Origin of the sequence: Paracoccus sp. PAR01 (assembly GCF_014851995.1) — a bacterium.
GTDB lineage: Bacteria > Pseudomonadota > Alphaproteobacteria > Rhodobacterales > Rhodobacteraceae > Paracoccus > Paracoccus litorisediminis.
The window spans coordinates 1-56,509 of sequence record NZ_JACVAW010000017.1 but is presented as its reverse complement, the minus strand read 5'-3'; the positions used below and the strand labels follow the sequence as shown (position 1 = coordinate 56,509).

Below are 56,509 nucleotides of genomic sequence, written 5' to 3'. Positions count from 1 at the left end.
GAGATTGCGGCGGAACTTCAGCGCCGAAAACTCACTAACCGCCTGGCAGACTACGCCCCATACCCCAAGCAGGTTGAGTTTCACCACGCATTGACGCGTGAACGCCTGTTCATGGCGGGCAACCAGTTGGGCAAGACGCTTGCGGGTGCCGCTGAAATGGCGATGCACCTGACCGGGCGCTATCCCGAGTGGTGGAAAGGCCGCAGGTTCGACAAGCCCATCGTGGCGATTGCCGGGTCTGAAAGCTACGAACTGACCCGTGATGGCGTGCAGCGCCTGCTGATCGGCCCGCCGGCGAACGAAAGCGAGTGGGGGACAGGTTACATCCCGCAGCGGGATCTGGCCGATAGAACGCGCCGGTCTGGAGTCGCAAATGCGCTGGAAAGCGTCAGCGTCAGGCATGTGTCGGGCGGAACTTCGACGCTGCTGTTTAAGGCTTATGAGCAGGGCCGCGGCAAGTGGCAGGCCAACACGGTCGATTACGTCTGGTTCGATGAGGAACCGCCTGAGGATGTGTACTTCGAAGGGATCACCCGAACGAACGCAACGAGGGGTTCGGTCTGCCTGACGTTCACCCCTCTCAAGGGCATGTCGAGCGTCGTGGCTCGCTACATCTTGGAGCAAAGCCCGGATCGCCACGTCACGACGATGACGATCCACGATGCTGAGCATTACGCCCCTGAGGAACGCGATCGCATCATCGCCAGCTATCCCGCGCATGAGCGCGAGGCGCGGACTAAGGGCATCCCGTCGCTTGGGTCGGGCCGGATATTCCCGGTCCCGGAAGACGATATCATCTGCGAGCCATTCGATATCCCAGCGACATGGGTTCAGATCGTCGGCGTTGACTTCGGCTGGGATCACCCATTTGCCGCGGGCCGGTGTGCATGGGACCGCGACAATGACGTGTTCTATGTCATCGGCGAATACCGCAAGAGCGAGGCAACGCCGATCATCCACGCCGCAGCGATCAAGCCGTGGGGCGATTGGTTGCCAGTGGCTTGGCCGCATGACGGGTTGCAGCACGACAAAGGGTCCGGCGAGCAGCTTGCGGTGCAGTATCGCGCGCAGGGCCTGAAGATGCTGCCAGAGCGAGCGACGTTCGACGATGGGACGAACGGCGTTGAGGCGGGGATATCTGACATGCTTCAGCGCATGGAGACAGGCCGCTGGAAGGTGTTCAGGACTTGCCAGAACTGGCTTGAGGAATTCCGCCTGTATCACCGCAAGGACGGCAAGATCGTCAAGGAGCGCGATGACGTGATTTCCGCGTCTCGCTACGCGCTGATGATGAAGCGCTTCGCCAAAGAAAAAGCCCGCAAGATTCCGAAATTCACGCCCCGGAAGGTGGTTTGACATGGGTAAGTCGTATCCAGAAATGCCCCCGCCGGTGATGAGCGATGCCGCTGTTATGCAGTGGGCAGCAGAGGAGTCGGCTCGCGCGGCTGAGCAGACTCTGTCCCTGCGCTCAAGTGTCCCTCAGGTGACTGCCGTTCGATGCGAGGGCTGCGGATCGCCTTTCGCCAATGATGGCTGCGATTACTGCGGCAGAAAGACGTCACATGGCTGATAGCACCACCAAGCAGGTATTCGCCCTTATCGAGCAGGCGGAGCAATATGCCGACGCGCAGGAGAAATCCCGCGAAACGGCCCTGCGCTACTACAACGGCGACAAGAAACTGATCCCGTATGATGAGGGATTTTCATCGGTCGTCAGCAAGGACGTGCGCAAGCATATCCAGAAGCTGATGCCATCCGTGATGCGCACGATCCTCAGCAATGACGTGATCGCGCAGTATCAGCCCGCCGGGCCGGGCAAAGAGGAGCAGGCCGAGCAGGCGACGGACTACATCAACGCCGTCATCGTCCCGGAATGCAACGGCGAGCGGGCGATTCACGACGCGGTGTTTGACGCTCTGGTCGTCAAGACCGGCATCCTGAACTGGTGCGCCTATCGATCGCAGCGCGTCATCGTGCAGGAGTTCAGCGGGCAGCAGCCTGAATCGCTGATGGGGTTGGATGAGATCGGCACCATCTCGGATGTCGAGCAGGACGACGAGGGATCCCTGTCGTTCCGCCTGACGCGCATCGAGGTCAAGACCAAGCCGCTCATCCGCGCCGTGCCGCGCGGGGCCTTCCTGATCCACCCCAACGCAACAGACATCGATGATAGCCCCATCGTCGGGGAACGGCAGTCGGTGAGCCGCTCAGAACTGGTTTCGCGCGGATACGACAAGGAACTGGTGTGGTCGATCACAGCAGACGATAAGCCTGCCGACCCAGACTATCAGGCCCGCCGCGGCGAGGATTACGACGAGGTTGAGGCTGACGTGGCCAAGGCCATGCAGCTTGTGCAGATCTATGACGTGTTCGTCCAGATGGACAGCGACGGCGACGGCATTGCCGAGCTGCATCATTTCGTGGTGGCCGAGGGAGCCGAGGAAAGCGACGACGAGGGCCATATCGTCCTTGAGCACGACTTCGCCACCGAGGTTCCATATTCGGCGGTCATCTCGGAATACGAGGCGCATCAGTTCGAAGGCCATTCGGTCGCGGAAGACCTGATCGACGTTCAGGATATCAACACGACGCTGACCCGGCAGACGCTGGACAACATCTACCAGTCGAATGATCCGACGCCGTTCATCCAGACGGACGCGGTAGAAGAATTGGACCCGCTGTTCAATCGCGTGCGTGGAAAGCCCGTGATGCTGGCCGCTGGCCGGTCTGCGGCAGAGGCGGTGCAATACCAGCCCGTGCCGTTCTTCGGCGACAAGTCCTGGCAGATGAAGCAGCAGATGGACGCCGAGGCACAGGACCGCACCGGCATCAACGACCAGTCGGGCGGCTTGCCCGGCGAGGCGCTGCAAAACACCTCGGCCACGGCGGCGCAGATATTCTCGGACGCGGCCATGGCCCGTTCGGAAATGCTGGTGCGCAATCTGGCTCGTGGTGGTTTGCGCGATGCCTTCCGTGGCTTGCTGCGGCTTGTCGTGGCTCATGCCGATCAGCCCCGCATGGTCCGCCTGCGTGGCGATTGGGTTCAGATCGATCCCCGCGCGTGGGATGCCGAGATGGACTGCACGGTCAACGTGGGTCTGGGCGCCGGCACGCGTGAACGCGATTTCGCCATCCTTCAGCAGATTCTCGGCATCCAGCAGCAGGTCTTGGCCAACCTCGGCGCGGACAACCCGTTGGTGAAGCCGGACCAGCTTTACAACACGCTGCGCAAGATGTGCGAGACGGCGGGCTTTGCCTCGGCTGATCCGTATTTCACGAAGCCCGACCCGGCAGAGGTGCAGGCCAAGATGGACGCGGCTAAAAACCAGCCATCGCCCGAGCAGATCAAGGCCCAGACGCAGATGCAGATCGAGCAGGTCAAGACGCAGGGTCGCACGCAGATCGAGGCGGCGCAGATGGAAGCTGATTTGCGCGTGAAGCAGGCGGAAATCGCAGGGCAAGAGGCGCTGGAACAGCTCAAGATCGCGTCCAACGCCCAAATTGCCAGCATGAAGGCCGAATTGGACATGCTCAAGCATCGCGATGAGATGCAGCTGGAATGGGCCAAACTAGGCCAGCAGGAGCGGCAGTCCGAACAGCAGGCGTGGTCCAATGTCGCGCGCTGAGCTCGAATATCTCGCCAGCCATCCCGACCTGATCCGCATTTTTGCGGCTGTCGAGAAGGCAGCGCTTGATGGCGCTATCACAGCCCCCATCAACGATGACGAAACACGCCGCAACCTCATGGCTGAGGTGCGCGCAATCCGATCGGTTCGGCGGAAACTTCGGCAGGCAGCAGCCGGCCAAGTCACGCTGCCGGACGATACCGAGGCTTAAAGCCCGGTCCACCACCCCAGATGAGGTGAGCAATGAGCGACTTCCCCACGGAAGGCGACGATGGCGTTGCGGTCGATACCGCAGACCACGGCGGCGACGAGGATCAATATTTTGACACCCTCGAAGATGCTGCGGCTGCGCTCGGTGACGACGATGAAGGCGGCGAACTGCCCGAAACGGAAGCTGGTGACGGCGAAGAAGAAGGCGGCGAACCGGATGCGGTGAAGGTCACCCTGTCCGATGGCACCGAGATTTCGCTTGGCGAGATCGAAAAGGGCTATCTGCGCCAGGACGACTACACCCGCAAAACGACTGAGGTTGCGCAGGAGCGCGAGCGCATCACGGCCTACGAAGGCCAGCTTCGCGAGACTGCGACCTTCATCGAAACCGCGCAGCAGAAGCTTGTTGCGCTTGTCCAAGGCTTGATCCCCCCGGAACCGAGCGCCGCGTTGGCACAGCAGAACCCTGCGCAGTATGTGCAGGCTCTGGCGATGCGTCAGCAGGCGATGGCGGAACTGAAAGGCTGGCTGGATGCGGGCGAAGATACGGGCAAAGCCGTGTCCGCGCTGTCGCAGACCCAGATGGCGCAATCGCGCGCCGCCGAGAATGACTTGCTGGTCAAGGCTCGGCCCGGCCTGAAAGACCCTGCCGCAATGGCGAAATTCGACGCCGAGGTGTCCTCTGCCGCAAAGCAGTTCGGCTTCCCGGATGAGATGATCGCCAGCACGACCGATCACCGCGTGCGCCAGATGGCGTTCTACGCGGCTATCGGCCTGCGCGCGGAACAGAACCGCAAGGCGGCAGCACGCCGCGTTGAGGCTCCCAAGGCAGGGAAGCCAGCGGCCCCGGCGGCCCAAGCCACGGACAAGAGCAAACAGGCCATGCGGCGCTTGTCGCAAACCGGCTCACTGGATGATGCGATCTCAGCGATGATCGCCGCCAAAGCCTGACCTCAAGGTATCCAAAATGGCTATCATTACCAACACCTACACGACCTCGGGTCGCGTCGGGAACAGGGAAGAGTTGTCCGACTACGTGGACCGCATCACCCCGGAAGAAACCGTCATCTACACGATGGCGGGAAAGGAAAGCGCGTCCTCGATACAGCCCGAATGGGAGATCGAAACGCTGCGCGCTCCCGCCGCGAACGCGCAGGTTGAAGGCGACCAATACACCTACAACGCGCAGACCACCCCGATCCGCGTGAAGAACCCGATGCAGATCCTGCGTGAATCGTGGATCATCTCGAAAACGCAGGACGCAGTGGACAACGCTGGCAAGGCCGAGCAGACGGCGAAGAAGCGCCTGATCGCCGGGATCAACCTGCGTCGTGACGCTGAATTCGCCATCGTCTCGAACACCGCTTCGGTTGCGACCGGCACCCGCCTGCTTGGTGGCCTGCCTTCGTGGCTGACGTCGAACGTGTCGCGTGGCGCGACCGGCGCGAACGGTGGCTACAACACCGGCACCGGCCTGACTGTTGCCGCGACCAACGGCACGCAGCGCGCATTCACCAAGACCATCATGGACTCGGTGTTGCAGTCCGCCCGGATCAACGGCGGCAATCCTAAGTATCTGGTGTCGTCCAGCTACGTGAAATCGGTGTTCGCTACCTTCATGTCGGACGCGAACGTCGCACCCTTCCGCATGTCCGTGGACGGGACCGGCAAGAACATCCTCGACGGCTCGGCCGATATCTATGTCGGTCAGCACGGGCGCATCGCGATCGTCGATAACCCCGTGATGAACGCCAGCGCCGCGGTTGCGCGCAACGCCTTCTTCCTCGAACCGGGCAAGCTGAAAGTCAAACAGCTCCGCAAGTTCCAGGACGACAAGGACGTTGCGCCGAACGCCGATGCAACCGCCGGCGTGATTGTCGGTGAACTGACGCTGAAGGTCGTCAACGAGGCCGCACATGGCGTGGCTGCCGACCTGTTCGGGCTGACCGCTTCGACCTGATCCGGTCACGCAATCTCGGCAAGTGGGGCGGCTTCGGCTGCCCCTTTCTCATTTCAGGAGGCCAATATGGCTGTTTCGAAAGACGACAAAGTTTCGGTCATCCTGCACTTCGACGTGTGGGACGAAGACGGCATTCGCCACTCTGCCGCACCAATCACCGGCAAGAACGCTTTGGGTCAGCCCGTGCGTGAGGCGGAAACGCTGATCAGCAAAGCACTTGCGAAGGCGCTGGTTGCCGATGGCAAGGCTACCGTCCCGCTCGGGGAATGAACTATGCGATTCAGGGACGGTGACTGGCATCTGATCGACCACCAGTTTGAAACCGGGCGAACGGTGTGGGCCTATTTCCACGGCGACGGGCGTATCACCACGCGCACGGACTACCCCGTTGATTCCCTGATCAAGGCTAACGCGATCGAGGCTAACGCGAACGTTGGGGCGAAATGGGGTGATGGCAAGATCGCGGCCCGCATCCCCAAGAACGTGTTCTTCGAGCAGTTGGCCCCGGCCATCGAGCAGGAAGACGACAAATATGTGAGCCGCTGGCTGAATGACGGCGACCACGCTGCATTTCGCACGTTCGGGGGGCGCGTGTGATGGATTACGCCGAACTCGTCACTGAGGTCGCCCTTCGCTGCGGCCTGCCCGAAATCCCGGCCCGCGCCGCGTATTTCGTCACGCAGGCTGAACGCGATCTGGAAAAGGCGCTCCGCGTCCGCCAGATGGAAACCACGGCCACCGTCACGGCGGACGCCGAGGGCAAGGGCACGCTGCCCGCCGATTTCCTCGCATGGCGGTCTGACGGCGCGGAATGGTTCCCGGTCACGGGCAACACCTTCATCGCGCAGCCGGATCAGGTCGTGGAAATGACCTATTACCGCAAGCTGCCGTCTGTCGTCACGAACGGCACCAATTGGCTGCTCACGCTTGAGCCGGAAATCTACGTCCTCTCGATGTTGCAGCAGATCTATGCCGCGGCAAGCGACGAGCGCCTGCAAGCGACGAGCAGCCAGCGCAACGAGCGCATCCGTCAGTTGGTCCGTGAGGACCGCATCGCCCGCTACGGGGCGCAGAAAATCGACTATTCGGGGCTGATGCGATGACCACTGCACAGGACGTGCTTCGCTCGGTGCTGATCAAGGCCGGGCTGGATTACCTGTCTCCGAACATCTCGTCCGGCGACCAGCAAATTGCCGAGATTGTCGACCTGATCAACGAGACGGGGCAGGATCTGACCCTGCGCGGCGAGTGGCAGGCGATGCAGTCGTCAATCGCCATGGGTGCGCTGCCGGCGGACTTCTCCAAGGTGACGTTCGTCGTCACGGCAGACGGCATTCAGGCCCGCCGCGTCACGGACCCCGGCCACTGGGCTTTCCTGACGCAGCAGGTCACGCAACAGCCCTATTACCGCATTGCAGCAGGAGAAGTGCAGATCGCGCCGGATCAGGTTGCAGGCATGACCTACTGGTCATCGCATTGGACCGATGCCGGGGAAGCTGTCACCGCAGACAGTGACCTGATTTATCTGCCGATGGTCCCGATGGTCACCGGCACGTTTTACCGCTGGCTCCGCAAGAAGGGCCTGCCGTTCGACGACCAGATGGCGCAGCACGAAGCGGATGTGGCAGCCGCGCAGAAAGCCGACAGGGGCCTGTGATGCTGCCAAGCCGCGTGCGCCCGCCGCGCCAGCAGACCGAGAGCGCGAAGCCCGCGCCGCTGGCCGTCAAGACGATCAATGCGCCGTCCGGCGGGATTATCACGAACAGCACCCTTGCCACGGCGGCGTCGGCCCAGCTGCTAGAGAACTTCTGGCCCACGCCTCGGGGCATTGAACCGCGCGGGGGCTGTGCAACCGTTGCCAGTGTTCCTGCCGGGGTGGTGTCGCTGTTCGAGCATCGCGGATCGGATTCCTATTTCGCCGCTACGGCCTCTGCGATCTATCCATTCAATGACGCGACCACGGGCGGCGGCGCGCTGACCGCTGCGATATCGGGCCTGACGAACGGCAAGTGGTCCACCTATGAGGCGCAGAATAGCGGCGGGAATTTCCTGCTCTGCGTCAACGGTATCGACCACCTGCGGCGCTTCGACGGCACAACCTGGCTGACCATCACCGGGACCGGCACGGGCGCGATTACTGGCGTGGATACCGACACGCTGTCGTTCGTCTGGGGGCATCGCAACCGGATCTTTTTCTGCCAGAACGATTCCTCCTCGGCTTGGTATCTCGCCACGAATGCAGTTGGCGGGGCGGCGACGGAACTGCCGCTGGCTGGGGTGTTTCGCAAGGGCGGATCGCTGCTTATGGGTGGCACGTGGTCGAGCGACAGCGGGTCCGGCATGGACGACCGGTGCTTCTTCATCACCGATCAGGGCGAGCTGGCGCTGTATGCTGGCTCGAACCCGGCAGACGTGAACAATTGGTCGTTAGTCGGCGTTTACGATGTCGGCCTGCCTCTGGGCCGCAAGTCGATGATCTACATCGGCGGTGATGTTCTGTTCGCCACGCATCGCGGGGTTGTCCCGCTGTCGGCGGTGGTCACGAAAGACCCGACCGAGATGGCGGCCGCCACGGTGACGGCTGCCATTCAGGGTGATTGGAACGACCGTGTAGAGCGGGCCGTGGGTGATTGGCGCTTGGGCCGCTGGTCCACCATCGGCATGATCTTCGCCCTGCCTGTCAGCGCATCGGGCGAAAGCCCCACGATCCTTGCCGCAAACGCTGAAAACGGGGCTTGGACGCAGTTCACCGGCTGGGATGCTGTGGAAATGTCCCAGCTTGGCGATCGGCTGTATTTCGGCACGACAGCGGGGAAGGTGGTCCGCGCATGGGTTGGCGGGCAGGACAACGGCATGCCGTATCTGGCGCGCGCCATGCTGGCCCCCGATCACCTGTCGGACGCGGCCAATACCAAATCAGCCAGCGTCATGCAGGCGGTCTGGAAGGTCCGAGGCTCGATCACCTACACGATGGGTCTGGCGATAAACTACAACCGGACGTGGGGCGTCCCGCCGGATGCTGCATCGGTCCCGCCCGGCGTGGATGACGTGAGCCTGTGGGATATCGCGCTTTGGGACTTGGCTCCGTGGTCGTCCAGTGAGGACAGCTACAGCATCGTGTCTGGTTGGCGCAGCGTGACCGGGGTTGGTTTCGCCTTCGCCCCGACCGTGCAGTTGATGTGCAACAGCCCTGCGCGGGTCATCTGCCAATTGCAGCGCATTGACGTTGGGTTCCAAGCCGGGGGCTTCGTGACTTGATCCCGATGCACACGCATCAGGAAGCGCTCAGGGTGTTCCTTGAGCGCGGCCTTGGCATATCTGCTGGCCCGGCGTTCTTCATGGGTTGGGCGCGGCCTGACGGCATCGTGGCATCGATCGCGTTCCACAATTGGCACCCCGATAGCGGTGTAATCGAGCTATCCGGCTTCGCCACGCGCCGGGATTGGTGCAACCGCGACCGGCTACGCGAGCTTTTTGCCTACCCATTCGGCCAGTTGGGCGTCCGGCTCTGCGTCTGGCGCACCTCCGAACACAACACCACCGCCCGGCGCGTCTGCAAGGCGCTCGGCGCGAGCGAATACGTCATCCCCGAACTGCGCGGCCCCGGTGAGTCCGAGGTCCTTTACACGCTGCACCGCGATCAGTGGGAAAGCGGGATGCTTGCTAGGATTCAACGGATTAGGTAGAATCAAACGGCCCGGCAGGTGCTTGCAACACCACGATCCGGGCCTGACCGAAACGATGATTGGAGCATCGCATGGCTAAGAAGCCATTACCCGACGCGGAATATCTGCGTCAATGCATGGATTATGACGCGCAAAGCGGTCGCATGACTTGGCGGCACAGGCCTATCGAGCACTTTGGCGGCAGCGATAGATATTGGCGGTCGTGGAACAAGCGGCACGAAGGTGCCGAAGCCCTTTGCACAACGCGTCATGACGGGTACCGATTTGGTGTGGTGAAATATTGCCGCATCTATGCCCATCGGGCGGCTTGGGTTCTGTCGCACGGTGTGTGGCCTGATTTGATTGATCACATCAATGGCGATCCGTCAGACAACCGTTTGTGTAATCTCCGGTCGGTGCAGCACTCCGAAAATTCGAAAAACGTGGCTAAGAGAAGCGACAACACTTCAGGGGTTGTCGGTGTTTATAGAAACTGCCCACGATATTGTCTGCCATGGTCTGCTGAGATCTATGCAAATGGCCGCAAGATGAAAATCGGCAACTTCGCTACGATTGAAGAAGCCGCCGCTGCTCGTAAAGCGGCTGAAACTGAATATGGCTATAGCCTCAGACACGGGCGTTAGCAGAGACAAGATATCAGCAAAGCAGCGCGCTCCATACGGGGCGCGTTTTTCTTTGCAGGAGGTGTACTATCGGCAAAAATGCTCCTTCCGCGCCGGACCCGTCGAAGACGGCGGCTGCTCAAACAGGCAGCAACGTCAGTACCGCGGTGGCTAATGCGTTCCTGAACAATATTAATCAGGAAACGCCGCTTGGTTCCCTGAACTACAATCAGACAGGCACCTATAGTTGGACTGATCCCAGCACGGGAAATGTTTACGACATTCCGACCTTCACAGCCTCGCAAACCCTGACGCCTGCCGGGCAGAAGCTGCAAGACGCCACCATGGCGACCCAGCAGAACCTTGCCAACACCGCGCAATCGGCGTCGGGCAAGCTGCAACAGATGTTGGGCCGGGGAATCAACCTAAACGGCGGGCCACGGGTGGGACGCGTGCCGACCCTCGATACCGTCAACGTTCCCCGCAACTGGTCGGACAGCGATTTCTCGGCCGATCGTGCGCGAGTCGAGCGGGCAATCATGGATCGGGCCGCCGGCGGGCTTGAGAGCGACCGCCAGGCGCTGGCGCAATCGCTGGCAGATCAGGGCATCACCATCGGCTCGCCAGCCTATCAGTCCGCGATGGACGATCACGGGCGGCAGGTCAACGATATGCGCACCTCGGCCATTCTGGCGGGCGGTGAGGAACAATCGCGCATGGCTGGTCTGCGGTCGCAGTCGCTGGCGGATCAGATTTCCTCGACCGGCTTCAACAATCAGGCCGGAATTCAGCAATACTCGACCCAGCAGGACGCGCGGAACCAATACGAGAGCCGCGCCTATGCCCGCCGCAATCAGGGCCTGAATGAGATCCTGTCGCTGATGAGCGGATCGCAGGTCCAAAGCCCGAACTTCGTGAACACCGCGCAGAACCTGATCCCGACCACGGATTACGCTGGGATCGTCCAGCAGGGCTATCAGAACCAGATGGGCCAATTCAACGCGCAGAACAGCTTCTGGAACAACGTCCTCGGCGGTGCCGGGGCCTTGGCAATGCTCTGAGGTCTGACATGGCATTCATTTTTGGCGGAAATACCGGCAACTCCTACGAGGACATGCTGCGGCAGCGTTTGCAGGCGCAGCAGCTCGCGGCGGGCATGAATGACGTTTCGGGGCCGGGAGGGGGCATCAATGCGCTGGCCCGCGGTCTGGCGTCGGGCGTCCTGAGCCGCCGGGCTGACAAGGCCGCGTCGGAAGGGCGCGAGGCGGCGCAGCAGCGCGCGCAGTCGGTCCTTGGCACACTGTTTGGTCAGAGCCTCGGCGGCGGGATGACGAGCTTCGTTGACCCGCAGGCGCAGCAGGCCCCTCAAGACCCACAGGCGCCGATGGTCGATCAGACGGACCCCGCAGTTTCCGGCGCGTTCGCGGGGAAATCCGATCTGAGCGGCCTTCCGCCATCTCTCATCCAGTCGGAAAGCGGTGGTAACTGGTCTGCGCTGAACTCTGAGGGCTATGGCGGACGGGGCCAATTCGGCACGGATCGTCTGGCCGATGCGGCGCGCGCTGGCGTCATCCCAGCGGGAATGACGGGTGCGGATTATTCGCGCCAGCCGGGAGAGGTCCAGCAGCGGGTTGAGCAATGGCATCGCGGCGACGTCATGAAAGATTTGGGCCAGTATGTCGGCACGGATGTTGACGGCGCAGGGCCGATTCCTCCGCTGACCGAAAACAGCCTTCTGGCCGTCGCTCATTTGGGCGGAAAGGGCGGGGCCAAGCGGTTCGTGGAAAGTGGCGGACGCTACAACCCCTCGGACAGCAACGGCACGAGCTTGGCAGATTACGCCACGAGGCATGCAGGCGGCGGCGCTGCGATGGGCGGCGGTATGCAGGACCCGATGGCAGGCATGGACATGTCAGCCGTCATGGCCGCGCTGTCGGACCCGTATCTGGACGATGGCAGCCGATCGGTTATCGGCATGATGCTGCAGCAGAAGCTCAGCCAGCAGGCCGCGATCCGCGATCAGCAGATGCGCATGCAGGACCCCGCATATCAGATGGGGCTGGCAAAGAGCGCTCTGGAAATCCAGCAGATGCAGAACCCCGGCCCGGCAAAGCCCGTTGAGGTCGGCGGTGTGCTGCTGGACCCGACCACAGGCCAAGTGCTGTTCGACAGCCGCCAGCCCAAGACGCCGGAAGGCTTTACACTCAATCCGGGCGATGTTCGGTTTGGCCCGGACGGGAATGTCATTGCGCAAGTTGATCCCGCAGCGCCTCCTACCCCGATGACGCAAGAGCAACGGCAACAGTGGGGCATCCCGCCGACAGATCAGCGACCATACGCCATGACGCCGCAAGGTCCGAAAGTGATCGGCGGGGAGGGTGTGACCATCAATAACAACCCCAGCGGCGGGGGCGATGACAAGTTTTACGAGCAGTTCGGCAAGAACGACGCCGACGCGCTGACCGGAACGTCCGAATCTGGAATGGCGGCGATGCGCAACGTTGGTCGAATTGATCGACTTGAAAGCTTGCTGGCAAGTGGCCCGTCTGGCGCTGAGGCAGGTTTCAAGTCGATGCTCGGCGAATATGGCATCAACACCGATGGGCTGGACACGCTGCAATCCGCTCAAGCATTGGTGAACCAGCTTGTGCCAGAACAGCGCGCGCCCGGTTCTGGGCCTATGTCGGACGCGGATCTTGCGTTGTTCAAGCAGTCCCTCCCACGCCTCATCAACTCGCCTGGCGGCAATGCGCTGATCATTCAGACGTTGCGCGGCATCAACCAGTATGATGCGGAGGGGGCAGTGATTGTGCAGCGGCTTCGCGCGGGTGAAATTGACCGGAAGCAGGCCTTTGACGCGCTGCAGGCACGGCGGAACCCGCTTGAAGGCATGGGCGCAAATGCTGCCAAATTTGGCAAGCCAGAGGCGGCGGATTCCCTTTCCGGCACGGGCTGGCAAGACGTTGGCGGCGGCATCAAGATCAGGGCTAAATGATGGCAATTTTCGAGATCCAAGGGCCGGACGGCAAAACCTACGAAATCGACGCCCCCGATCAGAATGCGGCGCTGACCGCATTTCGTGGCTTCATCGGTCAGGTCGGCGGCACAGAACAGCCGACGGGGCAGGGCTTCGGCAACAACGTGGCCCAGCAAGCCGGGGACGGCCTGTTTCTCGGCTTCGGCGACGAGATCAGCGCCGGCTTGAATGCCATGACCGGCTACGACGCCAATACCGGCACCTACGGCAACTGGGGCACGTCCTACGACGACCAGTTGAAGGCGGTGCGCGGGCAGGAGGAACAGTTTCAGGCTGATCACCCCTATATCTCGGCTGCCGCGGAGATCGGCGGCGCGGTGCTGCCCGCAATGACGGGCGTTGGTATCGCAGCTCAGGCCCCAACGCTGGCCGCGCGCGCAGGAACCGGCGCTGCACTCGGCGCTGGTGCTGGCGCGGTGCAAGGCTTCGGGGAAGGCGAGGGCGGCCTCGGCAATCGACTGAACACGGCGGCGTCTGGCGCGGTTATCGGCGGCGCACTAGGCGGGGCTGTGCCGGTGGCAGGCTCGGCGCTTCGGCATCTGTGGCAGGCCGGGTCAGGGGCCGTCCGCAATGGCAGGATTGGCGCGCAGATCGGTGAAAAGCTTGGGGTCAATCGCGCCACAGGCAAGGTTCTGTCGCGGCTTCTGGCCGGGCAGGATCAGAAGGCCATCATGGAAGGCCTCGCTGCGGGCGGCGATGACGCCATGCTGGCCGATGCATCCGCTGGCCTGACCGGGGCTTTGGATGGTGCAATGCGCTCGCCCATTTCGGGCGCGCAACTGGCGCAGGATCGCGTGAACGAGCGGGCAGGGCAATCCTATACCGGCGTCATGGATGCGCTTGTCGGCGGCCAGCAAGGCCCGCGCATGCCGCCCGCCGAGACGCAGCGGCGCATGGCGCAAGGCGCGCGGGGGCAGGTCAACCAAGCCTATCAGCAGGCCTATGGCACCCCGATTGACTATGCGTCCCCAGAGGGTCGGGCAATCGAGGAACTGATCGGCCGCGTGCCGCCGAAACGGGCGCAGGCCGCGATCAATTCGGCGACCGATCGCATGATCTATGACGGGATGCCGTCGCCGCAGATCCTCGCAAACGTCGCAGACGATGGCCGGGTTTCGCTGTCGCAACTGCCCAACGTGATGCAGCTGGACTACATGAAACGCGCCTTTGACGAGGTGGCCGAGGATAGCAAGGACGCCATCACCGGACGCATGACCAGCGATGGGGCATTCTCTGGCCGGATTGCGCGAGACATTCGTGAGGCGACCAAGGATGCCGTTCCCGCCTACGGCGAGGCCTTGGATGTGGCCGCGAACGATATTCGCCAGCGCTCGGCGGTCAGGACCGGTCAGCGCATTCTGTCGGCCGACTTTTCTGTCGAGGATGCCCTGTCTGAGATCTCGGACGCCACCGGGGCGGAACGCCGCGCCATTCGTGATGGCCTGATCGGGCAAATCGACAATGTGCTGGGCAACGTCCGCGCCGTCGCCTCGGATCAGAACATCGACGCACGGCAGGCCGCGAAGGCCTACAGCGACATGTCCAGCCCGTCTGCACGCCGGAAAATGGAAGCATTGTTCGGTGAGGAATGGCCCGCGATCCGCGAAAGCCTCGATAGCGCCGGGCGGGCGTTGATGCTGCGCGCACGCACGTCACCAAACAGTTCCACGGGGGTTCGCCAGATGTTCAACGACATCGTTGCCGAAACCGTCGAGCCGTCAGCCCTGCAACAAGGCAAGCCGGTCACTGCTCTGCGCGGTGCCCTTGGTGAATTGACCGGGGCTTCCCGCGAGGCTGTCGGTCGGGCACGTGACGAGGTGAAGGGCGAAATCGCCGATCTGCTCACCCGTCAGGGCGGCGAAGAGCCGAAACGCATCTTGCAGGCTATTTTTGCGGCACAACTGTCCAATCCACTTCACCCTGGCGTCGGATTAGGACCGGAACGTGCTCTGATGCGGGCGGCTGGATCTGCCGTTCCTTATGCGACAGAGCAGACCCAACGCCTGCTAGGCCTACTACGCTGATCGCGAGTAGCATCTGAAGCTTGGCGCTCAGGTCGCGCTCGTTCTTCTTCAACCTCCAAGCGAGGTAGAGGATATAAATCGAGACCCAGATTGCAAAAAACGCGCCCGCCGCGACCGTTACAATGTCCATCCCCGCAATATAGTGCGGCAGTTCTCAGTAGCAACTGGTGGTCACGCTACCACCGTAGCCCGGCGTGTGGGTGCAGTTCATCCGCTGCGCTGCCATCGATCGGTTGTAGTTGGCCGACGCCTGAGTCATCGCCAGCCCGGCATTCCGCCGCGCCGCGACATTCGCATTGCGGGTGGTCACCTCTTTCTCGATCTCAGCATCCCCGCACTGCTGCATTTGCGGCGAGTTTCGGGGAATCCCGAGTGCCTCGCAGCGCTGGATAATCTGCTCCACCAGTTGGACCCGTTCGGCATAGCCCATCTGCTCCACCGGCTTTTCGCAAGCGGTCACGGTGGCGACAGCGGCAATCAAAAGAACAAAACGCATCAATGACTCCTTGAGAGGAAGACCCGCAATGTTTCAGCAACTCCTTGCGATGATGCAGCAGCGTCAAACCCCCGGCAAGCGGCCTGTCATTAAAGGCGGCATGCAGCCCGGCGTGCTTGGGAACGCCATGCAGGCGCAGCAGCCCGCGCAGCAACAGCAGCCCGTCTCCAACTTCCGCATGAACCAGATGCAGCCCGGCGTGCTGGCCGATCTGATGCGCAGCGCGCGCACGACCCAGCCCGGCCAGTCCATCGGCTGGGAACTGCTCCGCTAACCACCGTCCAAATCGAGTCCACAGGCCGTCCTTCGGGGCGGCCTTTTTGCATGGAGGCATGCTGTGCCATTCAATCCGTCAGGCGTTTTCGTGCGCCTCTACAACTGGGTCTCAGACCGCGACAACGACATCCCCATCGACTCCGCCCGTATGGACGCAGAGATGAACGGGATGGCTGATGCGCTCACGGCCATTGTCGCGCAGACGCAGCCGTTCACGGGGCCGATGGTGGTTGCGCCGGGAACCTTCGTCACGCCCGGCGTGGCGTTCTCGAACGACACCAACACCGGCATTTATCGCGATGCCGCGGATTCGCTGGGGTTTGCGGGCGGCGGGGTCAAGCAGGGCGCGATCAATACGAACGGCCTGCAACTGCGGGCAAACGGCAACGAAGCCAATCCGGCCATTCAGTTCGACAGCGCGAACAACGGCATCTTCTGGGTGCTGGGCGGTGGGCCGCGCTTCACGGCCGCAGGCGTCACTATTGGCCGCATCGAGGGCGGGTCCGATCTCCCCTCAACGGTTTCTCTGGTGACGCGCGTGGCGGGCGATGCCCGATATGTCTCCTACCCCAGCTTGGAAAACGGCTTCGAAATCCCGACTGGCGGGTCGTTCTCCACCCCCGCCATTCAGTTCGGCAACATCAACAACGGTATCTACTGGGAGCTCGGCTCCGGCCCCCGGTTTGCCGCTGGCGGCGGGACGATTGCCCGGCTCGACGGCGGAACATCGCTGGCGACCGCCGAAGCCATCGTGACCCGCCAATCGGGCGATGCTCGCTACTGCCTCGACACCACCTTGGCCGTTCGCACGCGCATGGCTGAGGGTTCGCCCAACCAGCTTGGGGTTGCCTGCCAGATGCGCATGGCAACCGGAACCGTGGCTCCCAACGACACAGTAGCCGGCTCGGCGCTCGTGTTCAGCAACGGCGACGGCTCGGTCACAGGCAGCGCCGGATCTGGCACGTGGCGCGCGCTCTGCATCATCGGCAGCGGCGGCGCGGGCGCGGCGCGCGTCGGCTCTTTCATGAGGATCACCTGATGGATTTCGAAATCAGCAACCCGCGCCATGTGGCGGCGGGCGTCATCGACGTGACGTGGAACCACCCGGATTTCGGCGTCATCCCCTACACCTGCGTCAACGGGTCGGGCGAAACCGAGATGCAAGCCATCTGGGACGCGATCCAGCGTGGCGAGTTCGGCCCGGTCGCGGGGGCCGCGTAATGGCGACCTATCGCGGCGTTAAGGGGACGCAGGTATTCGACAGCATCGGTGCCGCAGAGATGGCCATTCCGGGGTCGGCATGGTCTTCGATCGAGGTCTGGGAGTTCGACCAGACAATTGAGTTCGTCCGCGATCCGAACGGCACCGACCTGACGATGTATGACGGCAGCACGTGGCGGCGCGAGACGACCTATGCCGAAGCGGCGGCAGTGGCTGCAGCTGCGCTGGCCGCAGCTGGGACCATTGGGCCGGCAGCAGAAGCGGCGCAGGCCGCGGCTGCGTCTGCTGCGGCGTCTGCAGCGTCTGCGTCTGGCGCGGTCACGGGCATGACCAGCGCAAGCATTGACGGCGATATCATCTCGCTCGCGAACGGCGCCACCACGGCACAGAATATCACGGCAACGATTCCCAGCGCGCAGGCGCATATCGCGATCAACGTTGCGAACCGCCGCATTCAGTTCACCTGGCCGACAACAAACACCGCCGCCAACCCGACTGTTACGGTCGGCGCGGACGTTTTCACGCTGAAAAACCGCGATGGCAACGATCTGGCGGCGGGCGATCTGGTCGGCGGGCGGCGCTTCATCGCGGTCAATACGCACACGACGAACAAGATATTTCGCATCATGGACGCGGTTCAGCAGGCCGATATCAACGGGCTTGCTCCTAAACTCACGGCTCTGACCAACGCCAGCAACCAAGGCGATACTGCAACTCTGCGCACCTCGGCGGGCGGCACCGCTCAGGCGATCACCTGCACTTTCGAGAGCGGGCAGGCCGCCATGGCCTTGCAGCTTTACACGGCGCTTGAATTTACATGGACCACGACAAACACCGGTGCCGATCCTACGATCACGATTGGCGGCTTGGTCTACACCCTCAAAAATAATGCCGGAAACGCGCTGACCGCAGGCGATCTGAAAGGCGGCGTCCGCTATCGCGCGTGGCTGCAACACACGACGAACCGCACCCTGCGCATTATCGGCGCTGTGAATTTCGCTGAGATAAACGGCGCGGTGACTTTCGCTCTCGGGGATGCGCTTGAGGATGGATCGCGCGATCTTGTGACAATCACGCAAGACCCGACCGAGAGCGGCACGCCGGAAACGCGCTCTCTAATCCGCGTTGAGGATGATGGCCTGAATCTCAAGGCTTCATCTGGGATGCTGCAAGATATCTTTGCACGGGCCGAAACGGCGGGGCTTAGCGGGGGATCGTCAGCCGAGTTCTTCGGGGGGGTCGAATACCTGCCAGCCGCCGCCACGATGCTTGACCGGCGTGTCGCAGGCGTTACCCAGAAGGTTGGCGATGCCGGGATCGGGGCTGCTGCGCGCTACACCGATGCCGCCCACAATGGCGCTTGGACATGGCTATATGACAGGTGCTCCATCTGCATCGCGCTCGGCCAGTCGAACGGGCTGCAACCCATCATGTTCGGCCCGCTGGAATACGACGCCGCCAAGACGCCGGATCATGTGCTGATGCCGAATGACCAATCCGGCACGGCGGGGCAGGGAGGATTGCGCGGCTGGGACGGGCTGGTTCCGACCGTCTCATTCACGGCTCTGGTCCCTGCGGTCAGCAATGGCGCGCAGTCAACCGCAGAGGCATTCGCCAGCGCGGCCAATGCGCTTGATCCGCGAGGTGCGCAACTTTGGCTGGCAAGTGGCGAGAGCGTCGGAGGCGCTGGATTGAAGGGGACTAACGCAGCGTCTTGCATCTGGAAAACGACCGGCGAGGTCGTCGCTAACGCGCGCACGAACACGATCAACAAGGTCACGCAAATGATCTCGCTGTCACCTGTCGCGCCGTCGCAGATCGTGCTGATGCTGACGCATGGCGAGACGAACCGCCGCGATCCGATGGAGGAATACCGCGACGATCTGGTGGCTTACATGAACGATGTTGAGGCAGACCTTGCATTCACCGGCCTGCCGATCCTGTGGCTTGTGGATCAGGTCGGCGGTAACGCCATTGGCACGGGTGGAACCCCGAACGACAATGGCTCTGACTGGCCGTCGAAACGGGCACTGTTCGAAGCGTGCGAGATCAAGAATGCGGCGGATGGGAACTGCATCATGGTCGGCCCACGATACCACCTGCCATTCGGCACTGCGGCTGGCGGCGATGATGACGTAATCCATCACGGATATCATGAGCAAATCCGGCTGCGCGAGATGCACGCGGCGGCATATGTCGCGTGGGTTCGAGGCGTGGAATGGTATGCCCCCAAGCCCATTTCAGCGGTTCGCACAGGGCAAACCGTGGTTGTGTCCTATGACAGCATCACCCCGCTGGTGATTGATCCCGGCCTTGTCGGAGATGCGACCGAACCAAATTATGGGTTCTGGATCAATCAGGGCAGCGGGACGCTCATCACGAACGTCGAACAAGTTGGCCCCCGCTCGTTTCGCTTGACCCTTGACCGCGTTCCGCCTGCTGATGCGCGGGTTGCAATGACATGGCGTCGGCCTGTCCTGCCGGGGGAGACTGATACGCGCTATTCTGTCGGGGCTGGGTCGGTCCGTGAGGTGTGGTCGCAGGCCGGGCCGATCTCTGGCGATCCGATCTATCGCCCCATGATCTCCCTTCCCGTCGACATCACCACGGAGTGAAACATGCCGATCACCACAACCGCACAGACCGGCGTTGACATTTCCGGGGCAGCGCTGCCGGTCAAGCTGACAGTCCCAGAGAAACTCGCGACTATCGCGGGATTTGTCGGGGCTTGGTATACGCCGGAGTATTCGTCGGGATCTTGGCCTGCGAAATACGGGTCGGGCACAACGGCTGCGGTAAGTTCTGTCACGCCGACGAAGGCATTCAAAAATATCGGCGGCACGTCTACGCGCTGCGTCGAATTTACCGGCGTCAACACGTTGCAGGCGGCAGGCTCATTCACAAGCGGGATGAGCCTGAGTCTCGCGCTCAACATGGTCATTGAAACGGGTGCGGATCAATACATTCTGGGTGGTGGCGCTGGCTGGAACCTGAATTGGCGCAACTCCGATCGGATGCTGCGTTTCAACAGCACTGATCTGGCAGTCGTAGCCCCCGGAAACCGGGTCATTATCCTGTATCAAGGCGCGGCTGAATGCGCCGTCGAGGTGGATAATGTCATTATCGGGACGGTGCCCATGTCGGGCGCCCCGATCACATCTCTAGCGATCGGCAACCGCCAGACAAGCGATCAGACCGGGGGCCTCGTCGGCGCTGTTTATCGCTACGCCCTCTCGACCGCAGATCTGCGCGGAACGGATGATGAGGGGCTATTCCGCGAGATTATGACGAAATTCTGACGGGAATAAGGATCTCGCGCGCCTCCGCCGCCGCTGCAATCCACTGGCGGCGTTCATCGTCGCTGATTTTGTCCCACGGCGTCACGATGCCGGTGCTGTCGGGTTCTAGCTTCGCATGTGCCGCATAGATGCGTTTGGCAATGAACTCGTTTTCTTCGTTCGTGGTCAACTCGGTGGCCATGATTCCCCCATGAATCGCTTCTCAGCATGTGGGCGCGAGCGACGGAAACGCAACCCTTTCTGCCGTCCTTCGGGGCGGCTTTTTCTTTGCCCGGAGATGCCCGTGAATTGGTTCGAAAAACTGGATGAGGCCATTAGCTGGGCCATGACGCTGGCGCTTGGCTCCGTGGTGGGCGGCGTCGGCTGGCTGGTGCGCCGGCTGTTCACCAACCAGCAGGAAATCGCGGAGCTGAAATCGCAGACGGAGATGCTACGGGTGGAGTTCGCACGTCGCGACAGCCAGCGGGCCGAGGATCGAGAAGACTTGCAGGAGGTCAAAGCCTCGGTTCGGCGCATCGAAGACCGGTTGATGAGATGAACCATTGGGCGTGGTCCTGCCGCCTCAACGCGCTGCTGCTGGGCGACCCCAGCGAGCCGCTCTGCTCGCGCGTCTACGCCCTGCCGGATAGCTGCTTCCGCACAGCATACCTGCGCGCCATGGACCGCATCTTTGAGCGCGACCACTGCATGGCGATCCATGCCCGCTGGCTGATCCAGCGCATCCCCTAATCATCGGAGGCTGCAATGACAGTCGATCTGACGCTGGGCCACACCCAGCGAATAATCGCGGCTGCGCGAGACGCGGGCCTGACCACGCCGCAGACGGCCTATGTTCTGGCGACGGCCTATCACGAGACGGCGCACACGATGCAGCCAGTCCGCGAGGCCTATTACCTCGGTAGCAAGGCGGACGCCTACCGCAAGAAGCTGCGCTATTACCCGTGGTATGGCCGGGGCTTCGCCCAGCTCACATGGCAGTACAACTACCAGCGCGCGGGAAAGCAGATCGGGATCGACCTGATTGCCAACCCGGATGCTGCCATGGAACCCGACAACGCGGCCCGTGTCCTCGTCCTCGGAAGCCGTGACGGCTGGTTCACCGGCAAGAAGCTGTCCGACTACATCAACGCGTCCAAGACCGATTACACGGGCGCGCGCCGGATCATCAACGGCACGGACCGAGCCGCAGATATTGCGGCCATCGCGAAGGAATACGCGGCGGCGCTGGCTGCGGAATCGCCCGAGCGGCAGGTGCAATCCATCCTCGCCAGCCTCGGCCTCTACACCTCGAAAATCGACGGCATCTGGGGGCCTAAGTCACAGGCCGCTCTGGACGCATTCAACCTCGCGGCAGGTCGCATCGCCGCGCTTTCACCGGAGATCTGACATGACCTGTGCCAATCACGAATGCGCTCACTGTCATCCGCCCGCCCTTCGCGCCCGCCGCATGCCGAACATCCAGGCGCTGCGTTGCCAGCGAATTCCCGGCTCGTTCGTCCACCACGGCTGCGGCCTCTCGTTCATCTGCCCGTGTGGCTGCGGGGGCGAAAGCTACCTGCGCCGCGGTCCAGTCTGCTGCGGCCCGTCGTGGGACTTCTGCGGCTCACTCGACCGGCCAACCCTGTCCCCGTCGATCTACAACGTCGCGATGCCCTGCCAATGGCACGGCTTCCTGCGCGGCGGTGAATGGCAACCCTGCTAATGGAGAATGACATGCAAGCACTGTTCGAAGCGGCGACCCCGCACGTTCTGGAAATCGTGAGCATTGGCCTGACTGCCGTTATCGGCTGGGGCGCGGCCAAGGCCCGCCAGAAATGGGGCATCGAGATTGAATCGAAGCACCGGGACGCGCTGCACTCCGCGCTGATGACCGGCGCGCGACTGGCGATGGCGCGGCAACTGACCGGCGCGGCGGCTGTCGGTGTGGTCCTCGACTATGCCAAAAAGTCCGTGCCCGACGCGCTGGCCTATCTCAAGCCGGGGCTGGAAGTGCTCGACCTGCTGGCGGCGTCGAAGCTGAACGAGGCGCGCAAATGACCGGTTTGCTTGGCCTGATCCTCGCAGCCGCCGCGTGCTTCCCGACGCCGGAGATCCACGCGCAGCTTGGCGACAAATACGGCGAGGCCCGGCTTGCGGTCGGGCTGTCGCAATCCGGCAATATCCTCGAAATCTGGGCCGGTCCTAGCGGCTCATGGACGGCGCTTGTCACGCGCCCCGACGGCACGTCCTGCGTGGTCGATGTGGGGCAGGGGATGCAGGTCGTTACGCCGGGGGAGCCGGTCTAGCGGAACAAGATTCCCGATTCGTTTATGCTATGTCCGGGGCATCGGAACAACGTATCGGCTTGATGCGAAAGCGTTTCCGAACAAGTGTCAGGTATCTTCATGGCCCGCATGATTAGGCGAGCCCGCGCCGCGAGGCAATCGGCGCGCGATGCGACCTTCGGCCCCAAGGCGTGCGCAGATTTCCCGCGCAGATTTCCGGCCATGGCAGGTGGTCCAAGCGCCGCCTTCTGCGTATAAGGTCGGGGACCGCCCGCAAGGGCCAATCTACAGATGAACTTTCCGCTTCGGAGCTGCCGCCATGACCGACCCCACCACCATCGACCTTTCCAAGGATGCCGCTGCCCGTGCCGCCGTGGCGCTGGTCGAAAACGGGATGAAGCTGGGTCTGGGCACCGGCTCGACCGCCAAGGTCTTTGTCGACCGTCTGGCCGAGCGCGTCCATGCCGAGGGGATGGACCTGCGGATGGCCTCGACCTCGAAGGCGACGGCGGATCAGGCGCGGTCGCTGGGTTTGGTCGTCGAGGAACTGGACGAGTTGGGCTGGCTTGACCTGACCATCGACGGTGCCGATGAGGTCGACCCGGACCTGAGCCTGATCAAGGGCGGCGGCGCGGCGCATCTGCGCGAAAAGATCGTGGCCACCGCATCCGACCGGATGGTGGTCATCGCCGATCAGGGCAAGGTCGTGGACCGTCTGGGCAAGTTCAAGCTGCCGGTCGAGGTGATCCCCTTTGGCTGGGAATCGACCCGCACCCATATCCAGCGCGCGCTGGCCGAGCTGAACATGGCCGACCGCCCGGTGATCCGGCGCGAGCGCGACGGCCAGCCGATCCGCACCGATGAGAACAATTACATCCTCGATCTCGCGCTTGAGGAAATCCACGATGCCGCGGCGCTGGCAAGCGCACTGTCGGCGATCGCGGGGGTGGTTGAACATGGCCTATTCCTGAATATCTGCAATCTTGCCATCATCGGCCGTCCCGACGGCTCGGTGGTCGAGTTGCGCAGAGAGGATCTGGAATGACATTCGATTACGATCTTTTCGTGATCGGCGGCGGATCGGGCGGGGTGCGGGCCGCGCGGATCGCGGCCAGCGAATACCATGCCCGCGTCGGTCTGGCCGAGGAAAGCCGCATGGGCGGCACCTGCGTCATCCGCGGTTGCGTGCCGAAAAAGCTGATGATCTTTGCCTCGCAGGCAGGGGCCTTGGCGCATGAGGCGCGCGGCTATGGCTGGACCAGCGCCGACGCCGGTCCCTTCGATTGGCTGATGTTCCGCCACAAGCTGGATGCCGAACTGACCCGGCTGGAAGGCGCCTATACCGGCGGTCTGGTCGCGGCGGGGGTGGACATCCACAAGCAGCGCGCCCACCTGCACGACGCCCACACGGTCGAGCTGGCCGATGGCCGCCGCGTGACGGCCAAGCACATCCTGATCGCCGCCGGTGGTCGTCCGCAGCTTCCCGGCATCGAGGGCGAAGAACTGGGCATGATCTCGGACGACCTTTTCCTGATGGAGAAGGTGCCGGGGCGCGTGCTGGTCGTGGGCGGCGGCTTCATCGCCTGCGAATTCGCTACCATCTTGCAGGGATTGGGCGCGCATACCACGCTAAGCTATCGCGGCGATGCCGTGCTGCGCGGCTTTGACGGTGACATGCGCCGCAATGCCACCGAGCAGCTGCGCGTGATCGGCGTCGAATTGCGGCTGCCATCCACCCCGACCAAGCTGGAAAAGCAGGACGGCGGCATCCTTGTCACCTTTGACGATGGCGCGACCGACCAATATGACGCGGTGATGTTTGCCACCGGCCGCGCACCCCATACCAAGGGTCTGGGGCTGGAGCAGGCAGGCGTCAAGCTGGGCCAAAAGGGCGAGGTCGTCGTCGACGAATGGTCGCAAAGCTCGGTTCCCTCGATCTTTGCCGTGGGCGATGTCACCGACCGGGTGAACCTGACCCCGGTGGCGATCCGCGAAGGCCACAGCTTTGCCGACACCGTCTTTGGTGCGAAACCCCGCAAGGTCGATCACCGGCTTTACGGCGCGGCGGTCTATATCCGCCCGCATGAGGTGGCCTCGATCGGTCTGACCGAGGAGGAAGCCGCCGCACAGGGCCCGCATGAGGTCTATGAGGCCAGCTTCCGCCCGATGCGCTCGCTTTTCGCGGGTTCGGATGCGCGGGCGGTGATGAAGCTGCTGGTCGATGCGGGAACCCACAAGGTCACCGGCTGTCACATCTTTGGCCCCGAGGCCGGAGAGATGATCCAGCTGGTCGCCATCCCGATGGGCATGGGCGCGACCAAGGCCGATTTCGACGCGGCCATCGCCGTGCATCCGACCCTGGCCGAAGAATTGGTGACGATGCGTCGCCCCACCCGGCATATCGGCGGGGCACATCCTGACAAAACCGTTGGTTCGGCTTGATTTTCGCCGCTTCGGTACCAGTTAACCCCTGAGACACGAACAGCAGACGAGGCAAGAGACGATGGCGGGACAAGGCCCTTGGGGCGGTGGAGGAGATGACGGCAAGGGTGGCAAGGAGCCGCCCCAAGGGGGCCAGCGCCCCTGGGGCAATGCCGGAGGCAACCGGGACGACGATCCACGCGGCCCGCGCCGCGGCGAACAGGTCAATGAAATCGAGGATCTGGTACGCAAGGGCCAGGACCGGCTGCGCGTCCTGATGGGCGGCAAGGGGCCTGGCGGCCCGCGCGGCAACGGTCCCCGGCGTTCGTCGCAGGGTCCGCAAATGACCCGTGGCACCTGGGGGCTTGTCGCGCTGGGCGCGGTGGCCTTCTGGGCCTTCATGTCCTTCTACACCGTCAACCCCGAGGAACGCTCGGTCGAGCTGCTGTTTGGCCGTCCTTTCGCCACCGGCGAAGAGGGCCTGAATTTCGCGCCATGGCCGGTTGTCCGCGCCGAGGTCGTCTCGGTCTCGGGCGAACGCACCACCGAAATCGGCACCGGTCGCGCTGGGCCGCTGGATAGCGGGCTGATGCTGACCCGCGACCAGAACATCGTCGACATGGCCTATCAGGTGGTCTGGAACATCTCGGACCCGGAAAAATACCTGTTCAACCTGGCCGACCCCGAAGACACCATCCGCGCCGTCGCCGAATCCGCCATGCGCGACATCGTTGCCCGTTCGGAACTCGCCCCGATCCTGAACCGCGATCGCGGCACCATCGGTGAGGATCTGAAGCTTTCGGTGCAAAGCACGCTTGATGCCTATGAGGCCGGGATCAATGTTGTTCGCGTCAACCTTGACCGCGCCGACCCCCCGCGCGAGGTGATCGACAGCTTCCGCGAAGTGCAGGCCGCCCAGCAGGAACGCGACCGCCTTGAAAAAGAAGCCGACGCCTATGCCAACCGGGTGCTGGCCAATGCCCGTGGTGAAGCCGCTGCCGTGATCGAACGCGCCGAAGGTTATCGCGCGGAAGCCGTGAACACCGCACAGGGTGAGGCCTCGCGCTTCAACGCGGTCTATGACGAATACGTCAAGGCCCCCGAGGTGACGCGCCGCCGCATGTATATGGAGACGATGGAAAAAGTTCTGGGTCAGGCCAACAAGGTCATCCTTGACGGCGATGCCGGTCAGGGTGTCGTGCCCTATCTGCCGTTGGATCAACTGCGCAGCAATCCCGCAGCTGCCGACAAATCCGCCACCTCGTCCAGCACCGGGGGGAACCAGTGATGAACCGTACACTCTCAATTCTGGTCCTGCCCTTCCTTGCCGTCGCGGCCGTGCTGGTCACTGCCTCGCTGTATATTGTCGATGTGCGGGAAAAGGCGCTGGTCATGCGCTTCGGCGAAGTGGTCGATGTGCGCGAAAATCCCGGTATGGGTCTGAAGGTCCCCTTCATCGACCAGGTGGTGCGCTATGACGCCCGCATCCTTGGCATCCCGACCCCGCCGATGGAGGTCACGCCGCTGGATGATCGCCGTTTGGTCGTCGATGCCTTTGCCCGCTGGCAGATCACCGATGTGGTGCAGTTCCGCCGCGCCACGGCTGCCGGTGGCATCCAGTTCGCCCAGCAGCGTCTGGCCGATATCGTGACCAACGCCATCCGTCAGGTGCTGGGCTCGGTGCCCTCGACCACGGTGCTGTCGGATGACCGGACGCCGCTGATGAACCAGATCCGCGACTTGGCGCGTGAAAACGCCAAGGATCTGGGTGTGCGCGTCATCGACGTGCGCCTGACCCGCACCGATCTGCCGGAGCAGAACCTGACCGCGACCTATGCCCGGATGCGCGCCGAGCGTGAACGTGAGGCCGCCGATGAGATCGCCCGCGGTGGCGAGGCCGCGCAGCGCGTCCGCGCCGCTGCCGACCGGACCGTGGTCGAGCTGACCTCGGAAGCCCGCAAGAAGGCCGAGATCGTCCGCGGTGAGGCCGATGCCCGTCGGAACTCGATCTATGCCGAGGCATTTGGCCGCGACCCCGAGTTCTTTGCCTTCACCCGTTCGATGACCTCGTATGAGCGTTCGCTGAAGGGCGAGAACAGCTCGCTGGTGATCAAGCCCGAGGGCCAGTTCTTCGACTATCTGCGCAATGACGGCGCGGATCGGGCGAACCCCGTTCCGGTCGCTCCGGTCCCGGCAGCAGCCGAACCTTCGAGCGATGAGCCGCTGGCCCCCGAAGTGACCGACCGCGAGGGCACGCCACTGGGCGAAAAGGCGGGTGTCAAGCTGACGCCGCTGCCGGAATCGCTGGCACCGCCGCCGCAGCAGGAAAGCATCGTCCCGGCCGCTCCTCCGGCGAACTGAGACGGTTACAGATCAGGGAAAGGGCAGGGCGCAGGTCCTGCCCTTTTTCGTTCAGCCGGGTTCGTGCAGCGGATCGTCCGTCTGAGCCGCGCGCGATTTCGGGGCAAAGGCCAGCGCCAGCGGCGTCCAAGACAGCGGCCCGGATTGGGTCTGGACCGGCGCTTCCTCGATATCGACGCTATGGGTGCCGGTCTGCGCGCCATCCAGCCGCATCATGCCGGTGACCGGGGCGACATCGTCGTAATCGCGGCCAAAGCCGATATCGATATGATCGCCAAGCGCGAAACAGGCATTGGTCGGGTCGTAATCGATCCAGCCCGCATCCGCCCCGCACCAGGCCCGGACCCAGGCGTGGCTGGCATCCGCGCCGACCAGACGCGGCTGGCCGGGTGGCGGCAGCGTGCGCAGATAGCCGCCCACATAGGCCGCCGGAATGTTCAGGCTGCGCAGGCCCGCCAGCATGATCTGCGCGAAATCCTGACAGACCCCGCGCCGCAGGTCGAAAGCCTCGGCCGGGGGGGTGTTCACATCCGTGGCCTTGGCGTCAAAGCGCATATGGGCATGCAGCGCCAACCCCAGTTTTTCCAGCGCCTCGCGCGCCGTCTCGGCCCCGGCGGTTGCCTTGCGGGCAAAACCGGCGATCGCGGGGATGCGGGGGATGCGCGGCGTCGGCACTAGAAAATGATGCGGAGAGGCCGCATCCAGCCCGCGATGCCCGGCGATTTCCGCCGCAAGCCGGGTCAGGGGCGTCGAGATGTCCAGCCCGATTTCATGCGCGACGCGGCGGACATCGGCCTCGAGTATCAGTTCCAACTCGGTGATGCCGGGGGGCATGACCAGCTCGATCACCCGCGTGCCAAAGAAATCGACGAATTCGCGCGTCTCAACGGGATCGGGGTCGATGCGGATCGCGGCATCCAGCACCGATTGCCTGCCGGGAATGGTCGCGGGCAGGATGCGAAACAGCTGCCGCCCCGATCCGGCGGGCCGTTCAAAGGCGTATTGAAACGCGATCTGCATCCGATAGCTGGTCACCGCAGATAGGCCTCGGTCAGAAGGGTGGACAGGTCGGCAATGCGGGTGCCAAGCGCATCCAAAGCCTCGCCGTCAAGGGATTCGGGGGTCTCGGTCGCAACCTCGGTTTGGCAGCGCAGTACCGCGCGGCCAAGGGCAGAGTATTCGCCCTGCTCGACGCCCCCCGGCAGCTCCGAGACCTGCGCCATCATCTGGTCGATCTGATGCCGGACCGAGCGCGGGTTCATCGGGTCCAGCACCAGAAGGTCGATCACCGTCTCGCGCGAGGTCGATATGGCGAAGCGCTGGCGATGGGTCAGCACGCTGTCGCCCAGTTCCACGCACAGGTCCAGCGCGCCATGCGGCGCGTCCGGCTGGGCAAGTGCGGCGACGATGCCGGTGGTTCCCAGTGCGCGCTCATGCAGTCGCCCCAGCGTCAGAAAGCGCCAGCCATAGAAGCGATACATGTTTTCATGGACCAGACCGGAAAAGCCCGCGATCTTGCGCAGGATCGCCGACAGCGCGCGTGCCGCGTCATCGCCCGGCGCGACCCGCCCGGCCATCTGCCGCGCGGTTTTTTCCAGATCGGACAGCGCCGACCAACCATCGGTCGAGAAACGGTCGCGCACCTGACCGGCGCTGGCGACGGCGGCGGACAGCGTGTCGATCAGCCCCTTGGGGATCGGCGCACCGGGCTCCAGCCCATAGGTTTTCAGCAGCTTGTCCAGCGCGGCCTGCAGCGGTTCCGCGCCGCGCCCGCTTTCGGCCTCGCGGATGTGGCGGGCGCGCAGGATGCGGGTGATCTGTTCGGTCCGCTCGACATAGCGGCCCATCCAGAACAGGTTGTCCGCCGCGCGCGAGGGCAGGGTGGATGGCGCACTGCGCCGATAGGGCCCCCCCCGCGAGGGCGCCATGGTGATGGCCGGAACCTCGTTGTCGCTGACGATCCAGACATCCGCCGCCGCACCGCCGCGCTGCATCGCCAGCGCGGTCGGATCGTCGGTCGCCCCAATGCGGGCAAAACCGCCGGGCATGACCTGCCAGCCATCCGCCGTTCGGGCCAGAAACACCCGCAGGCTAAGCGGGCGCGGCACGATCCGCCCTTCGATCAGCGCGGGCGTGGTGGACAGGCTGACGGTTTCCTGCGCGACCAGATCCGGGCCTTCCTCGGTCAGACGGCGCTGCAACTCGGCGGGGTCAAGGCTGGCGGCCAGTATCGGGGCCGGGTCGCTGTCAAAGGGCAGGCCAGTATCCAGCGCGCGGCTTAGCGCCATGCGTTCGGGCGCGGCCATGATCGCCTGATGCTCGGCCTGCGCGCCCAGCCACCATGTCGCGATATTGGGCATCGCCAGCGACTGGCCGGTCAGGATCGGTGCAAGCTTCGGCAGAAAGGCCATCATCGCTCGCGCTTCCAGCACGCCCGATCCCAGCGCGTTCAGCATGTTCAGCCCGCCGCTGCGCAGGGCCGAGACCATGCCGGGCGTCCCGATCCGCGAGGCCGGGTTCAGCTCCAGCGGGTCGACATAATCGCCATCCATGCGTCGCCACAGCAGGTCGATGGGTCGCAATCCGGACACGGTGCGCACCATCAGCCGCCCGTTCTCGACCACCAGATCGTCGCCTTGGACCAGCATGAAGCCCAGATAGCGCGCGATCCATGCCTGCTCGAAATAGGTCTCGTTCCACGGGCCGGGGGTCAGGATGGCGATGCGTGCGTCATGGTCGTCGCGCGCCGCCATCAGCCGGTCGCGGAAATCGCGAAAGAAGCCCGCCAGCCGGTGGACATTTTGCAGGCTGAACAGATCGGCGAATGCGCGCGAGGTGGCGACGCGGTTCTCCAGCGCATAGCCCGCGCCCGAAGGCGCCTGCGTGCGGTCCGACAGTACCCACCATTTGCCATGCGGGCCGCGCCCGATCTCGAAGGCGATGAAATGCAGGTAATGGCCCATGCGCGGGCGCACCCCCACCATCGGGCGCAGCCATTGCGGGTTCGAGGCCACCAGCGCCGGCGGCAGATGCCCCCCGGCGACCAGTTGGTTCGGGCCGTACAGATCGGCCATCACCGCTTCCAGCAGTTCGGCGCGCTGGATCAGACCGGCACTGATCTGGTCCCAATCGGCCTCTGCCATCAGCACCGGGACATGGCTCAGCGGCCAAGGCCGCTCAATCGAGGTGCCGCTGCCATATTGGCGGTAGAACACCCCCGAATCCCGCAGATAATGGTTCGCCCGTGCCAAGGATCGCGCCAGCATGTCCGGCGGCTGGCGTTCCAGATGCTCCAGCAACGGCTGCCAGATCGTGCGGATGCGGCCATCGGGGCCCAGCATTTCGTCGGGGACGCCGGGCAGGGGCGCATAGGTATCAATCCCCAACGCGGCGCGGCGGGGCTCGGCGGGTCGGGCGTCAGAGCCGGCGGGTTCCATGGGCCGGACTACAGGCCCACGGGCCGCCGCAGGTCAAGGGTCATGGGAAATTCCGCAGATATTTGCTCGGACTGTGGCTGGAAGGCGAAACCGGCGCTGTGGCCATTGGGCTGGAAACGGGCAAGGCGGCGGGCCTCGGCCTCATTGCCGTTGACCGGGAAGGTATCATAGCTGCGTCCACCGGGGTGGGCGACGTGATATGTGCAGCCGCCAAGGGCGCGGCCAGACCATGTGTCCCAGACATCGAAGGTCAGCGGTGCATCGACGCGCAGGACGGGATGGATGGCCGAGGCCGGTTGCCATGCCTTGTAGCGCAGTCCGGCGACGGCTTCGCCCCCGCCCACGGGTTGCAGGGGCAGGCGGCGGCCATTGCACAACACCTGATAACGGCTGGGATCGGCGGTGGTCAGCTTGACCTGCAACCGCTCGGTCGAGCTGTCGGTATAGCGCACCGTGCCGCCGATCGCGCCGGTCTCGCCCAAGACGTGCCACGGTTCCAGTGCCTGTCGCAGTTCCAGATGCGTGCCCTCAAGCTCGACCTCGCCGCAGAAGGGGAAGCGGAATTCGCGGCTGGCCTCGAACCAGCTTTCGTCAAAGGCGAAGCCGTGCTGGCGCAGATCGGCCAGCACGTCGCGGAAATCCTGCCACAGGTAATGGGGCAGCATGAAGCGGTCATGCAAAGCCGTGCCCCAGCGGGTCAGATTGCCCTTGGCCGGGCTGGCCCAGAAGCGCGCGATCAGCGCCCGGATCAGCAATTGCTGGGCAAGGCTCATGCGGGCATCTGGCGGCATCTCGAAGCTGCGGAACTCGATCAGGCCCAGTCGCCCGGTAGGGCCGTCCGGGGAGTAAAGCTTGTCGATGCAGATCTCGGCGCGATGGGTATTGCCGGTGACATCAGTCAGCATATTGCGCAGCAGGCGATCCACCAGCCAAGGCTGGGGCGGCATCCCTTCGCCGGGGGCGGGGATCTGGGCCAGCGCGATTTCCAGCTCATACAGCGCGTCGTGGCGGGCCTCGTCGATGCGCGGGGCCTGAGATGTAGGACCGATGAACAGGCCCGAGAACAGGTAGCTGAGCGAGGGGTGCCGGTTCCAATGCAGGATCAGGCTGGCCAGCAGGTCGGGGCGGCGCAGGAACGGGCTGTCCATCGTGGTCTGGCCGCCAACGACGACATGGTTGCCGCCGCCCGTGCCGGTATGCTTGCCGTCGATCATGAACTTGTCCGCGCCAAGGCGGCACAGGCGGGCCTCGTCATAGACCGCCGTGGTGATGTCGACGCAATCGTTCCAGTCATGGGCGGGGTGGATGTTCACCTCGATCACGCCGGGATCGGGGGCGACGCGGATCACGTTCAGGCGCGGATCATGCGGGGGCGCATAGCCCTCGATATGGATCTTCAGGCCCAGACGCAGGGCGGCGGCCTCGGCGGCGTGCAGGAGGTCCAGATAGTCTTCGAGCATGGTCACCGGCGGCATGAAGACGCAAAGCCGCCCCTCGCGCGGTTCGACCGACAAGGCGGTGCGGACGAAGCCCTCGATCTCGGTCGCGTTCTGGGCATGCTGGGCCTGCTGCGGGGCCGAGGGGGTGAAGCTGGCCCTTGGCTGCGCCTTGCGGGCCGGGTCGATCTGGTCCGGGGGCAGCAGGTCGGGCCGGTCGATGGTCGGGTCCATCGGATTCACGTAAGGGTATTGCGCGGGCGTCAGGTAAGGCAGCCCGTCCAGCGGCAGGCGGTAGCCCACGGCACTGTCGCCGGGGACAAGGAACATCTTGCCACGCCGCAAGCGCCATGCCTCGGAATGCCATTTCCGCTTGCCTGCGCGGCCCTGCCACGGCTGCACCGGCAGGACGAAACCCACGGGATCGGTCAGGCCGCGATTGAAGACGGTGGCCAGCCGGTGGCGTTCCTCGGGGTCTTTCAGCTTCGAATTCTCGGGGGTGACGTTTTCGGGCAGGTTCGCCTCGCGCAGCAGCCATTCCGCAGGGTCCTCATAGGCGGGCATGACATTGCCCTGCGGCACGCCCAGTTCGGCGGCGATCTCGTGCAGCAGGTCCTGCGATTGCAGGGGCGTGGCCTGCTGGTCCTTGCCCTCGGCGGCGATCAGGTCGGGGTTTTGCCAGATCGGCTGGCCGTCGCGCCGCCAGTAAAGCGAGAAGGTCCAGCGCGGCAGGCTTTCACCCGGATACCACTTGCCCTGACCGTAATGCAGAAAGCCCCCCGGCGCGAAGCGGGTGCGCAGGCGCCGGATCAGCTGATCGGCCAGTTCGCGTTTCTGGGGCCCGACGGCGGCAGTGTTCCACTCGTCGCTTTCGAAATCGTCGATGGACACGAAGGTCGGCTCGCCGCCCATGGTCAGGCGCACATCGCCATCGGTCAGGGTCTGATCAACCTTGTGGCCAAGCGCGTTCAGATCGTCCCATGCCGCGTCGCTGAAGGGCTTGGTGATGCGGGGATGTTCGGCCACGCGTCGGATCTGCATGTCAAAATCGAACTCGGTGACCGCTTGCCCGTAGAAACCGCCGCTGATTGGCGCGGCATTGCGGTAATGCGGGGTCGCCGCCAGCGGGATATGGCTTTCCCCGGTCAGCAGCCCCGAGGTCGGGTCCAGCCCGATCCAGCCCGCGCCGGGGATATAGACCTCGGCCCAGGCGTGCAGGTCGGTGAAGTCGTGATCCGTCCCCGACGGCCCGTCCAGTGCCTTGAGGTCGGGTTTGAGCTGGATCAGGTAGCCCGAGACGAAACGCGCGGCAAAGCCCAGATGGCGCAGGGCCTGCACCAGAAGCCAGCTTGAATCCCGGCACGAGCCGCTGGCAAGGCCCAGCGTCTGTTCGGGTTCTTGCACGCCCGGCTCCATGCGGATGGTGTAATTCACCAGTTGCGAGATGCGGGCGTTCAGCCAGACGATGAAATCGGTGGTGCGCTGCGGCTCGCGCGGCACCGTGTCCAGAAATTTTTGCAGCAGCGGCCCGGCGGGCTCGGGCTGGCGATAGATCGACAGGTCATCGACCAGATCGGCGGGGTAGTCGAAGGGCCAGTTCTCGGCGCTGTCCTCGGTGAAAAAATCGAAGGGGTTCCAGACGGTCATGTCGGCGACCAGATCGACCTCGATCTTCAATTCGCGCACCGGCTCGGGAAAGACGAAGCGCGCCAGCCAGTTGCCGAAGGGGTCAAGCTGGTGGTTCACGAAGTGCCCGCCGGGGCTGACCTTCAGCGCGTGGGAAATGACGCGGGTGCGCGAATAGGGCGCAGGGCGCAGCCGGATGATCTGCGGGCCAAGGATGACGGGCCGGTCGTATTTGTAATGCGTCAGGTGATAGATGCTGGCCTTGATCGACATGGTCCGTCCACTTCCTGTTGCCCTTTGGGAATTGCTAGCAGTCGGCAACGGGGCAAGGGAACGCCTGCCGGTCCTTGTCGTGACCGGCATTCGTGAGTGTGACCAAAAAGCGGGCAGGTGGTCCGGCGTTATTCGGGCCGGGTGGGTTCCTGTCGGATCAGGTCGGGCGCGGGGGGCAGGCTGGCCAGCCGGACCTCATCCTCGGAAATCTCGCGTTGCCATTCGCGCCAGATCGAGACCAGCAGCGCCATCAGAACCGGGCCGACGAACAGTCCGACGATGCCCAGCGTCTTCACGCCGCCGATCAGGCCAAAGAAGGTCGGAAGGAAGGGCAGCTTGACCGGGCCGCCGACCAGCATCGGGCGGATGGTCTTGTCGACCACGAACAGCTCACAGGTGCCCCAGATGAACAGCGCGATGCCGGCAAAGGGTGAGCCGCTGGCAACCATGTAGACCGAGACCAGCGTGAAGCACAGCGGCGCGCCGCCGGGGATCAGCGCCATGAAGCCGGTGATGACGCCGAATGTCACCGGCGAGGGCACGCCCGCGATCCAATAGGCGATGCCCAGAATGACGCCCTCGCCAATGGCGATCAGGGTCATGCCGGTCACGGTGGAGCTGATTGTGGCGGGGACGACGCGGGACAGGCGGTCCCAGCGGTCGGGCAGGATACGGGCTCCGACGCGGTCCAGTTGCGCCACCATCCGGTCGCCGTCGCGATACAGCACGAACAGCGTGATCAGCATGAACAGCAGCGTCAGCGCCAGATGAAAGGCCAGCGAGCCCGCCGTCAGCGCGCCGCGATAGATCGTCCCGATGTTCGATCCGGAAATCGCCTGCACGATCTCACTGATGCCGCCGGGATGGCCGATATAGGTGCGCCATTGCTCATCCAGCCATGTGCCGACCTGAGGCAGGTCGACCATCCATGCCGGTGTTGGCGCGCCCGAGGCATTCACGAAGATAGCCCAGTTGATCCATTCCCGCAGCTCGCGGAAGGCGTAGACCAGCGCCATGGCGATCGGGATGACAAGGAAGCAGACAAGGATCAGCACCATCCCCGTTGCGGTCAGCGTCCGGCCAAGGCCCAGCTGATGCACGCCGCGTTCGCGCAAGGGCCAGCTGGCCAGCGCGATCACAGCTGCCGCCAGAACCGGGACCAGAAAGCCATGAAAGAAATAGACCGAGGCCAGCACGATCCCCAAAAGCAGCCAGCGTGCCGCTGAAATATTGGTCAGAAGCGGCTGGCGATGCGGGCGCAGGCCCGTCGCGCGGACCGCTGCGGCGGCCTTGCTGGTCTTGCGGTCGGTTGCCTCGGCTGTGCTCATCATTCTCGTCCGGTATGCGCGGGCTCACATCATAACAGATCGCCCGGCGCTGCAAGCAGGGAATGCCCACTGCCGGATCACCATTTCCGTCAAATGCGTGGTGCTGACGCGGTTGTCAGGCGGGCCGCGCCGTTGCCAGCGCCAACCCGTCCACGACGGCGGTGAAGGCCTCGGATCGTTCCAGCCCGGCCTGTGGGCACAGATCCTGCGCGGCGCGGCTGACCAGTTCCATCAGGCTGGAGCCGCCGACCAGCACGACGCTTTCGATCTGATCCGGGGTGACTCCGGCCATGTCCAGCGTCTCGCGCGCGGCTTGGGTCAGGTCGTCGCGATATTGCGCCAAGGCGTCGTGCAATGACGTCGGGGTGACGGCGCGGGTCAGGCCCGGTTCAATGAAGCCCATGCGGATGCCGGCATCATTGCTGCCGCCATTCGCGGCGATCTTGCCGCGTTCAACGGCGAAGGCCAGTTCATGGCCCAGTTCCTCGTCCAGCACGGTGACCAGCCGCGACATGGCGGCGCGGTCCACCGCCAGTTTCGCCATGTTCTGCGCCATGCGTCGGGTCTCGGGCGTGTAAAGAAAGGGGATGCGCGCCCAAGTTGCCAGTTCCGAATAGACGGCGTTCGGGACCGGCAGCAGGCCTTCGCCCATCTCGCGGCGAAGTTCGCTGCCATGACCAAGGGCGGGCATGGCATGGGTCATCGACACGGCATGGTCGAAATCGGTGCCGCCCAGACGGATGCCGTGATTGGCAAGGATGCGGGCGCCGGTCGCCTCGCTGCGATAGACCGAGAAGTCCGAGGTGCCGCCGCCGATATCGACGATCAGCCCCAGCCCGCCAGCCCGGCCCAGCCCATGCGAGGCCAGCGCGGCCGCCTCGGGTTCGACCAGAAAGGACACCTCATCGAAACCCGCGGCGTGATAGCAGGCACGCAGATCGTCCTCGGCCTGCGCGTCGCGTTCGGGGGCGTTGCTGTGGAAATGGACGGGGCGACCCGACAGGGCACGGGTGAAGCGCTGGCCGGTTGCGGTCTCGGCGCGGGATTTCACCTCGCGCAGGAAATCGGCGACAATATCCGCGATCGAACGGCGTTTGCCGCCGATCAGCCGGGTCTCATGGACCAGCGAGGTGCCCAGCACGCTTTTCAGCGCCCGCATGTAGCGGCCGTCATCGCCTTCGATCAGCGCCTCGGCTGCGGCGGCGCCGATCCGCATCGACCCGCCCCGCGTGGGAAAGAAGACGGCGGTGGGCAGGGTGTCCGCGCCATGCTCGATCGGGATGCGGCGCACCTGGCCGTCCTGCAGGATCGCCGCCGCGCTGTTCGACGTGCCGAAATCGATGGCAAGGATATCGTCAGCCATGTCCTGTCCCTTTTCCGCGAAGAGCCGAGGCTGATAGCGGCAAAGCGCCGATCGCACAAGCGGATGATGGGCAAGCTCGCGTCATGCGTGTTTGTCATTTGACCTTGGGGGGCAGATGGGCAAGCCTCCGCGCCGACCGCTGACCCATTCGCAGGAGAGATGCCTTGTCCCTGTCCCGTCGCCGCTTCCTTGCCAGCACCGCCGCCGCGGCGGGTGTGGCCGTCCTGCATCCTTATGCCGCGCGGGCGCAGGGGGGGCAGGCGCATCTGCGCATCCTGTCCACGACCGACCTGCATTGCCACATCTATCCCTATGACTATTACGCCGACAAACCGAATGACACGGTCGGCCTGTCGCGCACCGCCAGCCTGATCGAGGCCATCCGGGCCGAGGCCGGAAACTCGATCCTTGTCGACAATGGCGATTACCTGCAGGGCAATCCGCTGGGCGATTACATGGCCTACAAGAAGGGCATGAAGGATGGCGACACACATCCGGTCATTGCGGCGATGAACACGCTGGAATTCGACGCCGGAACCGTGGGCAACCACGAGTTCAACTATGGCATGGAGTTCCTTGAACATGCGACGAAAACCACGACGCGGCCGATCACCTGCGCGAATTTCGCCCGCAAGCTGGGCACCAAGCCCGAGGATGACGTGCTGGTGTTTCAGCCCTTCACCATCCTTGAGCGTCAGTTGAAGGACGGGGCCGGGCGCGAGCATCCGATCCGCATCGGTCTGATCGGCTTCGTGCCGCCCCAGATCATGCAATGGGATGCCGGACATCTGGCGGGCAAATATGAGACTCGCGACATTCTCGAGGCCGCTCGCGCATGGGTTCCGGAACTGCGGCAGGGGGCGGATATCGTCATTGCGCTGGCCCATTCCGGCCTGTCCACCGATCCCGCCACGCCGGGGATGGAGAACGCCTCCTATCACTTGGCCGATATCGAGGGGATCGACGCCATCGTCATGGGTCATGCCCACGGCGTCTGGCCGTCGAAGGATTACGAAGGCGAGGGGCTGGACCCGGCGACCGGGCGGATCAAGGGTGTGCCTGCGGTCATGGCGGGGTTCTGGGGCTCGCATATGGGGCTGATCGATCTGGCGCTGGAGCATGACGGCAGGGGGTGGAAGGTTGTCGACGGCATGTCCGAGGCGCGGCCGATCTATCACCGGACCGAGGATCGCAAGACCGAGGCACTGGTGGGCGATTATGCCCCGGCTCTGGCTGCCGCCAAGCTAGGGCACGAGGCGACGCTGGAATACGTCCGGGCCGAGGTCGGCCAGACCGATGCGCCCCTATACAGCTATTTCGCGCAGGTGGCGGATGATCCGTCCGTGCAGATCGTGTCGCTGGCCCAGACCTGGTATGCGCGGCAATTGCTGAAGGGCACCCCGCATGAGGGGCTGCCGCTGCTATCCGCCGCAGCACCCTTCAAGGCGGGCGGGCGGGGTGGCCCGGATTACTATACCGACGTGCCCAAAGGCCCGGTGGCGATCAAGAATGTCGCGGACCTGTATCTGTATCCCAATACGCTGCAGGTGGTGAAGGTGACGGGTGCGCAGTTGAAGGACTGGATTGAGCGTTCCGCCGGGCAGTTCAACCAGATCGCGCCGGGGGCCAAGGACGTGGCCCTGCTGAACCCCGATTTCCGTTCCTACAATTTCGACGTGATCGACGGGGTGACCTATCATATCGACCTGTCGCAACCGTCGAAATTCGGCGTCGAAAAGGGTGAGGTGGTGAACGCGGACGCCAATCGCATCAGTGACCTGAAGTTTGACGGGAAAGCGGTTGATCCCGCGCAGGAATTCCTGATCGCGACCAATAATTACCGCGCCTCGGGTGGTGGTGAGTTTCCGGGGGCGGATGGCTCGACCGTGATCCTTGCCGCGCCGGATACCAATCGCGACGTGCTGGTGCGCTATATCGTCGAGCAGGGCACGATCTCGCCCTCGGCCGATGCGAACTGGCGCTTTGCCCCGGTCGAGGGGGCCACGGCGGTATTCGAGACCGGCCCCAAGGCGCGCGATTATCTGGACCGCATGCGTGAGCGCGGGCTGAAGCTTGAGGAAGCCGGTGAGGGCGAAGGCGGCTTCCTGCGTCTTCGGCTGACGCTTTAGGCGCTGGGCGGGGCGACCCGCCCATTTTCCGCTTGCGGGCGGTAAAAATATGGAATAATTGCTGACCTATATGGCGGTGAGCTAATTCCATTGCGCAAACCTGCCATGCAAACGCAATTTTTCGAACGGTGCGGTGTTTCAATCGCGCCGAGGGTCGGTTATGCGCGCCCGGTGCGCATCGTCCGCGATGACCGCACCACCCCTCGAAAATGCGGACAAGAATGAATGACTGACCAATCCATTGGCTCGCCCGCTGCGGCGCGCAGCAAGACGCCTGTCAATTCGCCGGCGCAGGTCCTGCTTGCCAGCCTGATCGGCACGACCATCGAATTCTTCGATTTCTACGTCTATGCCACCGCTGCCGTGCTGGTTTTCCCGGCGCTGTTCTTCCCGGCCAGCGATCCGACCACGGCGCTACTGGCATCCTTTGCGACCTTCTCGATCGCTTTCTTTGCCCGGCCCTTTGGCGCGATCGTCTTTGGCCATTTCGGCGACCGCATCGGGCGCAAGGCGACGCTGGTCGCGGCGCTGCTGACGATGGGCGTCTCGACCGTGGTGATTGGCCTGCTGCCGACCTATGCGCAGATCGGCGTCGCCGCACCGGCGCTGCTGGCGCTGTGCCGCTTTGGTCAGGGCTTTGGTCTGGGCGGCGAATGGGGCGGCGCGGTGCTGCTTGCGACCGAGAACGCGCCCGAGGGCAAGCGCAGCTGGTACGGGATCTTCCCGCAGCTGGGCGCGCCGGTCGGCCTGTTCCTGTCTTCGGGCTTCTTCTGGGTGCTGCTGCATTTCATGTCGCAGGAAGACCTGCTGGCATGGGGCTGGCGTTTGCCCTTCCTGGCCTCGATCGTGCTGATCGCGCTGGGTCTGTGGGTGCGTCTGTCGATCACCGAGACCCCGGAATTCTCGGATGCGGTCAAGCGTGACAAGCGTGTCTCGGTTCCCGTGGTCGAGCTGTTCCGCAACCACAAGCGCAGCCTGTTCCTGGGCACCTTCGTCGCGCTGGTCACGTTCGTGCTGTTCTACATCTGCTCGGCTTGGCTGCTGTCCTATAACGTCAAAGTCCGTCAGGTTCCCTTCCTTGATGCGCTGCTGTTGCAGATCTATGGCTCGGTCATCTTCGGGATCGCGATTCCGATCGCAGGCAAGATTGCTGACCGCACGGGTCGCCGTCCGTTCCTGATGGTGGTGACGGTGCTGATCGGGGCTTTCTCGTTCTTCCTGGCGCCGCTGATGAGCGGAAGCGAAGCCGCGCTTTACGCCTTTGTCACCCTGGGCATGTTCCTGATGGGCCTGACCTATGGCGTGATCGGGGCGGCGCTGGCTGCACCTTTCCCGACGCAGGTGCGCTATACCGGGTCGTCGATCACCTTCAACTTCGCGGGCATCTTTGGCGCCTCGCTGGCCCCCTATGCCGCGACCTGGCTGCAAAAGACCTATGGCCTGACCCATGTCGGCTACTACATGCTGGCGGCCGCGGTGGTTACGCTTCTGTGCCTGATCGCCTCGGGCAAGGACGAAGTCTGAACCACTTGACTGTGTGAAACTTTGCGGCCCCGGACCTTGCGCCGGGGCCGCTTCGCTTTCATCCTGACGCCAAAAGGGCGGGGGCAGGGATGGACAGCTACGATTACATCATCATCGGCGCGGGCAGCGCCGGCTGCGTTCTGGCCAATCGCCTGTCCGCCGATCCCCGTACCCGCGTCCTGCTGCTGGAGGCGGGCGGCCGCGACAATTACCACTGGATCCATATCCCGGTCGGCTATCTTTACTGCATCGGCAATCCCCGCACCGATTGGGGCTTTCGCACCGAACCCGAACCGGGTCTGAACGGGCGATCGCTGCTTTATCCGCGCGGCCGGGTGCTGGGAGGCTGCTCCTCGATCAACGGCATGATCTATATGCGCGGGCAGGCGCGGGATTATGACCAATGGCGGCAGATGGGTTGCACCGGCTGGGGTTGGGACGACGTGCTGCCGCTGTTCAAGGCGCAAGAGGATTCCCATCGCGGCGCCAGCGATCTGCATGGCACAGGCGGAGAATGGCGGGTGGAAAAGGCCCGCGTCCGCTGGGCGGTGCTGGACGCCTTTCTGGACGCCGCCGAACAGGCAGGCATCCCCCGTGTCGAGGACTTCAACACCGGCAATAATGAAGGCGGCGGCTATTTCGACGTGAACCAGCGCGCGGGCATCCGCTGGAACAGCTCCAAGGCGTTTCTGCGTCCGGTACAGAACCGTCCGAACCTGCGCATTCTGACCGGTGCGCAAGCCGAGCGCCTGATCGTCGAGGAAGGCGAGGTCCGTGGCGTCGTCTTTCGCCACCTCGACCAGTTGCAAGAGGCCCGCGCCACGCGGGAAACGGTGCTGTCGGCCGGGGCCATCGGGTCGCCGCAATTGCTGGAACTGTCAGGGATTGGAAACCCCGAGGTGTTGCGCGCGGCGGGTATTCCGGTGCGGCATGCGGTGCATGAGGTCGGTGAGAACTTGCAGGATCATCTGCAATTGCGAATGGTCTACAAGGTCAGCGGCGTGCCGACGCTGAATGAGCGCGCCTCGACCCTGCGCGGCAAGGCGGCGATTGCGCTGGAATATGCCTGGCGGCGATCTGGTCCGATGTCGATGGCGCCCAGTCAGGTCGGGATATTCACCCGCTCGGGACCCGAGAAGGAAACCCCCGATCTGGAATACCACGTCCAGCCGGTCAGTCTGGACAAGTTCGGTGATCCGCTGCATGCGTTTCCCGCGATGACGGCCTCGGTCTGCAACCTGAGGCCCGAAAGCCGAGGCTCGGTCCATGTCACCGGCCCCGATCCGCGCGCCCATCCCGCGATCCGCCCGAACTATCTGGCAACCGAGGCCGACCGCGAGGTTGCCGTTCGCGCGATCCGCCTGACCCGGTACATTGTCGCGCAGCCCAGCTTCGCGCGCCTGAACCCGCAGGAGTTCCGCCCCGGCCCGGCCTTTGACAGCCCCGAGGAGCTGGTCAGCGCCGCCGCCGAGATCGGCACGACCATCTTTCACCCGGTCGGAACCTGCCGCATGGGTGCGGATCTGGATGCGGTCGTTGATCCCCGACTGCGGTTCCGTGGCTTGGGGCGGTTGCGGATCGCTGATGCCTCGGTGATGCCGTCGATCACCAGCGGCAATACCAATTCACCCACGCTGATGATTGCGGAAAAGGCCGCGCGCATGATGCTTGAGGACGCGGCGGGGTAGGTTGCATGGCACGCGATGGTCTGGTGCCATGCGATGCGAAGCTTACTTGGCCAGAAGCTTGTTCTTGACCAGACCGACGACGACCTGCAGGACCAGCCCGCCGACACCGCCGCCGACAAGCTGACTGGCCAGCGCGCCGATATCAAGTCCGCCAGCCGCCGCTGCCGTAGCCCCTGAGCCCAGCAGCGAGCCCAGAATATTGCCGCCGCCGATGCCGCCAAGCGCGCCCGCGACAAGGTTGCCAAGTGGCCCAAGATCCGAGCCCTTGACGATCTTCGATCCGGCCGTGCCGCCCCGCCGAGTATCTGCGCGATGATTGAGGCTATATCCATCGTTCTGTCCCTTATTCCATAAGATGAGAGATTCGTGTGATATTCCCGTGCGCAGAGGCTAAATCCTAATTCGGTTTTATTATACAAAAATCGCTTGGACAGGTCCTGGTGGGGCGCAGTGCAGCGCCAGTGCGTGACGGTGCAATGCGTATCCGATGCAGTTGGATGTGACTTTGCGAACCGGCACGGACGGGCTTCCCCGGCCTATCCCCTGATTCATTTGGGTGCGCGTGAAATCACTCAGCGGACGACATCAGGTTAGTCGTGTAACCGGATCATAACTTGGATAAAAATCTGAGATATGGTGCCGGTTGCAGGAATCGAACCCGCGACCTTCTGATTACAAATCAGCTGCTCTACCAGCTGAGCTAAACCGGCCCGGCGCTAGATTTAGACCGTCGGCGCCCCGCCTGCAAGCGTATAATATCCTGATTTTTCAGAGCAATCGCGACCTTGACGAAGATGTGCATGGGGACGCCTAGTTGGTCGGAGAGGGACTGCAGACTGTTGGTTGCTCTGACGGTTCCCAAAACGGTTCCCACGTTCCCGTTATGTTTGCGTTTTGTCCCAATGGTTAACGGACAGGTGCGCGGCACTGGTTGTGGACGTCAGTTTGTCTGATGACGTCACATCAGGATGGCAAGCCCAAGACGGATTAAATTGGATCCTTTGGGGACTCCTGCCTAGGTTTTTCTCCTAAGCGTGCGGCCCAGAATTAATGCGAATGGGAGTAATTATGGCGACGACCGTGAGTGGTGCGCCACTGATGTTTTAGCGTATGGGCGGGTGGTTTATAATTCTGAATGGGTGGAATGCGCTGATCTGTAATGCGCAATGAGAATGCCTTGCTCGAATCTCTGATGTCTGAAACGGTAAGGCAAGTTCTTCAGGAGGTTCGAATGAAGCGGATGACAGGAGTCCTGGCGCTGACCGTACTGGTCGGAGCCTGTGCAAGTAGCGACACTGGTGGAACTAGCGCGATTGATGATGCCCAACCATTGACTGCGCGCATGACCGTCGTGCCGGAGAATGGTGCCCACACAATCACCATGACTTCGCGGGCTGGTTACACCTGTACGGCCGTTTTCGACCAGAAGGCCTACATGGCATCCAAGCAGCCGAGCATGCAGGTTCCCGTCAATTGTGACAATGGCGACAGTGGAACCGCGACCTACACCAACCTCAATTACCGTCAGCAGGCATTTACGCCGGGCCAAACCCAAATATCCTACGAGTTGGTAAGCGGCAAGAAGGGCATGATCGCGCTCTGATCTTAGTAGAATGTGCAACTTGTGGGGAGCGCTGAAGAGGCGCTCCCGTAGCACTTTTCGCTGTCACGATATGCTTTTGTTACGCACCGCATACCCGCAAGCCTTCACCAGCGCCGAGACCAGCTTGGCCTTGCGCTCGTCCGCCTTAAACGCGCTGCGCCCGTGGTGCGTCGCCAGCCTCGTGAATTCGGCCTTGTCGGCATACTTTGGAAGCGGGTTCAACAGGCTGTGCTCGACGAGGTAGCTGCTCATCACCAGCGACATAATCGCTTCCATCCGTGCGAAATCCGCCCGCTCGGCAAACGGGACGGTCGAAAACACCCGCTTGCCCCAAGGGGCGGCTCCTGCAAGCACCTGCGACGCCTCGGGCGAGCGTTCCTGATCCAGCTTGAGGCCTAGCCAGAACCGAGTTTCGGCAAGGTCGAGTAACCCCGACCAGGAAAAGCTCCCGGCCGAGGCGAGGGCCATGCTCCATTTGGTCAGGGCGTCGAGCTCGACCGGCCAATCTGCGTCGATTGACTGTGCGTCGTTCTCTACAGCACTCCAGACCTTTGCCAACAGCGCTCCGGAGCGCTTGCGGAACCCGTGAACGTCGCTCGGAGGGCGAACCCGGCTCAGCTTCCTGGTCGCGGCGGTCTTGAGCCAAGCGTGGAGATGACCCTTCTCGGTGAGTTCCGCCAGGATTGGCGATAGCCCGGAAAAGTTGAAATTGAGCGTTACGGCCTCTAGCGCAACACCGTTCGGAGTTGCGGCGATTGCACGACGCAGGTCGAAGGCGGTGCGGACCGCAAACAGTGAAGCGTGAATCTCGGTACAGGCATAGTAGCCTTGCGAGGGGATCTCGATCCGGCTGCCTGCCACTCCGCCTCGAAAGGCATCTTCGACGTCGCGCAGGAGCTCAAGCGCCTCGCCCTTGCGCTCCTGCATTAGGGAAAGCGCGGCGAGCAGGATCTCGCCGCGGGCATAGTTAGGGGTACGCAGTCTGCCGACATCGCGATGTTCCAGCGCCGCGCTGAGCGCCTCCTGCGAAAGGTCAGGGTCGTGCAGCAGGATCCCCAGATAGCCCAACATGGTGCCGACAGAGCTGCGCCAGCGGATGCCATCTTCGTCCGTAGGTGTCTCGCGGATTATCGCAAGGCCCGCATTGCGCGCTTCAGCGATGTCGGTGTCGTCCAGATCGAATGCCTCAAGGATGCGATATCCCAGAACACAGGCCGCCGCTGCCTGCAGGGGATAGTTGTCCGAATGCCTGCGAATTGCGCGGCGACAACAGAAGCGAGCCGCCTCGTCATGTAACTGGCGGCTCGCCGGTCCCTGCACTCGGTCACTGAACTCAGCCTTACTGCGGATGTCGACAAGGGTTAGCGCATCTTGTTGGGGGAGCCGGACCGTGGCCGCAGAGGAGACGAGCTCGATCTCGTGGGGAAGCGAGTCCGCGTCGTAAAGGGGGGCGTAGTCGATGGAAACAATAGCCCGGTGTCCATCGGAGACTGGGGGCGAGGAGAATGTCCGACCGGCGATACGGACGATCAGCCGGTCGCCGAGGCCGGCGTCGCAGCCGACAGTGAGGTGATTGCGGAAAAAGGTAATCTCGGTTCCGGGCGTCATTTGTCGTCTCTCGCTTCACTGGAGAGAACATCGGGCCAGCGCAAGGCAAGCGCAACCCATAGCTATCGTTCTTGTGCTCCTGGTCCGCTCCATGCCGAGCGGGACAGCTTCTTCCGACTTGCGCGTTTGCGATAGTAGGCCACGGTCTGCGGACTTTGGTTGGTGATCGCCTGGATCTGTGCATCGGTACATTCAGCCTCTGCCAAGCGGACGATGGCGAGCTTTCGCAGCCCATGCATTGAATAGGGTTTGGCGCGGTCGCCTAAGCTCTCACGCCAAGCCCGGAACTGCTTTTCAACGCTGTCATAGCGCATGGGCTGAGTCAGGTTGCGCGCAAGGACGTGCGCGCCTCCAACGGGCAGCGTGTCCAGATAACGGCGCAGCACGACAGGGCAAAAGATCTCATAGGTTTCGTCGCCCTTTTCATCGGTGACGGTCATCCATTCGCCGTTAAACTGGTCGCGACGCATGGCGATGGCCGCCGCCGGCCGCTGGCCTGTCCCGAGGATCAACTCTGCCGCGCTTCGGACGACCAGTGGCGCATCGTTCAGGGCTTTGACCATCCAGTCAGGCCACGGTTCATATTCACGCTGCTTGCCGTATAGATCCAAGCCCTCTGCCGGGTTGTCGATCGTCCAGTCCATTTGCTTCCGGGCAAAGTTGGTCAGAATCGAGACGATCTGCACCAGCATGTCAGCCTTGCGAGGTGTGCTGGCATATTTCATGTGCAACTCGCGAAGCTTCTGCCGCGAAAGTGTCGTCACCGATTTGTCGGCATTGGTTTCCAGGATCCACTCGATCGTGTCGGAGTAGGATTTTTGTGTCCGGGGGGCGAGTTTCTTGAACTTGGCGCTGCCTCTATAGGCAGTGACCAGCTGCCGCCATGTCTGTCTCGCCGGGGCCTTCACCTGGTCGCTTTGACCGGATCTGATCGACCAATAAGCGCGATCGAACTCAGCGCTGTCGGGATCATTTGGCAAGGCAATGAAGCGTTCGCGGCGTTTCCCGGCTTCGGCCCAAGTCAGCCGGAAGTACCAGCGGGTCTTATCACCCTTTGTTTTGGCTGTGATGTAAGGCTTACGCTCCTTTCTCACAGGTCGAACTCCTCGGAGGGCCTCATCTTTGTACCGCGCATGATCGCCTGCAGTTCGGCGACGTCCCACCGATCATGCAGAACCGGCGGGGGGAGGGCACCAGATTTGACCAGCGTGACGAACTCGCCCCGGGTCATGTCGAGGAGCTTTGCCGCCGTAGTTTCGCGGGCAAAAATGGGTTCCAATGCGCGGGACATGTCATACCATCCCTAGCGCAGCTTTGTACATTTCGAGGATCGCCTCTTCCTCGGCGATGTCATCCTGATCGCGCTTGCGCAGCGCGATGACCTTTTTCATAACCTTGGTGTCGTAGCCGCGAGCTTTGGCCTCGGCCATTACCTCCTTCTGGCGCTGGGCGACGTCTTTCTTATCGGCCTCCAGCTGCTCGAACTGTTCGATGAACTGGCGCAACTCACCCGCCGCGACGCCATAGACGTGCTGATTGTGTTTTCGGAAATCAGGGTCCTCCTTCATCGGTGGAGCCGCACGAACCTTGTCCAGCGCTTCTCGCATCGTGTCGAGATTCACGGGCCCAGTTTCGATGCCGCCGACATTCAGGCTGCTAGTGGTTTCCTTGGTCATGCTGCCACTTCCCGCGCGGCAAGGTGCTTGTCGATTTGTTCCTGCGCATCCTCCAGCGTCTCGGCCGAGCCGCAGGCGTCGGCTTCGCAATGGGTCCACACCCAAGGCGTGCATGGTACGTCGAAGCGGCGGATTTCAATGTCGCGGTAGACGACACCGGGACCGTGGCCAGCGTCTTGGCGGGTGATGGTCATGATGTGACCCTTTCATCCTCGATCCTTGCGAGCAGCGCGTCGATATCTTCCTTCAGCTCTTCGAGCCGTTCGCGGGTCACGTCCAAGGGGACGGTGGCGTCATCGAAAATCGCGGTGATCGCCCGCTTGGCGCGGGCCATGCCATCGTCGGTCATCATATTCTCCAAGGGTTGGCGCTTGGGATGGCCGCCCGCGCGGGGCGGCACACCAAAGCATCACGGCGCGGCGTCCGGCCCAGTCTTCCTACGCGGATTGGTGCGACGAAAAGGACCCGGCCAAAGGTGGCAGCCATCACAGTCGTTCGGAGATCGCTATCCAACCCGTATCGCGGACCTGAGCCGCAGTTGGGGCCAGAAGATCCAGTAGGGCACGGAAATCTATACGGCCGATTAGCCAGCCTAGCCCGAACCCTGCAGCGACGAGGGAGACTACCCCGATCCAAACGAAAACCCATGCCCAGGCGCTGGGCAGGGGGGCTTGTTCCTCTGGTGAGTTGACCTGACGGGCCTCGGGCACGCCGAGGATGCGTATAAGATCATCGCGACGACGCCGGTGAGCGCGCTGGTCGGCCTGTTCCGACCGGCTTTGTTTCAGGTGTGGGTAAGAGTTGTCCATCAGCGATGCCCCCATGAGCGGACTATACGACGGCGCATGCGCTGGGTCGTAGCAAAGTCTAGCAGCGCAATATCCCAAGCTTCCTGGCGGAAGACCCTGGGCATAGCGGCGGCGATGTTTGGATCAGAGATAACCTGACGCGCCTCAATAACGGCGCGCGCGGTGTGGGGTAGTGAATGGGTCTGCATGTTGAGCTCCATCCAAGGGTTGCGGATGGGTTAAACATGATGGAGAAAAATTCCACCGTCAAGATTATGATGGAGAAAAGTTCTATTGGCTTGACGCTAGGGCATCTTCGCCTTGCAACGCAGAATCGACCGGAGCATAGATATGGGATACAACGCACAAACTTTGCTTGTGCTGCTTTTAGCCAGAGTCACGGGTCTTCCGATTAGCAGCGTTTACGGTGCGCTACGAGCGTTCGCGAGGTGGGTGAGAACTTCAGGGCGAAGGTCTGATGGTAGGTCGGAGAGATCACCCCGGTAAATGAAGTCTAAGCCCACGCCATAAATTGCAGAGATCTTTTCGCCGATAGCGATATCTAGACCCATAGTTCCACGTTCAACTTTGGTTAACGAACTTCTGTCGAACTCGATGGAATCCGCAAATTCGGCCTTAGAGAGGCCTAACGCCTCTCTAACCGCACATACCCTGGGGCCGACTTTCGCGGGCGTGCTTTCTCTCTCGAGAAGCGCATTCAATAGCTTTGTTTTCATGTCGGCAGAATGCGCCCTGCGTGGTTTTTTACCATAGAAGTTATTTCTATCTTGATCGGTGGAGATAAGTTCCATTAACCGTTTCGGCATGTGCATCCTGATCTCCAATGTTCGTGGCCTCATTGCGCTCTGGCCGAGCCGCAAGGTGTTTGTCGAGGATCTGAAGGGACAGGGCTTCGAGATCGGGATTGCCCGCGTTCACAAGTGGGCTCAGCTCGGTTCGATACCCGCGAAGTACCATCAAGGCATTTTGATGGCCGGTCGCGTCAGGTCACTCCGCGTGACGGCGGATGTACTTGTGCAACTACACCACTCCCCAGACCGAGTGCCACTCGGGAGTGACCTCCAACTTAACCCAAAATCCGAGATCCATCATGTCCCAAGCTCACAGAACACCTGAATTTCGTCGAGCTTCACACTCCCCAGACCAAATGTCCCAAGAAAGGATTTTTGACCGCAGGCGATCGGCGTCGGTTGCGCGGCGTGGCCATGTCCATGCCATTGACCGTGATGCGTTCCTGCGCCGTTGGTCGCTGCTGATGATCGCCAGCTTCTCTACGCGCGAGGAGTGCGCGGTGTATTTCGACGTCACCTACCAGACGTCCTGCAATTGGTTCGACGGCTTGTGCCGCCCCTATGGCGATATTGTCGACCACGCAGTCGCGACGCTTCCGCGCTACGCCGAGATCATGCAGGGGCGCTGATGAAGATCGGGCTTTCAGGTTGCCCGGGGCGGGGATCGGGGAGGGGTAGCATGACCTGTCCTCACTGAACCCGTCACGATTCCGGCCGCCCTCGGCGCGATGACATAACCGGGATCGTGGAACCTGTGGCTGGCCCGGCCAAGAGCCGCATTAGCGGCAGGGCAAACCATTCATCGACGGTTCTGCTCCGTTCAGGTCGATGAGAAGGGCGCGGCGGTGCCTCCCCGAAGACGCCGCCGCGTCCACTAATTTCAACAGGTATCCGATCGTGACCGTACCAAAAGATTTTAGCGAGATGCCTGCCATGTCCGACAGGCGCTGGGCGCAGTCGCTCGCCGACCCCTTAAGAATCCGTCCATCGGTGATCAGCCATGAGCCATGACGCGACCAACTGGGCCATCAAGCAGCGCGGCCTCAAGCCGACCACCAAGCTGGTGCTATGGCATCTAGCCGACCGTCATAACCCCGACTACGGCTGCTTCCCCCGCCAAGACACTCTCTGCGACGATGTCGAGATCTCGCGCGCCTCGTTGAATAGCCACCTCGCTATCCTCGAGGACCTGAGGCTCATCCGGCGCATTTCGCGCATCGATCCCAAGACCAAGCGCCAAAAATCGACCCGATACATATTGGCCTGTGAGCCTGACTTCGCCCAAGGTGATGCTGATCCGTGTCCGGATTCTGGACACGGAACGGACGCGGAACATTTGGAGGGGAATGGCGAATACTCGGTCGACCCGTGTCCAAATTCTGGACATGGAGCCGTGTCCAGAAAATCGCCCGAGCCGTGTCCAGAAAATGGCAAAAGCCGTGTCCAGAATCTGGACACTAACCCTGTAAGGGAACCTTTAAGAGAACCAGTAAGGCGCGCAGCGGCGCACAAGGCGGGCAGGGGTGCAAATTCGGTTGATCGCCGATCACCTGAAAACCCGTTGCTCGGTGAGGCAGAACGGGTCGAGAGCTTCAATCAGTTCTGGGACATATTCCCGAACCCCGTCGAACGGGATGCTGCCCGCAAGGCCTTCGACGCCGTGCTTGCTGCTGGGGAGGCTGACGCAGAGCGCCTGACCGCCGCCGCTAGTGCATATGCCCAAAGCCCGCAGGTGGAATGCGGCTTTACCATGAAGCCCGCAAACTGGCTGGCCCGTGGCAGCTGGCGCGACCACGCCGGCGCCGAGGAATCCAAGCTGACCAGAGATGCGACCGCCGAACTCGACGCCGTGGCGCTGGGCTGGGTTAAACCGGTGAGGGAAGGGTGGAGCTACGCCGCCTCCGGCGTCCGCCCAAGCGTTGCCCGCCACATGTTGGCCCAGGGAATGGTCACCGAGGCCGAGCTGCGCCGCGCAGGGGTGAAGCTGTGAGCGCCCAAGAAGCTGCGCCCAGCGCAGAACGGGAAAAGACCTTCGGCAGCATCTCGGTTCGCGTGCTGGACGGTGGAGGCATAGAGATCATCAGGAAGGGCGCGCCTGGACGCGGCAAAACCCTCCGGCAGGTCATGTGGCACCCAGAGCAGATAGAGGCCGCATGGATTGCAGCATCGTCTCGCAAAGGCACAGACGCCCGCGATCAGTCATCCGCTTTGCGCTGGGCGCTGGATGAGATCGCCAATGCCTAAGCTGCTGCGCATCCGTCGTCCCACCAGTGGCAAGGCCCCGGGAATGCCCAGCGCCTCGGGAAAGCGCATCGATAGGGAAGGGCCGATACACAGGGAGATCCTTGATCACCTGAGGAGGCTATTCCCTACGGGCAAGGTGCATCACTCGCCCAACTCCATAGGGCTGAGTGGCAAGCAGATCATGTGCCAGATCGCTCATAACGAAAGCATGGGCACCATTAAGGGATGGCCGGATCTGCAAGTGCTTCTGCCTGGCCCCCTCACCTTGCTGTTCGAGGTGAAGGCACCCGCCAATTACCCGGATCCGGACCAGAAGGCGCTTCATCACGAACTGCGGGCGCTGGGCTGCCTTGTGGCAGTGGTCCGCTCTGTAGCCGATGTGGACGCCGCGCTGGCCGAATGGGGTGTCAGGCCCATCTACCAGACTAAAACAGAAGGGACAGTGCGCCATGAGAAATAGGCCGAGCGTCGATGATGTGCGCGAGATCGTCAGGGGCGTTTCTGTCGAGACGGGCGTTGAGGCGGATCTGATCTGCAGCAATGGCAGGGCACGGACCGTAGTGAATGCCCGCCGGCTGGCCATGCGACGGGCCAGACACGCCCGGGCGAGCTACCTCACGATCTCGGAGGCGCTGGGCGTGGCACATACAAGCGTCATCCGCACACTGGTGCGGAATGAGGAATTGGACGCCCGCGCGCCCATCGATGCCGAGACCAAGGCGAAATTTATGCCATTCATGCGCCTGGGCGGGCGCTGGTCACCCCTGACGATCGACGATTACGCTCGGCGCGCGACTATGGCGACCGCCGACGCACGGCGCGCCATAGCTGAATTGCTCAGGATCGGGATGGTGGTGTCCTGCGGGGACCGAGTGGTCGCGGTCTATGAACTCACCGACGCGGCGCGCGAGGTGCTGCAATGATCGCCCTGCTTCAATCCTTGCCGCCAAGTGCACAGGAGATCGCCGATGTGATCGGCCGGGAGCGCACGCTGTACCTGATCGGGCAGCTGCCACGCTCGGGCAGCCGCAAATGGCGCGTGAATCTCTATGTGCCAAAGCGGGTCAACCCGGATCATCCTCTGGTTCAAATGATCGGCTGGGACGATGCCAATCGGTTGGTGGATGAATTCGGCGGGATGATCCTTCAGCCAAGCAACTGCAACTTCCTGCACCGTGAGTTCAGAAACCGTGAGGTGCGACGGTTGCGAGACGAGGGGTGGTCGATCAGCGCGATTGCCGACGCGGTCGAGATATCGGCGCGGCAGGTGTTCTATCTGCTTGCAGACGCCAGCAGCGACTGACCTCTGGAGAGCACGGCAAGCCGAAAAAATGGCTCACAACTACAATTTCAATGACCCAGCCAGGCTTGATCGCTGGCAGAGGCTGAAGGGTATTCATCGGGGTTGATCGGCGCAGAATTTTGTCTCATGTTCCCGGATGAGTGCCCTGTGAGCGGGCTTCAAAGCCGACCGGGTCAGTGCTGCCGCGCTGCCCGGTCGGTACCTTTCAGGAACAGTTTAGCGGGGCGCGAGGTTCGACACCCGCCAACGACAGAACCGCACTGGGTCAGGCACGCGATTCGCCATCCTTTCCCCGTTTCGACTGGCACACGGGCGCATCGAGTCCGATGTATGGGCGTTTCCGCGGGACCATTTCGGCATTCATGCTGTGGCAGTTGGTCGCACCATGGTCAGCAGTTGGGCCGCGGCCAGAGCACGATCCCCCCTTGGAAGACGGCGATCCTCAAGCAGAAGGACTGATGACGAACAGGCAGGTGCCGATTTTTTGGCACGTCACAAAAGTTCTAAAATCACAGCTGCCTAATTTGGGTTGCGCTAATCGCGGGGCTGTGTTGGCCTTCCCCTCGTAGTCTCGTACTTAGTTGTAATTGTTCACCCATCAAGAAGATTCTTCGCTGCACCCCCAATCGTTGCCTGAGGCTTTTTTTGTTTTGGAATAGGTCATCGGCCGTCATCGGCTGCTTGATCTTCCGTAGCCTCGTTCCGATCCGGCGCTCAGATTTCAGAACGAACGGCCCGGTTCGCGAAAATGGCCACATGTATCTGGAGTTACAGGAATGGCTACCTTCACAGTATCCGCTGACTCGGTCGCGACCGGGACCATACAGCAGGAAAACGGCAATAACGTCGTATCCGCCGATACGCTTCCGATTGATGATTTCTTGGCAGGCCTAGGTTTGGATTCATCCAATGCGGTCCTAAATATCACTATCGACGACAGCAATATCGTAACGGACGAGGATCTTGACGGCGATGGCGTCAACGACGCTTACGTCGCAAGTGGTACTCCCGTTACGTACATGGAAATTGACGTGTACGGCGACGGTAGTCTCGTCTACACGCTCTCACCCCAGAACCCCAATCAGAATGAGTTGCATACCGACAATCAGGTCAGTGGCAACGTCAGCCAGTTCAATGGCTCGTTCTACATCCTCGATTCCGAAGGCAACCAGGTCGGAGAGATCGACGGCAACGTCTACCTGTCCAGCGATGGTGGATTTACGGCAGGCGAGAACAAGGTTGTCGATTCCCAGTCCAACGGCGGGTTCGTCGTCGATGACATGGCTGTCTGCTACCTTTACGGCACGCGTATCATGACTTCGCGCGGCGAAGTTCGAGTGGAAGATTTGCGTGAAGGCGATCTGGTGGTTTGCCGCTTTGGTGGTTTGCGGCCCGTCCGGTGGATTGGTCGGCAAGCACTCTCTGGCTTCCGAGCTCGTGGCCAGGAAGCCATCCGCTTTGCCCGCGGCTCAATCGCTGAGAATGTTCCGCGCGAACCCCTGTTGGTGTCGGCAGGTCACTCGATGCTGGTTGGTGAAATTCTGGTGCTCGCAGCCGACCTGGTGAATGGAATCACCATCACGCGCGAGAAGGCGCGGAAGAAATGGGACTATTACCAAATCGACCTTGGTGTTCATGACCTTGTCCTTGCCGAAGGCGCCTGGTCCGAAACCTTCGCCGACTGTGGAAGCTTCCGGGATCGGTTTGATAACGCCCATGAGTATCGCGCCCTCTTCCCCGATGAGGTTGCCCCCGCCGTTCCAGCTCTGTGCGCACCTCGTCCTACCGCCGGCGCTGACTATCTCGCCGCGCTCGAGCAGACGGCCCGGATCGCTCTCGGTGTGAAGCGGGTCTCGCCCTCAGGTCGTCTGGAAGGCACCATCGAAGGGCTCGCCGCACCTTCGCACGTGACTGGTTGGGCAATGGATGCTGCTAATCCGGGACAGCCGCTTGCGTTGGACCTGGTACTGGACGGGGAAGTGATCGGTACCACGATTGCCTGTCTGCCTCGTCGTGGTAAGGCCCGCAAAGGACACATGGGCTTTGTGTTCAGTAGTGACGCGGTCCTATCCATGGACGAGCTTCAACGGGTAGCAGTTCGGCGCGCCGAGGACGGCCAGATCCTCGCACCGGTACTTTGCGCTAACCCGGGCCCAATGCACGGCCACATCGATCGTATCGACGCGAACGGTAGGATCGAAGGTTGGGCGCGGGACAAGGTGCATCCCAATCACCCGGTGCTCTTGGAGGTGATGCTCGGCAGCGAAGTGCTGGGCATAGCGTTGGCCTGCCATCACCGTCCTGACCTTGCGAAGGTCGAGTTCGGAAACGTAGCGTTCTCCTTCCAAGCCGACCGAGCGTTGTCGATCGACGAGATGGCGCTCGTCCAGGTACGCCGGGTTGGGGATGCCGCCATCCTGCCTCGTAGTGGCTCGACCCGCCTGATCACCGCCCAGACGGCCGCCACGCAGGCGGCGTAACGTAACGAGGTAACTTCAAGTCGGGGCGCGGTGAATGCCGCGCCCCTACGCCTGAGCATTTTCCAAGCAGATACGCTCAACTTGCGTCTTCAGCCTGCTGATACATCCGAACTTAACCTACTGCACTAAATCGGCCTTACTCTTCTGGGAGCAGGCGAATAGCGAGCGAACCTTTATGCTAACTATACAGAGTGTCTGTTGAGCCCAGTGTTGACAGCAGTATTTGACGCGACGTCTCTAACTGTTCGCGAATGCAGCGAAAATGATCTGTTCATACCTGACAGTAGTAACCCGTCATCAGGCGCATGGTGCAGCCCAAAACAGACGAGCTAAAGTTGATCGCTGCCGTGCAAAGCTCGACCGCTAAGGGCCAAAACTGCAAATCCGTATGCTGAGTTGAAGGTCTCTGCTATTGATTGAGCTGTGGGCGGACGTAGCCCAGCATCTTGGCCAGGTGCATCACATCGCTATGCTCAACGATATGAAAGCTGCCGCCCAGAGTTGCTGAGATTTCTTTGGCATGTGCTCGCGACACATCCTGATGCTGCTTCAGGGTTTCGAGTTGATAGCTTGGACGGGCCCGCGTTAGATCCTTCGCTCTATTTCTGGCTATAAGCTCCTCGTCAGCCTCCAAATGCACGATGACCGTAACACCTAGCGCTTTGAAAACCTCGCTTGAAATCTTCGTCAGACCTTCTCCATCATCAATGACCATATGCCCGTCCATAATGATCAACTCTGCCTTCGGATTGCGCGCCAGCGCGAAACCATCGATCAGAAGGCGCTGGTTCTCGTCAATATCTGCATGGCGCATTGTATCACGCTCGTCGGGAGCTGCATTGCGAGCAGCCGCAATGAGACTGCCGCCGGTGACATGTTGAAATGGCAGCAAGTCAGCAAGCTTTCCCAGAAATGTCGTCTTCCCGACACCAGAAATTCCCGTAAATGCGATGACGCGTTGAATCATACCTCAAACTCCAAATTAGCCCGTTCGACAAGACGCTCTATCAGATTGTGAGATAGCTTATAGATCGACTGCTGGGGATGTCCGTTGATGACGCCCATAGTCCTCAATTCGTCAATTGAAACTGCAGGTTCGATATATGAGACGAGTAGATAATTGATTACCTTGACCGGACGCCCCGGTGCCGCTTGCCACCCTTCAAGCTGTTTTTCACTGTAAACTGACCGACCGCCGGTCATTTGCATAAGGTCTTTCGTGGAAATTGCCAGCGCGACGCTCTCAAGGACACCAAGCGCGGTGATTGCCTGGGACGGAGGATTTTTCGACGTGCTTTTATAGAAGAACAGCAGCGATCCTGCCGGCCCCAGTTTCGATTTAGCGCGACATAGATAGACCTTCCGGATCGTGTTGCCCGGTCTCGTGATCGCATCGGCGCGAGATGCTCCGCCGAAAAGATCCGGCTGGATCGGACGATAGAGGTCCGGGTAGAGCGTATCGTGATAGTCTTCTTGAATCGGGATACCGAAACCGAGCGTATCATCACTGAGCACAAAGCGCGGATAATGCTCGCGTGCTTGCTCGAAATCCGTTTTGTCACGTAGCGGCCCAAGCGCTTTGGAGGGCGCTGTTGTACAAATCAGTTGATGACCGCAGTTCCCCTTTCCCCGGACACACTTATCCCAATGCCACGGTGACCGGGATGCCGAGGGCCGTGAAGCGGTTGAGGACCGCCACCCGGATCTG

The 56,509-nt window shown here is 62.5% G+C and carries 59 protein-coding genes and 1 tRNA gene (2 of these 60 running past the window's edge); 43 read left to right on the top strand and 17 right to left on the bottom strand.

Going from position 1 to position 56,509, the window contains the following annotated elements; all coding sequences use genetic code 11:
- A protein-coding gene (locus tag IB235_RS19395; RefSeq protein ID WP_192338118.1) for a hypothetical protein crosses the window boundary here: on the top strand, positions 1-38 show its final stretch. The gene continues 343 nt to the left of window position 1, outside the view; only the last 38 of its 381 coding nucleotides appear in the window; its start codon lies beyond the left edge, outside the window; its stop codon occupies positions 36-38.
- Positions 1-1,356: the 3' portion of a terminase large subunit domain-containing protein gene (locus tag IB235_RS19390; protein WP_192338117.1), read on the top strand. Its footprint begins 75 nt before the window's first position; the window shows 1,356 of its 1,431 coding nt (coding positions 76-1,431); the start codon falls outside the window, past its left edge; its stop codon occupies positions 1,354-1,356. Before IB235_RS19395 ends, IB235_RS19390 begins: the two co-directional genes overlap by 113 nt.
- A gap of 206 nt (positions 1,357-1,562) precedes the next feature.
- Entirely contained in the window at positions 1,563-3,626 is a 2,064-nt protein-coding gene (locus IB235_RS19385) for a phage portal protein (protein WP_192338116.1), read from the top strand.
- Positions 3,613-3,837 carry a hypothetical protein gene (locus IB235_RS19380; protein ID WP_192338115.1) on the top strand — a complete coding sequence of 75 codons (225 nt, stop codon included), beginning with the start codon at positions 3,613-3,615 and terminating at the stop codon, positions 3,835-3,837. The genes IB235_RS19385 and IB235_RS19380 overlap by 14 nt, the downstream gene beginning before the upstream one ends.
- 32 nt (positions 3,838-3,869) lie before the next feature.
- The gene (locus tag IB235_RS19375) at positions 3,870-4,787 is read left to right on the top strand and encodes a hypothetical protein (protein WP_192338114.1); all 918 of its coding nucleotides are present in this window, start codon (positions 3,870-3,872) and stop codon (positions 4,785-4,787) included.
- Positions 4,788-4,803: 16 nt separating this feature from the next.
- A complete protein-coding gene (locus IB235_RS19370) occupies positions 4,804-5,796 on the top strand; it encodes a DUF5309 family protein (protein ID WP_192338113.1) in 993 nt (330 codons plus the stop codon).
- 66 nt (positions 5,797-5,862) lie between these two features.
- Complete coding sequence (locus tag IB235_RS19365; protein WP_192338112.1) at positions 5,863-6,066, top strand: hypothetical protein; 204 nt, start codon at positions 5,863-5,865, stop codon at positions 6,064-6,066.
- A gap of 3 nt (positions 6,067-6,069) precedes the next feature.
- Positions 6,070-6,393, top strand: a complete 324-nt coding sequence (locus tag IB235_RS19360) for a hypothetical protein (protein ID WP_192338111.1) — start codon at positions 6,070-6,072, stop codon at positions 6,391-6,393.
- Positions 6,393-6,899, top strand: coding sequence for a hypothetical protein (locus IB235_RS19355; protein ID WP_192338110.1), 507 nt, complete (start codon positions 6,393-6,395; stop codon positions 6,897-6,899). The genes IB235_RS19360 and IB235_RS19355 overlap by 1 nt, the downstream gene beginning before the upstream one ends.
- A 26-nt stretch (positions 6,900-6,925) precedes the next feature.
- Positions 6,926-7,453: a hypothetical protein gene (locus IB235_RS19350; RefSeq protein WP_192338109.1), complete on the top strand. Its 528-nt coding sequence runs from the start codon at positions 6,926-6,928 to the stop codon at positions 7,451-7,453.
- The gene (locus IB235_RS19345) at positions 7,453-9,054 is read left to right on the top strand and encodes a hypothetical protein (RefSeq protein ID WP_192338108.1); all 1,602 of its coding nucleotides are present in this window, start codon (positions 7,453-7,455) and stop codon (positions 9,052-9,054) included. Before IB235_RS19350 ends, IB235_RS19345 begins: the two co-directional genes overlap by 1 nt.
- On the top strand, positions 9,051-9,482 hold the full coding sequence (locus IB235_RS19340) for a GNAT family N-acetyltransferase (RefSeq protein WP_192338107.1): 432 nt from the start codon (positions 9,051-9,053) through the stop codon (positions 9,480-9,482). Before IB235_RS19345 ends, IB235_RS19340 begins: the two co-directional genes overlap by 4 nt.
- A 71-nt stretch (positions 9,483-9,553) precedes the next feature.
- The gene (locus IB235_RS19335) at positions 9,554-10,105 is read left to right on the top strand and encodes an HNH endonuclease signature motif containing protein (RefSeq protein ID WP_192338106.1); all 552 of its coding nucleotides are present in this window, start codon (positions 9,554-9,556) and stop codon (positions 10,103-10,105) included.
- A 323-nt stretch (positions 10,106-10,428) separates the two neighbouring features.
- Positions 10,429-11,145, top strand: a complete 717-nt coding sequence (locus IB235_RS19330; protein WP_192338105.1) for a hypothetical protein — start codon at positions 10,429-10,431, stop codon at positions 11,143-11,145.
- Between the two features lie 8 nt (positions 11,146-11,153).
- Entirely contained in the window at positions 11,154-13,079 is a 1,926-nt protein-coding gene (locus IB235_RS19325) for a hypothetical protein (protein WP_192338104.1), read from the top strand.
- Positions 13,079-15,145 carry a hypothetical protein gene (locus tag IB235_RS19320; RefSeq protein WP_192338103.1) on the top strand — a complete coding sequence of 689 codons (2,067 nt, stop codon included), beginning with the start codon at positions 13,079-13,081 and terminating at the stop codon, positions 15,143-15,145. The genes IB235_RS19325 and IB235_RS19320 overlap by 1 nt, the downstream gene beginning before the upstream one ends.
- 154 nt (positions 15,146-15,299) lie before the next feature.
- Here the strand turns inward: IB235_RS19320 and IB235_RS19315 are convergent, their stop codons facing one another.
- Entirely contained in the window at positions 15,300-15,641 is a 342-nt protein-coding gene (locus tag IB235_RS19315; RefSeq protein WP_192338102.1) for a hypothetical protein, read from the bottom strand.
- A 28-nt stretch (positions 15,642-15,669) separates the two neighbouring features.
- Between IB235_RS19315 and IB235_RS19310 the strand changes: the two genes are divergently transcribed.
- The 5 genes from IB235_RS19310 to IB235_RS19290 all read left to right on the top strand — a co-directional run bounded on the left by IB235_RS19310 (position 15,670) and on the right by IB235_RS19290 (position 20,437).
- A complete protein-coding gene (locus IB235_RS19310; protein WP_192338101.1) occupies positions 15,670-15,915 on the top strand; it encodes a hypothetical protein in 246 nt (81 codons plus the stop codon).
- 63 nt (positions 15,916-15,978) lie between these two features.
- Positions 15,979-16,956, top strand: a complete 978-nt coding sequence (locus IB235_RS19305) for a hypothetical protein (RefSeq protein WP_192338100.1) — start codon at positions 15,979-15,981, stop codon at positions 16,954-16,956.
- Complete coding sequence (locus IB235_RS19300) at positions 16,956-17,138, top strand: hypothetical protein (protein ID WP_192338099.1); 183 nt, start codon at positions 16,956-16,958, stop codon at positions 17,136-17,138. Before IB235_RS19305 ends, IB235_RS19300 begins: the two co-directional genes overlap by 1 nt.
- Complete coding sequence (locus IB235_RS19295; protein WP_192338098.1) at positions 17,138-19,753, top strand: hypothetical protein; 2,616 nt, start codon at positions 17,138-17,140, stop codon at positions 19,751-19,753. Before IB235_RS19300 ends, IB235_RS19295 begins: the two co-directional genes overlap by 1 nt.
- 3 nt (positions 19,754-19,756) lie before the next feature.
- Positions 19,757-20,437 (top strand): hypothetical protein, encoded by a 681-nt coding sequence (locus IB235_RS19290; protein WP_192338097.1) that lies wholly within the window; start codon positions 19,757-19,759, stop codon positions 20,435-20,437.
- Here the strand turns inward: IB235_RS19290 and IB235_RS19285 are convergent.
- Positions 20,421-20,618: a hypothetical protein gene (locus IB235_RS19285; protein WP_192338096.1), complete on the bottom strand. Its 198-nt coding sequence runs from the start codon at positions 20,616-20,618 to the stop codon at positions 20,421-20,423. The genes IB235_RS19290 and IB235_RS19285 overlap by 17 nt on opposite strands.
- A gap of 102 nt (positions 20,619-20,720) precedes the next feature.
- Here IB235_RS19285 and IB235_RS19280 point away from each other — a divergent pair, with 102 nt between their 5' ends.
- The 10 genes from IB235_RS19280 to hflC all read left to right on the top strand — a co-directional run bounded on the left by IB235_RS19280 (position 20,721) and on the right by hflC (position 27,483).
- Positions 20,721-20,975, top strand: a complete 255-nt coding sequence (locus tag IB235_RS19280; protein WP_192338095.1) for a hypothetical protein — start codon at positions 20,721-20,723, stop codon at positions 20,973-20,975.
- Positions 20,972-21,166 (top strand): hypothetical protein, encoded by a 195-nt coding sequence (locus IB235_RS19275; protein WP_192338094.1) that lies wholly within the window; start codon positions 20,972-20,974, stop codon positions 21,164-21,166. Before IB235_RS19280 ends, IB235_RS19275 begins: the two co-directional genes overlap by 4 nt.
- Positions 21,167-21,181: 15 nt before the next feature.
- A complete protein-coding gene (locus IB235_RS19270; RefSeq protein WP_225612486.1) occupies positions 21,182-21,823 on the top strand; it encodes a glycoside hydrolase family 19 protein in 642 nt (213 codons plus the stop codon).
- Between the two features lies 1 nt (position 21,824).
- Positions 21,825-22,139, top strand: coding sequence for a DUF6527 family protein (locus IB235_RS19265; protein WP_192338093.1), 315 nt, complete (start codon positions 21,825-21,827; stop codon positions 22,137-22,139).
- 11 nt (positions 22,140-22,150) lie between these two features.
- Positions 22,151-22,474 (top strand): hypothetical protein, encoded by a 324-nt coding sequence (locus IB235_RS19260; protein WP_192338092.1) that lies wholly within the window; start codon positions 22,151-22,153, stop codon positions 22,472-22,474.
- Positions 22,471-22,722, top strand: coding sequence for a hypothetical protein (locus IB235_RS19255; protein ID WP_192338091.1), 252 nt, complete (start codon positions 22,471-22,473; stop codon positions 22,720-22,722). The genes IB235_RS19260 and IB235_RS19255 overlap by 4 nt, the downstream gene beginning before the upstream one ends.
- 298 nt (positions 22,723-23,020) lie before the next feature.
- The gene (gene rpiA, locus IB235_RS19250; RefSeq protein WP_192338090.1) at positions 23,021-23,746 is read left to right on the top strand and encodes a ribose-5-phosphate isomerase RpiA; all 726 of its coding nucleotides are present in this window, start codon (positions 23,021-23,023) and stop codon (positions 23,744-23,746) included.
- A complete protein-coding gene (gorA, locus tag IB235_RS19245; RefSeq protein ID WP_192338089.1) occupies positions 23,743-25,143 on the top strand; it encodes a glutathione-disulfide reductase in 1,401 nt (466 codons plus the stop codon). Before rpiA ends, gorA begins: the two co-directional genes overlap by 4 nt.
- A 61-nt stretch (positions 25,144-25,204) precedes the next feature.
- Positions 25,205-26,410, top strand: coding sequence for an FtsH protease activity modulator HflK (gene hflK, locus IB235_RS19240; RefSeq protein ID WP_155040633.1), 1,206 nt, complete (start codon positions 25,205-25,207; stop codon positions 26,408-26,410).
- A complete protein-coding gene (hflC, locus tag IB235_RS19235; protein WP_192338088.1) occupies positions 26,410-27,483 on the top strand; it encodes a protease modulator HflC in 1,074 nt (357 codons plus the stop codon). The genes hflK and hflC overlap by 1 nt, the downstream gene beginning before the upstream one ends.
- A gap of 51 nt (positions 27,484-27,534) precedes the next feature.
- Here hflC and IB235_RS19230 read toward each other — a convergent pair whose 3' ends face one another.
- From IB235_RS19230 to IB235_RS19210, 5 genes are all read right to left on the bottom strand, one after another.
- Positions 27,535-28,518 (bottom strand): transglutaminase domain-containing protein, encoded by a 984-nt coding sequence (locus IB235_RS19230; RefSeq protein WP_370576948.1) that lies wholly within the window; start codon positions 28,516-28,518, stop codon positions 27,535-27,537.
- On the bottom strand, positions 28,515-30,920 hold the full coding sequence (locus IB235_RS19225; RefSeq protein ID WP_192338087.1) for a circularly permuted type 2 ATP-grasp protein: 2,406 nt from the start codon (positions 30,918-30,920) through the stop codon (positions 28,515-28,517). Before IB235_RS19225 ends, IB235_RS19230 begins: the two co-directional genes overlap by 4 nt.
- An 8-nt stretch (positions 30,921-30,928) precedes the next feature.
- Complete coding sequence (locus tag IB235_RS19220; protein ID WP_192338086.1) at positions 30,929-34,255, bottom strand: DUF2126 domain-containing protein; 3,327 nt, start codon at positions 34,253-34,255, stop codon at positions 30,929-30,931.
- Positions 34,256-34,383: 128 nt separating this feature from the next.
- On the bottom strand, positions 34,384-35,583 hold the full coding sequence (locus tag IB235_RS19215; RefSeq protein WP_225612485.1) for an AI-2E family transporter: 1,200 nt from the start codon (positions 35,581-35,583) through the stop codon (positions 34,384-34,386).
- Between the two features lie 115 nt (positions 35,584-35,698).
- A complete protein-coding gene (locus tag IB235_RS19210) occupies positions 35,699-36,946 on the bottom strand; it encodes an Hsp70 family protein (RefSeq protein WP_155040628.1) in 1,248 nt (415 codons plus the stop codon).
- 164 nt (positions 36,947-37,110) lie between these two features.
- Here IB235_RS19210 and IB235_RS19205 point away from each other — a divergent pair, with 164 nt between their 5' ends.
- The 4 genes from IB235_RS19205 (at position 37,111) to IB235_RS19190 (ending at position 42,464) form a co-directional block, all read left to right on the top strand.
- The gene (locus IB235_RS19205; protein WP_192338084.1) at positions 37,111-39,075 is read left to right on the top strand and encodes a bifunctional 2',3'-cyclic-nucleotide 2'-phosphodiesterase/3'-nucleotidase; all 1,965 of its coding nucleotides are present in this window, start codon (positions 37,111-37,113) and stop codon (positions 39,073-39,075) included.
- A gap of 225 nt (positions 39,076-39,300) precedes the next feature.
- Positions 39,301-40,599: an MFS transporter gene (locus tag IB235_RS19200; RefSeq protein WP_155040626.1), complete on the top strand. Its 1,299-nt coding sequence runs from the start codon at positions 39,301-39,303 to the stop codon at positions 40,597-40,599.
- Positions 40,600-40,688: 89 nt separating this feature from the next.
- Positions 40,689-42,287: a GMC family oxidoreductase gene (locus IB235_RS19195; protein ID WP_192338083.1), complete on the top strand. Its 1,599-nt coding sequence runs from the start codon at positions 40,689-40,691 to the stop codon at positions 42,285-42,287.
- Between the two features lie 33 nt (positions 42,288-42,320).
- The gene (locus IB235_RS19190; protein WP_192338082.1) at positions 42,321-42,464 is read left to right on the top strand and encodes a hypothetical protein; all 144 of its coding nucleotides are present in this window, start codon (positions 42,321-42,323) and stop codon (positions 42,462-42,464) included.
- A gap of 457 nt (positions 42,465-42,921) precedes the next feature.
- Here IB235_RS19190 and IB235_RS19185 read toward each other — a convergent pair.
- Positions 42,922-42,997: transfer RNA gene (locus IB235_RS19185), tRNA-Thr, on the bottom strand.
- A 521-nt stretch (positions 42,998-43,518) separates the two neighbouring features.
- Between IB235_RS19185 and IB235_RS19180 the strand changes: the two genes are divergently transcribed.
- On the top strand, positions 43,519-43,890 hold the full coding sequence (locus IB235_RS19180; RefSeq protein WP_192338081.1) for a hypothetical protein: 372 nt from the start codon (positions 43,519-43,521) through the stop codon (positions 43,888-43,890).
- Between the two features lie 63 nt (positions 43,891-43,953).
- Here the strand turns inward: IB235_RS19180 and IB235_RS19175 are convergent, their stop codons facing one another.
- The 7 genes from IB235_RS19175 to IB235_RS19145 form a co-directional block, all read right to left on the bottom strand.
- Complete coding sequence (locus IB235_RS19175; protein WP_192338080.1) at positions 43,954-45,498, bottom strand: hypothetical protein; 1,545 nt, start codon at positions 45,496-45,498, stop codon at positions 43,954-43,956.
- 62 nt (positions 45,499-45,560) lie between these two features.
- Positions 45,561-46,592 carry a tyrosine-type recombinase/integrase gene (locus IB235_RS25915; RefSeq protein ID WP_192338079.1) on the bottom strand — a complete coding sequence of 344 codons (1,032 nt, stop codon included), beginning with the start codon at positions 46,590-46,592 and terminating at the stop codon, positions 45,561-45,563.
- The gene (locus IB235_RS19165; protein ID WP_192338078.1) at positions 46,589-46,789 is read right to left on the bottom strand and encodes a hypothetical protein; all 201 of its coding nucleotides are present in this window, start codon (positions 46,787-46,789) and stop codon (positions 46,589-46,591) included. Before IB235_RS19165 ends, IB235_RS25915 begins: the two co-directional genes overlap by 4 nt.
- Before the next feature lies 1 nt (position 46,790).
- On the bottom strand, positions 46,791-47,066 hold the full coding sequence (locus IB235_RS19160; RefSeq protein ID WP_192338165.1) for a DUF2312 domain-containing protein: 276 nt from the start codon (positions 47,064-47,066) through the stop codon (positions 46,791-46,793).
- Positions 47,067-47,170: 104 nt separating this feature from the next.
- Positions 47,171-47,368, bottom strand: a complete 198-nt coding sequence (locus IB235_RS19155; protein ID WP_192338077.1) for a hypothetical protein — start codon at positions 47,366-47,368, stop codon at positions 47,171-47,173.
- A complete protein-coding gene (locus IB235_RS19150; RefSeq protein ID WP_192338076.1) occupies positions 47,365-47,523 on the bottom strand; it encodes a hypothetical protein in 159 nt (52 codons plus the stop codon). Before IB235_RS19150 ends, IB235_RS19155 begins: the two co-directional genes overlap by 4 nt.
- Before the next feature lie 861 nt (positions 47,524-48,384).
- A complete protein-coding gene (locus IB235_RS19145; RefSeq protein WP_192338075.1) occupies positions 48,385-48,774 on the bottom strand; it encodes a helix-turn-helix domain-containing protein in 390 nt (129 codons plus the stop codon).
- Between the two features lie 356 nt (positions 48,775-49,130).
- On the opposite strand from IB235_RS19145, the gene IB235_RS19140 reads away from it, so the two are divergent.
- From IB235_RS19140 to IB235_RS19110, 7 genes are all read left to right on the top strand, one after another.
- Positions 49,131-49,403, top strand: coding sequence for a hypothetical protein (locus IB235_RS19140; protein WP_192338074.1), 273 nt, complete (start codon positions 49,131-49,133; stop codon positions 49,401-49,403).
- 371 nt (positions 49,404-49,774) lie between these two features.
- The gene (locus IB235_RS19135) at positions 49,775-50,764 is read left to right on the top strand and encodes a helix-turn-helix domain-containing protein (RefSeq protein WP_192338073.1); all 990 of its coding nucleotides are present in this window, start codon (positions 49,775-49,777) and stop codon (positions 50,762-50,764) included.
- Positions 50,761-51,018, top strand: a complete 258-nt coding sequence (locus IB235_RS19130; protein ID WP_192338072.1) for a hypothetical protein — start codon at positions 50,761-50,763, stop codon at positions 51,016-51,018. The genes IB235_RS19135 and IB235_RS19130 overlap by 4 nt, the downstream gene beginning before the upstream one ends.
- Positions 51,011-51,478, top strand: a complete 468-nt coding sequence (locus IB235_RS19125; protein WP_192338071.1) for a VRR-NUC domain-containing protein — start codon at positions 51,011-51,013, stop codon at positions 51,476-51,478. The genes IB235_RS19130 and IB235_RS19125 overlap by 8 nt, the downstream gene beginning before the upstream one ends.
- Positions 51,468-51,941: a helix-turn-helix domain-containing protein gene (locus IB235_RS19120; RefSeq protein WP_192338070.1), complete on the top strand. Its 474-nt coding sequence runs from the start codon at positions 51,468-51,470 to the stop codon at positions 51,939-51,941. Before IB235_RS19125 ends, IB235_RS19120 begins: the two co-directional genes overlap by 11 nt.
- Positions 51,938-52,321 carry a hypothetical protein gene (locus tag IB235_RS19115; RefSeq protein ID WP_192338069.1) on the top strand — a complete coding sequence of 128 codons (384 nt, stop codon included), beginning with the start codon at positions 51,938-51,940 and terminating at the stop codon, positions 52,319-52,321. The genes IB235_RS19120 and IB235_RS19115 overlap by 4 nt, the downstream gene beginning before the upstream one ends.
- Before the next feature lie 776 nt (positions 52,322-53,097).
- On the top strand, positions 53,098-54,801 hold the full coding sequence (locus IB235_RS19110) for a Hint domain-containing protein (protein WP_192338068.1): 1,704 nt from the start codon (positions 53,098-53,100) through the stop codon (positions 54,799-54,801).
- Between the two features lie 409 nt (positions 54,802-55,210).
- On the opposite strand, the gene IB235_RS19105 is transcribed toward IB235_RS19110, so the two are convergent.
- On the bottom strand, positions 55,211-55,768 hold the full coding sequence (locus tag IB235_RS19105; protein ID WP_192338067.1) for an AAA family ATPase: 558 nt from the start codon (positions 55,766-55,768) through the stop codon (positions 55,211-55,213).
- Positions 55,765-56,509 (bottom strand): hypothetical protein (locus tag IB235_RS19100; RefSeq protein WP_225612484.1); only part of this gene is annotated, 745 nt, incomplete at its 5' end. The genes IB235_RS19100 and IB235_RS19105, both read right to left, overlap by 4 nt.

Bases quoted from the DNA above. Each gene is read 5' to 3' on its own strand.
- IB235_RS19210 (WP_155040628.1), bottom strand. From the start codon at position 36,946: ATGGCTGACGATATCCTTGCCATCGATTTCGGCACGTCGAACAGCGCG.
- IB235_RS19175 (WP_192338080.1), bottom strand. From the start codon at position 45,498: ATGACGCCCGGAACCGAGATTACCTTTTTCCGCAATCACCTCACTGTC.
- IB235_RS19110 (WP_192338068.1), top strand. From the start codon at position 53,098: ATGGCTACCTTCACAGTATCCGCTGACTCGGTCGCGACCGGGACCATA.
- IB235_RS19345 (WP_192338108.1), top strand. From the start codon at position 7,453: ATGCTGCCAAGCCGCGTGCGCCCGCCGCGCCAGCAGACCGAGAGCGCG.
- IB235_RS19105 (WP_192338067.1), bottom strand. From the start codon at position 55,768: ATGATTCAACGCGTCATCGCATTTACGGGAATTTCTGGTGTCGGGAAG.
- gorA (WP_192338089.1), top strand. From the start codon at position 23,743: ATGACATTCGATTACGATCTTTTCGTGATCGGCGGCGGATCGGGCGGG.
- IB235_RS19320 (WP_192338103.1), top strand. From the start codon at position 13,079: ATGGCAATTTTCGAGATCCAAGGGCCGGACGGCAAAACCTACGAAATC.
- IB235_RS19195 (WP_192338083.1), top strand. From the start codon at position 40,689: ATGGACAGCTACGATTACATCATCATCGGCGCGGGCAGCGCCGGCTGC.
- IB235_RS19220 (WP_192338086.1), bottom strand. From the start codon at position 34,255: ATGTCGATCAAGGCCAGCATCTATCACCTGACGCATTACAAATACGAC.
- IB235_RS19360 (WP_192338111.1), top strand. From the start codon at position 6,070: ATGCGATTCAGGGACGGTGACTGGCATCTGATCGACCACCAGTTTGAA.
- IB235_RS19180 (WP_192338081.1), top strand. From the start codon at position 43,519: ATGAAGCGGATGACAGGAGTCCTGGCGCTGACCGTACTGGTCGGAGCC.
- IB235_RS19255 (WP_192338091.1), top strand. From the start codon at position 22,471: ATGACCGGTTTGCTTGGCCTGATCCTCGCAGCCGCCGCGTGCTTCCCG.
- IB235_RS19275 (WP_192338094.1), top strand. From the start codon at position 20,972: ATGAACCATTGGGCGTGGTCCTGCCGCCTCAACGCGCTGCTGCTGGGC.
- IB235_RS19155 (WP_192338077.1), bottom strand. From the start codon at position 47,368: ATGACCATCACCCGCCAAGACGCTGGCCACGGTCCCGGTGTCGTCTAC.
- hflK (WP_155040633.1), top strand. From the start codon at position 25,205: ATGGCGGGACAAGGCCCTTGGGGCGGTGGAGGAGATGACGGCAAGGGT.
- IB235_RS19200 (WP_155040626.1), top strand. From the start codon at position 39,301: ATGACTGACCAATCCATTGGCTCGCCCGCTGCGGCGCGCAGCAAGACG.
- IB235_RS19325 (WP_192338104.1), top strand. From the start codon at position 11,154: ATGGCATTCATTTTTGGCGGAAATACCGGCAACTCCTACGAGGACATG.
- IB235_RS19315 (WP_192338102.1), bottom strand. From the start codon at position 15,641: ATGCGTTTTGTTCTTTTGATTGCCGCTGTCGCCACCGTGACCGCTTGC.
- IB235_RS19260 (WP_192338092.1), top strand. From the start codon at position 22,151: ATGCAAGCACTGTTCGAAGCGGCGACCCCGCACGTTCTGGAAATCGTG.
- IB235_RS19115 (WP_192338069.1), top strand. From the start codon at position 51,938: ATGATCGCCCTGCTTCAATCCTTGCCGCCAAGTGCACAGGAGATCGCC.
- IB235_RS19145 (WP_192338075.1), bottom strand. From the start codon at position 48,774: ATGGAACTTATCTCCACCGATCAAGATAGAAATAACTTCTATGGTAAA.
- IB235_RS19290 (WP_192338097.1), top strand. From the start codon at position 19,757: ATGCCGATCACCACAACCGCACAGACCGGCGTTGACATTTCCGGGGCA.
- IB235_RS19385 (WP_192338116.1), top strand. From the start codon at position 1,563: ATGGCTGATAGCACCACCAAGCAGGTATTCGCCCTTATCGAGCAGGCG.
- hflC (WP_192338088.1), top strand. From the start codon at position 26,410: ATGAACCGTACACTCTCAATTCTGGTCCTGCCCTTCCTTGCCGTCGCG.
- IB235_RS19125 (WP_192338071.1), top strand. From the start codon at position 51,011: ATGCCTAAGCTGCTGCGCATCCGTCGTCCCACCAGTGGCAAGGCCCCG.
- IB235_RS19330 (WP_192338105.1), top strand. From the start codon at position 10,429: ATGGCGACCCAGCAGAACCTTGCCAACACCGCGCAATCGGCGTCGGGC.
- IB235_RS19335 (WP_192338106.1), top strand. From the start codon at position 9,554: ATGGCTAAGAAGCCATTACCCGACGCGGAATATCTGCGTCAATGCATG.
- IB235_RS19135 (WP_192338073.1), top strand. From the start codon at position 49,775: ATGAGCCATGACGCGACCAACTGGGCCATCAAGCAGCGCGGCCTCAAG.
- IB235_RS19215 (WP_225612485.1), bottom strand. From the start codon at position 35,583: ATGAGCACAGCCGAGGCAACCGACCGCAAGACCAGCAAGGCCGCCGCA.
- IB235_RS19295 (WP_192338098.1), top strand. From the start codon at position 17,138: ATGGCGACCTATCGCGGCGTTAAGGGGACGCAGGTATTCGACAGCATC.
- IB235_RS19160 (WP_192338165.1), bottom strand. From the start codon at position 47,066: ATGAAGGAGGACCCTGATTTCCGAAAACACAATCAGCACGTCTATGGC.
- IB235_RS19355 (WP_192338110.1), top strand. From the start codon at position 6,393: ATGGATTACGCCGAACTCGTCACTGAGGTCGCCCTTCGCTGCGGCCTG.
- IB235_RS19370 (WP_192338113.1), top strand. From the start codon at position 4,804: ATGGCTATCATTACCAACACCTACACGACCTCGGGTCGCGTCGGGAAC.
- IB235_RS19265 (WP_192338093.1), top strand. From the start codon at position 21,825: ATGACCTGTGCCAATCACGAATGCGCTCACTGTCATCCGCCCGCCCTT.
- IB235_RS19140 (WP_192338074.1), top strand. From the start codon at position 49,131: ATGTCCCAAGAAAGGATTTTTGACCGCAGGCGATCGGCGTCGGTTGCG.
- IB235_RS19120 (WP_192338070.1), top strand. From the start codon at position 51,468: ATGAGAAATAGGCCGAGCGTCGATGATGTGCGCGAGATCGTCAGGGGC.
- IB235_RS19375 (WP_192338114.1), top strand. From the start codon at position 3,870: ATGAGCGACTTCCCCACGGAAGGCGACGATGGCGTTGCGGTCGATACC.
- IB235_RS19270 (WP_225612486.1), top strand. From the start codon at position 21,182: ATGACAGTCGATCTGACGCTGGGCCACACCCAGCGAATAATCGCGGCT.
- IB235_RS19225 (WP_192338087.1), bottom strand. From the start codon at position 30,920: ATGGAACCCGCCGGCTCTGACGCCCGACCCGCCGAGCCCCGCCGCGCC.
- IB235_RS19150 (WP_192338076.1), bottom strand. From the start codon at position 47,523: ATGACCGACGATGGCATGGCCCGCGCCAAGCGGGCGATCACCGCGATT.
- IB235_RS19165 (WP_192338078.1), bottom strand. From the start codon at position 46,789: ATGTCCCGCGCATTGGAACCCATTTTTGCCCGCGAAACTACGGCGGCA.
- IB235_RS19310 (WP_192338101.1), top strand. From the start codon at position 15,670: ATGTTTCAGCAACTCCTTGCGATGATGCAGCAGCGTCAAACCCCCGGC.
- IB235_RS19365 (WP_192338112.1), top strand. From the start codon at position 5,863: ATGGCTGTTTCGAAAGACGACAAAGTTTCGGTCATCCTGCACTTCGAC.
- IB235_RS19300 (WP_192338099.1), top strand. From the start codon at position 16,956: ATGGATTTCGAAATCAGCAACCCGCGCCATGTGGCGGCGGGCGTCATC.
- IB235_RS19285 (WP_192338096.1), bottom strand. From the start codon at position 20,618: ATGGCCACCGAGTTGACCACGAACGAAGAAAACGAGTTCATTGCCAAA.
- IB235_RS19190 (WP_192338082.1), top strand. From the start codon at position 42,321: ATGCGAAGCTTACTTGGCCAGAAGCTTGTTCTTGACCAGACCGACGAC.
- IB235_RS19380 (WP_192338115.1), top strand. From the start codon at position 3,613: ATGTCGCGCGCTGAGCTCGAATATCTCGCCAGCCATCCCGACCTGATC.
- rpiA (WP_192338090.1), top strand. From the start codon at position 23,021: ATGACCGACCCCACCACCATCGACCTTTCCAAGGATGCCGCTGCCCGT.